65 protein-coding genes, 8 tRNA genes, 1 rRNA gene and 3 pseudogenes (2 of these 77 cut by a window edge) are annotated in these 54,849 nt (G+C 46.8%); 10 read left to right on the top strand and 67 right to left on the bottom strand.

The window, feature by feature from the left end; genetic code table 11:
- Both VSQ32_20490 and VSQ32_20485 read right to left on the bottom strand, forming a co-directional pair.
- Positions 1 to 620 carry the start of a [Fe-Fe] hydrogenase large subunit C-terminal domain-containing protein gene (locus VSQ32_20490; protein ID MEH2945145.1) on the bottom strand. 1,324 nt of this gene lie to the left of the window's left edge, so 620 of the gene's 1,944 nt are visible here — the first part of the coding sequence; its start codon is at positions 618 to 620; its stop codon lies beyond the left edge, outside the window.
- A 181-nt stretch (positions 621 to 801) separates the two neighbouring features.
- Positions 802 to 987 carry a hypothetical protein gene (locus VSQ32_20485; protein ID MEH2945144.1) on the bottom strand — a complete coding sequence of 62 codons (186 nt, stop codon included), beginning with the start codon at positions 985 to 987 and terminating at the stop codon, positions 802 to 804.
- Between the two features lie 69 nt (positions 988 to 1,056).
- Between VSQ32_20485 and VSQ32_20480 the strand changes: the two genes are divergently transcribed.
- The gene (locus VSQ32_20480) at positions 1,057 to 2,202 is read left to right on the top strand and encodes a glycosyl hydrolase family 18 protein (protein ID MEH2945143.1); all 1,146 of its coding nucleotides are present in this window, start codon (positions 1,057 to 1,059) and stop codon (positions 2,200 to 2,202) included.
- Here the strand turns inward: VSQ32_20480 and VSQ32_20475 are convergent.
- The 21 genes from VSQ32_20475 to metK form a co-directional block, all read right to left on the bottom strand.
- The gene (locus tag VSQ32_20475; GenBank protein ID MEH2945142.1) at positions 2,195 to 2,518 is read right to left on the bottom strand and encodes a Dabb family protein; all 324 of its coding nucleotides are present in this window, start codon (positions 2,516 to 2,518) and stop codon (positions 2,195 to 2,197) included. The two genes, VSQ32_20480 and VSQ32_20475, sit on opposite strands and share 8 nt — an antisense overlap.
- A 163-nt stretch (positions 2,519 to 2,681) precedes the next feature.
- Positions 2,682 to 2,752: transfer RNA gene (locus tag VSQ32_20470), tRNA-Gly, on the bottom strand.
- Between the two features lie 43 nt (positions 2,753 to 2,795).
- A tRNA-Leu gene (locus VSQ32_20465) sits at positions 2,796 to 2,879 on the bottom strand.
- A gap of 5 nt (positions 2,880 to 2,884) precedes the next feature.
- Positions 2,885 to 2,957 (bottom strand) — tRNA-Val (locus VSQ32_20460).
- An 88-nt stretch (positions 2,958 to 3,045) separates the two neighbouring features.
- A tRNA-Asp gene (locus tag VSQ32_20455) sits at positions 3,046 to 3,119 on the bottom strand.
- 22 nt (positions 3,120 to 3,141) lie between these two features.
- A tRNA-Ile gene (locus tag VSQ32_20450) sits at positions 3,142 to 3,215 on the bottom strand.
- Between the two features lie 20 nt (positions 3,216 to 3,235).
- Positions 3,236 to 3,308 (bottom strand) — tRNA-Thr (locus VSQ32_20445).
- 81 nt (positions 3,309 to 3,389) lie between these two features.
- A tRNA-Glu gene (locus tag VSQ32_20440) sits at positions 3,390 to 3,461 on the bottom strand.
- A 170-nt stretch (positions 3,462 to 3,631) separates the two neighbouring features.
- A complete protein-coding gene (locus VSQ32_20435) occupies positions 3,632 to 4,471 on the bottom strand; it encodes a 4Fe-4S binding protein (GenBank protein ID MEH2945141.1) in 840 nt (279 codons plus the stop codon).
- Positions 4,464 to 4,574 carry a CD1871A family CXXC motif-containing protein gene (locus tag VSQ32_20430; GenBank protein ID MEH2945140.1) on the bottom strand — a complete coding sequence of 37 codons (111 nt, stop codon included), beginning with the start codon at positions 4,572 to 4,574 and terminating at the stop codon, positions 4,464 to 4,466. The genes VSQ32_20435 and VSQ32_20430 overlap by 8 nt, the downstream gene beginning before the upstream one ends.
- A gap of 80 nt (positions 4,575 to 4,654) precedes the next feature.
- Positions 4,655 to 5,287: a TlpA disulfide reductase family protein gene (locus VSQ32_20425; protein ID MEH2945139.1), complete on the bottom strand. Its 633-nt coding sequence runs from the start codon at positions 5,285 to 5,287 to the stop codon at positions 4,655 to 4,657.
- Positions 5,288 to 5,348: 61 nt separating this feature from the next.
- The gene (locus VSQ32_20420; protein ID MEH2945138.1) at positions 5,349 to 5,540 is read right to left on the bottom strand and encodes a GNAT family N-acetyltransferase; all 192 of its coding nucleotides are present in this window, start codon (positions 5,538 to 5,540) and stop codon (positions 5,349 to 5,351) included.
- A gap of 449 nt (positions 5,541 to 5,989) precedes the next feature.
- Entirely contained in the window at positions 5,990 to 7,603 is a 1,614-nt protein-coding gene (locus VSQ32_20415) for a recombinase family protein (protein ID MEH2945137.1), read from the bottom strand.
- A 165-nt stretch (positions 7,604 to 7,768) separates the two neighbouring features.
- Positions 7,769 to 7,951, bottom strand: a complete 183-nt coding sequence (locus VSQ32_20410) for a hypothetical protein (protein ID MEH2945136.1) — start codon at positions 7,949 to 7,951, stop codon at positions 7,769 to 7,771.
- Between the two features lie 604 nt (positions 7,952 to 8,555).
- The gene (locus VSQ32_20405; protein ID MEH2945135.1) at positions 8,556 to 8,981 is read right to left on the bottom strand and encodes a sigma factor-like helix-turn-helix DNA-binding protein; all 426 of its coding nucleotides are present in this window, start codon (positions 8,979 to 8,981) and stop codon (positions 8,556 to 8,558) included.
- A 416-nt stretch (positions 8,982 to 9,397) separates the two neighbouring features.
- Complete coding sequence (locus VSQ32_20400; protein ID MEH2945134.1) at positions 9,398 to 9,748, bottom strand: winged helix-turn-helix domain-containing protein; 351 nt, start codon at positions 9,746 to 9,748, stop codon at positions 9,398 to 9,400.
- A gap of 71 nt (positions 9,749 to 9,819) precedes the next feature.
- Positions 9,820 to 10,728: a dihydroorotate dehydrogenase gene (locus VSQ32_20395; GenBank protein MEH2945133.1), complete on the bottom strand. Its 909-nt coding sequence runs from the start codon at positions 10,726 to 10,728 to the stop codon at positions 9,820 to 9,822.
- Complete coding sequence (locus VSQ32_20390; protein ID MEH2945132.1) at positions 10,721 to 11,488, bottom strand: dihydroorotate dehydrogenase electron transfer subunit; 768 nt, start codon at positions 11,486 to 11,488, stop codon at positions 10,721 to 10,723. Before VSQ32_20390 ends, VSQ32_20395 begins: the two co-directional genes overlap by 8 nt.
- Before the next feature lie 64 nt (positions 11,489 to 11,552).
- Positions 11,553 to 12,341: an NUDIX domain-containing protein gene (locus VSQ32_20385; GenBank protein ID MEH2945131.1), complete on the bottom strand. Its 789-nt coding sequence runs from the start codon at positions 12,339 to 12,341 to the stop codon at positions 11,553 to 11,555.
- A gap of 15 nt (positions 12,342 to 12,356) precedes the next feature.
- Positions 12,357 to 13,241, bottom strand: coding sequence for a radical SAM protein (locus tag VSQ32_20380; protein ID MEH2945130.1), 885 nt, complete (start codon positions 13,239 to 13,241; stop codon positions 12,357 to 12,359).
- A gap of 19 nt (positions 13,242 to 13,260) precedes the next feature.
- Complete coding sequence (gene metK / locus VSQ32_20375) at positions 13,261 to 14,448, bottom strand: methionine adenosyltransferase (protein MEH2945129.1); 1,188 nt, start codon at positions 14,446 to 14,448, stop codon at positions 13,261 to 13,263.
- Positions 14,449 to 14,878: 430 nt separating this feature from the next.
- Here metK and VSQ32_20370 point away from each other — a divergent pair, with 430 nt between their 5' ends.
- Positions 14,879 to 16,213: an IS110 family transposase gene (locus tag VSQ32_20370; GenBank protein ID MEH2945128.1), complete on the top strand. Its 1,335-nt coding sequence runs from the start codon at positions 14,879 to 14,881 to the stop codon at positions 16,211 to 16,213.
- Between the two features lie 120 nt (positions 16,214 to 16,333).
- Here the strand turns inward: VSQ32_20370 and VSQ32_20365 are convergent, their stop codons facing one another.
- Positions 16,334 to 16,750, bottom strand: a complete 417-nt coding sequence (locus tag VSQ32_20365; protein MEH2945127.1) for a DUF1934 domain-containing protein — start codon at positions 16,748 to 16,750, stop codon at positions 16,334 to 16,336.
- 186 nt (positions 16,751 to 16,936) lie between these two features.
- Between VSQ32_20365 and VSQ32_20360 the strand changes: the two genes are divergently transcribed.
- Positions 16,937 to 17,311: a helix-turn-helix domain-containing protein gene (locus VSQ32_20360; protein MEH2945126.1), complete on the top strand. Its 375-nt coding sequence runs from the start codon at positions 16,937 to 16,939 to the stop codon at positions 17,309 to 17,311.
- Between the two features lie 194 nt (positions 17,312 to 17,505).
- Here the strand turns inward: VSQ32_20360 and VSQ32_20355 are convergent, their stop codons facing one another.
- The 6 genes from VSQ32_20355 to VSQ32_20330 form a co-directional block, all read right to left on the bottom strand.
- Entirely contained in the window at positions 17,506 to 17,826 is a 321-nt protein-coding gene (locus VSQ32_20355) for a hypothetical protein (GenBank protein ID MEH2945125.1), read from the bottom strand.
- Complete coding sequence (locus VSQ32_20350) at positions 17,823 to 18,071, bottom strand: hypothetical protein (GenBank protein MEH2945124.1); 249 nt, start codon at positions 18,069 to 18,071, stop codon at positions 17,823 to 17,825. The genes VSQ32_20355 and VSQ32_20350 overlap by 4 nt, the downstream gene beginning before the upstream one ends.
- Positions 18,072 to 18,282: 211 nt before the next feature.
- The gene (locus VSQ32_20345; GenBank protein ID MEH2945123.1) at positions 18,283 to 18,543 is read right to left on the bottom strand and encodes a hypothetical protein; all 261 of its coding nucleotides are present in this window, start codon (positions 18,541 to 18,543) and stop codon (positions 18,283 to 18,285) included.
- Positions 18,544 to 18,664: 121 nt separating this feature from the next.
- Positions 18,665 to 19,177, bottom strand: a complete 513-nt coding sequence (locus tag VSQ32_20340; GenBank protein ID MEH2945122.1) for a hypothetical protein — start codon at positions 19,175 to 19,177, stop codon at positions 18,665 to 18,667.
- A gap of 143 nt (positions 19,178 to 19,320) precedes the next feature.
- A complete protein-coding gene (locus VSQ32_20335) occupies positions 19,321 to 19,893 on the bottom strand; it encodes a hypothetical protein (GenBank protein MEH2945121.1) in 573 nt (190 codons plus the stop codon).
- Positions 19,894 to 20,139: 246 nt separating this feature from the next.
- Positions 20,140 to 21,303, bottom strand: a complete 1,164-nt coding sequence (locus tag VSQ32_20330; GenBank protein ID MEH2945120.1) for an IS630 family transposase — start codon at positions 21,301 to 21,303, stop codon at positions 20,140 to 20,142.
- A gap of 113 nt (positions 21,304 to 21,416) precedes the next feature.
- Between VSQ32_20330 and VSQ32_20325 the strand changes: the two genes are divergently transcribed.
- The 5 genes and pseudogenes from VSQ32_20325 (at position 21,417) to VSQ32_20305 (ending at position 24,085) form a co-directional block, all read left to right on the top strand.
- Complete coding sequence (locus VSQ32_20325) at positions 21,417 to 21,755, top strand: transposase (GenBank protein ID MEH2945119.1); 339 nt, start codon at positions 21,417 to 21,419, stop codon at positions 21,753 to 21,755.
- Positions 21,752 to 22,660, top strand: a complete 909-nt coding sequence (locus tag VSQ32_20320) for an IS3 family transposase (protein ID MEH2945118.1) — start codon at positions 21,752 to 21,754, stop codon at positions 22,658 to 22,660. The genes VSQ32_20325 and VSQ32_20320 overlap by 4 nt, the downstream gene beginning before the upstream one ends.
- 49 nt (positions 22,661 to 22,709) lie before the next feature.
- Positions 22,710 to 22,919, top strand: a pseudogene (locus VSQ32_20315) (hypothetical protein).
- Positions 22,920 to 22,965: 46 nt separating this feature from the next.
- Entirely contained in the window at positions 22,966 to 23,673 is a 708-nt protein-coding gene (locus VSQ32_20310; GenBank protein ID MEH2945117.1) for an FAD-dependent thymidylate synthase, read from the top strand.
- Positions 23,670 to 24,085, top strand: a pseudogene (locus tag VSQ32_20305) (deoxyuridine 5'-triphosphate nucleotidohydrolase). Before VSQ32_20310 ends, VSQ32_20305 begins: the two are co-directional and overlap by 4 nt.
- A gap of 65 nt (positions 24,086 to 24,150) precedes the next feature.
- Here VSQ32_20305 and VSQ32_20300 read toward each other — a convergent pair.
- From VSQ32_20300 to VSQ32_20135, 34 genes and pseudogenes are all read right to left on the bottom strand, one after another.
- Entirely contained in the window at positions 24,151 to 24,417 is a 267-nt protein-coding gene (locus VSQ32_20300) for a type II toxin-antitoxin system mRNA interferase toxin, RelE/StbE family (GenBank protein ID MEH2945116.1), read from the bottom strand.
- The gene (locus VSQ32_20295; GenBank protein ID MEH2945115.1) at positions 24,417 to 24,677 is read right to left on the bottom strand and encodes an AbrB/MazE/SpoVT family DNA-binding domain-containing protein; all 261 of its coding nucleotides are present in this window, start codon (positions 24,675 to 24,677) and stop codon (positions 24,417 to 24,419) included. The genes VSQ32_20300 and VSQ32_20295 overlap by 1 nt, the downstream gene beginning before the upstream one ends.
- A 294-nt stretch (positions 24,678 to 24,971) precedes the next feature.
- Positions 24,972 to 25,199: pseudogene (locus VSQ32_20290) on the bottom strand (helix-turn-helix transcriptional regulator).
- Positions 25,200 to 25,352: 153 nt separating this feature from the next.
- Positions 25,353 to 26,120 carry an ATP-binding protein gene (locus VSQ32_20285; GenBank protein MEH2945114.1) on the bottom strand — a complete coding sequence of 256 codons (768 nt, stop codon included), beginning with the start codon at positions 26,118 to 26,120 and terminating at the stop codon, positions 25,353 to 25,355.
- 14 nt (positions 26,121 to 26,134) lie between these two features.
- Positions 26,135 to 27,673, bottom strand: a complete 1,539-nt coding sequence (gene istA, locus VSQ32_20280; protein ID MEH2945113.1) for an IS21 family transposase — start codon at positions 27,671 to 27,673, stop codon at positions 26,135 to 26,137.
- A 180-nt stretch (positions 27,674 to 27,853) separates the two neighbouring features.
- Positions 27,854 to 28,075 carry a hypothetical protein gene (locus VSQ32_20275; GenBank protein ID MEH2945112.1) on the bottom strand — a complete coding sequence of 74 codons (222 nt, stop codon included), beginning with the start codon at positions 28,073 to 28,075 and terminating at the stop codon, positions 27,854 to 27,856.
- Positions 28,076 to 28,103: 28 nt separating this feature from the next.
- Complete coding sequence (locus VSQ32_20270; protein MEH2945111.1) at positions 28,104 to 28,367, bottom strand: hypothetical protein; 264 nt, start codon at positions 28,365 to 28,367, stop codon at positions 28,104 to 28,106.
- Between the two features lie 374 nt (positions 28,368 to 28,741).
- The gene (locus VSQ32_20265; protein MEH2945110.1) at positions 28,742 to 29,320 is read right to left on the bottom strand and encodes a hypothetical protein; all 579 of its coding nucleotides are present in this window, start codon (positions 29,318 to 29,320) and stop codon (positions 28,742 to 28,744) included.
- A 25-nt stretch (positions 29,321 to 29,345) separates the two neighbouring features.
- Positions 29,346 to 30,026, bottom strand: a complete 681-nt coding sequence (locus VSQ32_20260) for a hypothetical protein (protein ID MEH2945109.1) — start codon at positions 30,024 to 30,026, stop codon at positions 29,346 to 29,348.
- A gap of 92 nt (positions 30,027 to 30,118) precedes the next feature.
- Positions 30,119 to 30,616: a hypothetical protein gene (locus VSQ32_20255; protein MEH2945108.1), complete on the bottom strand. Its 498-nt coding sequence runs from the start codon at positions 30,614 to 30,616 to the stop codon at positions 30,119 to 30,121.
- Between the two features lie 24 nt (positions 30,617 to 30,640).
- Positions 30,641 to 32,224, bottom strand: coding sequence for a hypothetical protein (locus VSQ32_20250; GenBank protein ID MEH2945107.1), 1,584 nt, complete (start codon positions 32,222 to 32,224; stop codon positions 30,641 to 30,643).
- 99 nt (positions 32,225 to 32,323) lie between these two features.
- Positions 32,324 to 32,533, bottom strand: a complete 210-nt coding sequence (locus tag VSQ32_20245) for a nucleic acid-binding protein (GenBank protein MEH2945106.1) — start codon at positions 32,531 to 32,533, stop codon at positions 32,324 to 32,326.
- 181 nt (positions 32,534 to 32,714) lie between these two features.
- The gene (locus tag VSQ32_20240; protein ID MEH2945105.1) at positions 32,715 to 33,182 is read right to left on the bottom strand and encodes a YbhB/YbcL family Raf kinase inhibitor-like protein; all 468 of its coding nucleotides are present in this window, start codon (positions 33,180 to 33,182) and stop codon (positions 32,715 to 32,717) included.
- An 83-nt stretch (positions 33,183 to 33,265) separates the two neighbouring features.
- Positions 33,266 to 33,475, bottom strand: a complete 210-nt coding sequence (gene dmpI, locus VSQ32_20235; GenBank protein MEH2945104.1) for a 4-oxalocrotonate tautomerase DmpI — start codon at positions 33,473 to 33,475, stop codon at positions 33,266 to 33,268.
- 127 nt (positions 33,476 to 33,602) lie between these two features.
- Positions 33,603 to 34,208 (bottom strand): hypothetical protein, encoded by a 606-nt coding sequence (locus VSQ32_20230; GenBank protein ID MEH2945103.1) that lies wholly within the window; start codon positions 34,206 to 34,208, stop codon positions 33,603 to 33,605.
- Positions 34,208 to 34,879 (bottom strand): hypothetical protein, encoded by a 672-nt coding sequence (locus VSQ32_20225; GenBank protein MEH2945102.1) that lies wholly within the window; start codon positions 34,877 to 34,879, stop codon positions 34,208 to 34,210. The genes VSQ32_20230 and VSQ32_20225 overlap by 1 nt, the downstream gene beginning before the upstream one ends.
- 97 nt (positions 34,880 to 34,976) lie before the next feature.
- The gene (locus tag VSQ32_20220) at positions 34,977 to 35,741 is read right to left on the bottom strand and encodes a hypothetical protein (protein MEH2945101.1); all 765 of its coding nucleotides are present in this window, start codon (positions 35,739 to 35,741) and stop codon (positions 34,977 to 34,979) included.
- Positions 35,742 to 35,773: 32 nt separating this feature from the next.
- Entirely contained in the window at positions 35,774 to 36,466 is a 693-nt protein-coding gene (locus VSQ32_20215) for a DUF6033 family protein (GenBank protein ID MEH2945100.1), read from the bottom strand.
- Positions 36,467 to 36,521: 55 nt separating this feature from the next.
- A complete protein-coding gene (locus VSQ32_20210) occupies positions 36,522 to 36,947 on the bottom strand; it encodes a C-GCAxxG-C-C family protein (protein ID MEH2945099.1) in 426 nt (141 codons plus the stop codon).
- Between the two features lie 119 nt (positions 36,948 to 37,066).
- Positions 37,067 to 37,603, bottom strand: coding sequence for a hypothetical protein (locus VSQ32_20205; protein ID MEH2945098.1), 537 nt, complete (start codon positions 37,601 to 37,603; stop codon positions 37,067 to 37,069).
- A 113-nt stretch (positions 37,604 to 37,716) separates the two neighbouring features.
- Positions 37,717 to 38,763, bottom strand: coding sequence for a hypothetical protein (locus VSQ32_20200; GenBank protein ID MEH2945097.1), 1,047 nt, complete (start codon positions 38,761 to 38,763; stop codon positions 37,717 to 37,719).
- Between the two features lie 150 nt (positions 38,764 to 38,913).
- On the bottom strand, positions 38,914 to 39,654 hold the full coding sequence (locus tag VSQ32_20195; GenBank protein MEH2945096.1) for a hypothetical protein: 741 nt from the start codon (positions 39,652 to 39,654) through the stop codon (positions 38,914 to 38,916).
- Between the two features lie 89 nt (positions 39,655 to 39,743).
- On the bottom strand, positions 39,744 to 40,025 hold the full coding sequence (locus tag VSQ32_20190; GenBank protein MEH2945095.1) for a hypothetical protein: 282 nt from the start codon (positions 40,023 to 40,025) through the stop codon (positions 39,744 to 39,746).
- Positions 40,026 to 40,163: 138 nt separating this feature from the next.
- Positions 40,164 to 40,832: a DUF6033 family protein gene (locus VSQ32_20185; protein ID MEH2945094.1), complete on the bottom strand. Its 669-nt coding sequence runs from the start codon at positions 40,830 to 40,832 to the stop codon at positions 40,164 to 40,166.
- A 151-nt stretch (positions 40,833 to 40,983) separates the two neighbouring features.
- On the bottom strand, positions 40,984 to 41,445 hold the full coding sequence (locus VSQ32_20180; protein MEH2945093.1) for a hypothetical protein: 462 nt from the start codon (positions 41,443 to 41,445) through the stop codon (positions 40,984 to 40,986).
- A gap of 90 nt (positions 41,446 to 41,535) precedes the next feature.
- On the bottom strand, positions 41,536 to 42,132 hold the full coding sequence (locus VSQ32_20175) for a hypothetical protein (GenBank protein ID MEH2945092.1): 597 nt from the start codon (positions 42,130 to 42,132) through the stop codon (positions 41,536 to 41,538).
- A 100-nt stretch (positions 42,133 to 42,232) separates the two neighbouring features.
- Positions 42,233 to 42,910, bottom strand: coding sequence for a hypothetical protein (locus tag VSQ32_20170; protein ID MEH2945091.1), 678 nt, complete (start codon positions 42,908 to 42,910; stop codon positions 42,233 to 42,235).
- 87 nt (positions 42,911 to 42,997) lie between these two features.
- Positions 42,998 to 43,675 (bottom strand): hypothetical protein, encoded by a 678-nt coding sequence (locus tag VSQ32_20165; GenBank protein ID MEH2945090.1) that lies wholly within the window; start codon positions 43,673 to 43,675, stop codon positions 42,998 to 43,000.
- 96 nt (positions 43,676 to 43,771) lie between these two features.
- Positions 43,772 to 44,545, bottom strand: coding sequence for a DUF6033 family protein (locus VSQ32_20160; protein ID MEH2945089.1), 774 nt, complete (start codon positions 44,543 to 44,545; stop codon positions 43,772 to 43,774).
- 37 nt (positions 44,546 to 44,582) lie between these two features.
- Entirely contained in the window at positions 44,583 to 45,977 is a 1,395-nt protein-coding gene (locus VSQ32_20155; GenBank protein ID MEH2945088.1) for a prepilin peptidase dependent protein A, read from the bottom strand.
- A gap of 1 nt (position 45,978) precedes the next feature.
- Positions 45,979 to 46,656 (bottom strand): hypothetical protein, encoded by a 678-nt coding sequence (locus VSQ32_20150; GenBank protein MEH2945087.1) that lies wholly within the window; start codon positions 46,654 to 46,656, stop codon positions 45,979 to 45,981.
- A gap of 74 nt (positions 46,657 to 46,730) precedes the next feature.
- Positions 46,731 to 47,387, bottom strand: a complete 657-nt coding sequence (locus tag VSQ32_20145) for a hypothetical protein (protein ID MEH2945086.1) — start codon at positions 47,385 to 47,387, stop codon at positions 46,731 to 46,733.
- A gap of 26 nt (positions 47,388 to 47,413) precedes the next feature.
- Positions 47,414 to 48,823, bottom strand: a complete 1,410-nt coding sequence (locus VSQ32_20140) for a GHKL domain-containing protein (GenBank protein MEH2945085.1) — start codon at positions 48,821 to 48,823, stop codon at positions 47,414 to 47,416.
- On the bottom strand, positions 48,820 to 49,551 hold the full coding sequence (locus VSQ32_20135; GenBank protein MEH2945084.1) for a LytTR family DNA-binding domain-containing protein: 732 nt from the start codon (positions 49,549 to 49,551) through the stop codon (positions 48,820 to 48,822). The genes VSQ32_20140 and VSQ32_20135 overlap by 4 nt, the downstream gene beginning before the upstream one ends.
- Positions 49,552 to 50,081: 530 nt before the next feature.
- On the opposite strand from VSQ32_20135, the gene istA (VSQ32_20130) reads away from it, so the two are divergent.
- On the top strand, positions 50,082 to 51,620 hold the full coding sequence (gene istA / locus VSQ32_20130) for an IS21 family transposase (GenBank protein MEH2945083.1): 1,539 nt from the start codon (positions 50,082 to 50,084) through the stop codon (positions 51,618 to 51,620).
- A 14-nt stretch (positions 51,621 to 51,634) separates the two neighbouring features.
- Positions 51,635 to 52,216, top strand: coding sequence for an ATP-binding protein (locus VSQ32_20125; GenBank protein MEH2945082.1), 582 nt, complete (start codon positions 51,635 to 51,637; stop codon positions 52,214 to 52,216).
- Positions 52,217 to 52,261: 45 nt separating this feature from the next.
- On the opposite strand, the gene VSQ32_20120 is transcribed toward VSQ32_20125, so the two are convergent.
- From VSQ32_20120 to VSQ32_20110, 3 genes are all read right to left on the bottom strand, one after another.
- A complete protein-coding gene (locus VSQ32_20120; protein MEH2945081.1) occupies positions 52,262 to 53,113 on the bottom strand; it encodes an AAA family ATPase in 852 nt (283 codons plus the stop codon).
- 393 nt (positions 53,114 to 53,506) lie between these two features.
- A tRNA-Asn gene (locus VSQ32_20115) sits at positions 53,507 to 53,578 on the bottom strand.
- Positions 53,579 to 53,679: 101 nt separating this feature from the next.
- Positions 53,680 to 54,849 (bottom strand): 23S ribosomal RNA (locus VSQ32_20110); it runs 1,738 nt beyond the window's last position.

Below are 54,849 nucleotides of genomic sequence, written 5' to 3'. Positions count from 1 at the left end.
TTATCCGGGCGCATAATCTCTGATTTCTTCGCAATACAGGGCCCGATAAAAGCCAGTTTGTCCGATATATTCATATACTTTTTCGCATAAATCGCCGCGCACATCATGGGGCTGTGCACCGGAACTATTTTGGGAACCAAATCCGGCACATACTTCTCAATATAATCCACAATGGCAGGACATGGCTGAGAAATCCCTCCGTTAAAATTATATTTTGTAATATAATTCAGATACCCCCAAGTGGTAATATCCGCTCCAAAACTCACGCTGATAATATGCCTGGCCCCCAGGTTTTTCAGGTACCCCAGAACCTTCCCGTACTGTCCGGGATAATTTGCAATAAATGCAGGCGCCACCAGAAGGCTGATGAGCTCTCCGTTCTTCAAATCTTCCAGAAACTGCTCCGTATCATCACGAAAATCCCTTGCATGATGATGACATGCGTCAATACATGCGCCACACTGGATACATGCATCCCCGTTTACATAAATCAGGTCTTTTCCATCTTTGGTCAGGGAATAATTTGCCTCAAAAACCGGACATGCCGAAATACAGTGATTACACCCAACACATTCTTCATTGGTATAAACCAGTCCTGAATTTAACTTACCCATTTCCATGATACAAATCCTCCATCCCGCTCCTCATTTTATTTTTATACATCTCCCGTCCTCTGTATAAATCTTAGTTAGATTTTAGCTTTTTTCTGCGCATTTTGCAACCATATTTCCACATTTTTCATTACTTTTCTCCCTTATTCTGACCATCCTTTTCCATCCTTTTCCATATGGAATTCCAACGTCAGGAACAGGCTGTTTCTGCAATGCACAGATTCCAGGAAGCAACTTCCCTCATTTCTTCCAGAATCACATCCGGCATTTCTTCCAGAATCACATCCGGCATTTCTTCCCCCACCATGCAGTCCAGATAAGTTGCAGGCCCTTTTCCACAATGACCGCGGGCGGCCGCCCCGGTTTTCATGTTCATTTTGCAGACATGCTTCGGAAACTTTTTCCCGGCCGTTTCATATTTTAAAGAAAAAGGGTTTCTGCATATATGGAAATTTATATTGTACGTCCCGGTGACACAGTGGATACCATTGCATCCTCCCACGGAATTTCCGCCCAGTCTGTTATTTACAATAATCAGCTTCCGTACCCCTACCCGCTGGCTGTAGGGCAGGCTCTGCTTCTGTCTACGGAAAACCAGCCGGATTCAGAATCTGCCGGAACTTATGAAGTAATCACCGGAGGATATGCCTATCCCTTTATCAGCAGATGGGTACTGGAACAGACTCTTCCTTATCTTTCCAGCCTGTTTATTTTCTCTTATGGATTTACCACAGAGGGAGAACTGATACCTCCTGCTCTGGATGACTCATTCATGATTTCTGCCGCAAAATCTTCCGGCACCGCTCCCATTCTGACTCTGACCCCTTTCGGTCCTTCGGGACAGTTCAGCAACTACCTGATTTCCCAGGTGGTAAATAATGAAACTGCTAAACAGAATCTGATTGCAAATCTGCTTTCTCAGATAACAGAACGGGGCTTTGAAGGCGTGGACATTGACTTTGAATACATCCTGCCGGAAGATAAAATTCCTTTTGTGAATTTTGTCCGGGATATACGGACAGCCGTAAATGAGCTGGGTTACCCTGTTTCCGTGGCGCTGGCTCCCAAAACCTCTGACAGCCAGACCGGTCTGCTGTACGAAGGCAAGGATTACGGACTGCTCGGAGAAGCTGCTGATTCCGTTCTTCTGATGACATATGAGTGGGGATACACATATGGCCCTCCCATGGCAGTGGCTCCCCTCAATAAAGTCCGCCAGGTCGTGGAATACGCTCTGACAAAAATACCGGCCTCCAAAATCAGCCTTGGTATTCCCAATTACGGCTATGACTGGACCCTGCCTTTCCGGCAGGGTACCTCAAAAGCCACTACCATCGGCAATGTTCAGGCCGTCCAGATTGCCATTGCCCACAATGCTGTTATTCAGTTTGATGAAACTGCGCAGTCCCCTTATTTTCGTTACGTCTCAGAGGGGAGCACCCATGAAGTATGGTTTGAAGATGTCCGAAGCCTTTCCGCCAAATTCGGCCTCGTCAGTGAATACCGTCTTCGCGGTATGGGCTACTGGCAGATTATGCAGCTCTTTCGGGCGAACTGGCTGCTGCTGGCAGATACCTTTACCATCACTTAGATTCGGATGCTTCATATTCATAGTCAATGCAGGCTCTGCTTTCCCGCATCTGACTGATAAATGCTCCAAACTTTATATGCTCCGGATGGTTCTGATATGCATTCAGCCCTTCCATATCCTGAAAGTCACAAATCAGAGCCAGCTCATAATTGGTTCCATCTGCTGCCGGAGCATTACATACTGCTTTCATTTTTACCACAGAGGGCACCAGATCTCTCAGCCGCTCCGCCCTGGCTCTGGCTTCCGCAGCATTTTCCATGGCAGTTTTCCCGTTAAATTCTTCTTTCAGTTTAAACATTACAATATGCTTTACCATATGCTTTTCCTCCTTATAAAATCGTAACAGTTCTGTCCCCTCATTCTTGAACCCTTTGCACAAGTACCCTCGCTTCGCCGGGACAGACCCTGCGTATAATGGTTTTTCTTATAGAAAATACTTTCACACGTTAGCGTGACTCAGTATTTTCTGTAAAATAAAAAGCAGATAACGGGAATCGAACCCGCCTTTCCAGCTTGGGAAGCTGGCGTTCTACCAATGAACCATATCTGCAATAAAATCTGTCTGTTAAATTTTCAAAATTCTATTCATCCAATGCCGGCGACCGGAATCGAACCGGTACGATGTTGCCACCACAGGATTTTAAGTCCTGCGCGTCTGCCAGTTCCGCCACGCCGGCACAAATGGGACCTACAGGGCTCGAACCTGTGACCCTCTGCTTGTAAGGCAGATGCTCTCCCAGCTGAGCTAAGATCCCATTTAATCTCTTACCGAACGTCTGTATCCGGTAATCATATTTTATTGAGCATTACACACAATAAAGATACAATATAAAACTGTATCGACGACCCAGAAGGGACTCGAACCCTCGACCTCCGCCGTGACAGGGCGGCGCTCTAACCAACTGAGCCACTGGGCCATAATCTCATAGCTAATAAAAGTGGACCTTCGGGGACTCGAACCCAGGACCGACCGGTTATGAGCCGGTTGCTCTAACCAACTGAGCTAAAGGTCCAAGTTGATTGAATCAACACAAGCCGATGATCGGACTCGAACCGATAACCTGCTGATTACAAATCAGCTACTCTGCCAATTGAGCCACATCGGCATATTATGTTCACCAAATACCGATACTCAACAAAATCTCTCTCTCAAATGCCCGGCATTCAATAAAATATTAACTATGAAATGACTCCTACGGGAATCGAACCCGTGTTACCGCCGTGAAAGGGCGATGTCTTAACCGCTTGACCAAGGAGCCAGTTGTCTTATCCTGTCGTTATCTCAGCGACGGATTAATATTATCACAGTTCGTTCCAAAATGCAAGTACTTTTTTTATAACATTTCATTTAATATGTAACAGTTCAGCCTGTATTCTGAGCTCATTCATGCCAGCATGATTCGCACAGAATACAGGCTGAACTGTTACTTTAATGTATTGCATTTACCGGACATGACTTCCTGCATACACCGCAGCGGATACATTCCGGATGATTCGGGCTCTCCACCGGATTCACCTGCATTTTGCAGACTTTCGCACAGACGCCGCATTCGGTGCAGATTTCTTTTTCCACCCGGTACCGTAATACCGCAATGGGATTGAAAACAGAATAAACAGCCCCCAATGGACATATATATTTGCAGAAAGGCCTGTAAATCATCATGGAAAATATAACCATAACAATCAGAATAACGTTCTTCCAGGCATACAGCCATCCAACAGCGCTCTGCATGGATTTATTTAACAGAACCAATGGAAAACCGCCTTCCAATGTGCCTGCCGGACAGATTAATTTACAGAAACAGGGTGCTCCCTGACCCAGCACATCTACCAGAACCATGGGCAGAAATATGACAAATACCAGTAAAATAACGTATTTCAGTTTTCGGAGCAGCTTATCTCCCCTGAATGTTTCTATTTTTTTCAGGAAAGGAATTTTATGCAGCAAATCCTGAATCAGGCCAAAGGGACACAAAAAGCCGCAGACAAATCTGCCCGTCAGTGCTCCCACAAACATCAGAAATCCTGCCACATAAAATGCAAATTTAAAATTCCAGTTTCCGATTACCGCCTGCATTGCTCCAATGGGACAGGCGCCCACAGCCCCCGGACAGGAATAACAGTTTAATCCGGGAACACACAGATTTTTCAGCTTTCCCCTGTATATTTTTCCCTGAACAAAACCTGCCAGATAGCTGTTGGTAAGCAGCGCCCAGAGAGCCTGTATTCCGTGACGTTTCCATTCATTTGCATTTTTTCTTTTATCCAATTCCAATACACTCCATACAGATATTGATTGCTTTTTCCAGAACCACGGACACTTCTCCCCGGTAAACTCCAAATCCCATCATAAAAATTCCCGCCGCTGCCATACAGATACCTGTCCGGGAAGCCCTGTGGCAATTTACTTTGCCGCCTGAATCTGATTCCTTCCCTGCAGGCCGGAGACGGCTCATTCTGCCGCTCCTTCCCGTTCTGTCTCTACAATGGTTTTCCAGTCTTCCAGAGAGCGGCTGCCAGAATAAGTCTCCCCTGTAATATTCCCTTCTTTATCTACAAAAAAAGTCTCAGGAACCGCCGCAATTCCGGAAAGCCTGCCATTTAGATACCCTTCATCCGGAATCAGAAAGGGATAGGCCGCACCTGTCATTTCAGCCAGCAGTTTTGCTTTTTCCACAACTTCTTCATCTGTTTTACCGGAACTGTCAATGGCATCCAGAACAATTCCCACCACATTAATCCCCTGATCTTTCACCTCATTGCTCAGCTTTTCCAAATCGGGAATTTCTCTGACACACGGCGAGCACCAGGTAGTAAATACATTTACCATGGTAAGGTCATAATCTGCAAACATTTCCTGAGTGTATGTGTTACCTTCTATATCTTTTATGGAAAATTCTCCCAGGTCTTCTTCCGCAAAAGCTGATGCACCTTCTTCCAAATTCTCCACTTCTCTTCCGGCCTCATCTGCGGCAGGCCAATCCGAAGATTTGTTTTTCCCCTGAGAGCCACAACCATTCAGCAACATCAGGCAGCAAAGGCCGGACAATAACAAGGTACCTGTTTTCACTGTACTTTTCTTCATTTGATTATACCTCCTCAAAACAGATTATACCATACATCAGACTCAAAGCAAAATCTCATATTTATAATCTTTTATAACCACATCCGTCCCTTGTAACTTTTTCCGCCCCCTGTCTTCTGGCATAATCAATCATTCCCTGCGCGATTTCCGTTGTATATCCCTGACGCCAGTAATTTTTATGCACATAGTAAGCAATATCATAAATCTTCTTATCCGCACTTATCATAAAACTGCAGGTTCCAACCGACTGCATGGAATCTTTTAATACCGGAATCAAATAGCAGCATTTGTCATCATCGCCAGGCGCTTTTCATCATACCACCTCCTGATTTAAACTACACAAAATCCTGTAAACATTGCTGCCTACAGGATTCCTTTTCACTCCCCGAGTTGGGCTCGAACCAACAACCCCGCGGTTAACAGCCGCGTGCTCTACCATTGATACGGTTACATACCGTAAAATCTCTTTGATAGAGTGTTATGTCCAAATTACAATCGAGGCTATACTTTTCACTCTGTTCGGCTACCATCTGACTGGTGACCTAACGAATAATATATTAACACAACTTCTCTCATTTGGCAAGAGGGAATTTTATGTTTTTGAAAATTTTTTGCTCTTTTATAACGCAGTACATAAGTATCCGTAATGAAACATAATCCGTCTCTTTCAATGATAGGGTACATCAGCCGGCCACCTCCTTATCAGATGGCCGCCGTAACCAAAACGCTGCCGTCGCCCCACTCGGAGCAGAACTGCTGGTATGACATGTTGAGTTCCACAGAGATCTTGTAATCCCTCCCAACCTCAATACGCTTGAACAAGTGGCAGGCTATCATTTTCTTCTGCTCCAGTGTGGCAGTGTCAAATTCCTCCGCCCAGGACTTGAACTGGTTATAGGTCGGGGTGATCAGGTCAATCCCCTGTTTCTTCCTGGCTTCTTCCTCCCGAAGCTCCGTGAGCTTTGCCTCCGCCTCGGTGACCCGTGACTTGATGGTCTGGATCGCCTGGGACAGATCCTCCGGGGAATAAATACTGTCGCCTGTCAGCGTCTTTGCGATTTCAAGCTGCAGCTTCGTGAGCTGCTCCTTATTCTTGTTAATCTCCAAATCCAGCTTCTTCTGCGTGGCCCTGTTCCCGGCCATCTGCCGCTTGAACATTGCCTGCAGCTTTTCTTCCTCCGGCGCCCCATCCATGCAGCTAAAGATTTTTCGGATGATCTGCCGGATGGTCTCGTCCACCCTGTCCGCCTGGTAGGTCGTCTGCCCGTCACACTTGCAGAGCTTGCGGCTCTTGTGGTAACAGGAATACTTGATCTGGTCCACGGAATACTCCGTGCCGTCAGCCCTCGTATAACTGTCGCGGTACCGGATGGTTGTCAGCCTCCCGCCGCAGTGGGCGCAGAACACATTCCCGGAAAGCATTGCCTGTCCTTTGGTCTGTAAAGCAATATGCCGCTTTTCCTCGTTCTTATTCTGTCTCTGCTCCAGAATGTAAAGAATCTGGTCGTATGTATCATCACTGCGGAGCCGCAGCGCCTCCAACTGCGGGGAAGTTGAGCCGTCCTCCAGCCTCCCGCAATAGAAGGAATCCCGAAGGATACGGATTACTTTAATGCTTGTGAACTTTCCCCCGCCGCTGGGCTTGTACCCCTTTTTATTAAGGAAGTCCGCCATCCTGTAAGAGCCGTACCCCTTATGGATCGTCATTTCGTCGATCATGTGGAGCACTTCGCTGTCCGCCGGGTCAATCTCATACTTCTTAACCTTTGCACCCTTCCGGTTCACAAGGCCGCTGTCCACCAGACGGTACCCGAACTTGACCGGGCCGCCGGTATATAACCCGTCAAGGGTCATCTGCTGCATCTTGCTCTTGATCCGGATGGAAGTCTTTTCACTCTCGCCGGACGCCTGCCAGAACCGGAGATAATTCATCAGCTTGTCCACATGGTTGTTGAAGCACTGCTGCCCCTCCTGGGTACTCCATACCTCAACGCCGTGCTTGGCGAACCATTCCACCACGAAAGGCGTCTCGTCGTCAATCCTCCCAATCCTGTCAAACATAAATACCAGAAGAATGTCAAACTCGTTATTCAAGGCCGCCTCTTTCAGCTCCTGAATGGCGTCCCTGTCATCCGCCGATACCTTATAGCCAGAAATCCCTTTTTCGGAAAACTCTTTCAGGATCGTCCAGTCCTGCTGGCTGCTGGCAAAATCACGGCACGCTGTTTTCTGCATGGGGATGTCGTTCTCATTCTTATCGTTCTTGTCTACCTGCTTTTTGGTCGATACTCTATAAAGACAATAAACCCGTTTCATTACGCTACCTCCGTACATTCTTTTTGTACGGAATCACGCTGCTATTCCTTATTCGCTTGTCAATGTGCAGCCGGTGCAATACCGCTCCCGGTACTTATATTATACCGTGAAATGCCCCTGACGGCAACGCGTCTTTTGAGGAAAAGCACCGCAATCCTCCTGTTTTCATAGTGCCTGGCCGCATGGGATGAACTCTTTCTGGAAGCGTTCCTCATATGCCTCCGTGAGTATGTCCCTGACCTTATTTTTCACATCCGTACCCTCGCTCCCGCTGAACATGATCGTGACCGCCGAGCTGTTGATATGTAACCGCATGACAGGATTCCTGTCTGTCCTCATATTCTCCAAAGAAAAACCTCCTTCCCGTTCCCAATGTCTTTATCAAGGCCACATGAATAAGTCGGGCCTGCGCTCTTATAGTCACAGACCCGGCCCATTGTATCTGATCTCGATTCTGTCCGCCGTATTTGCCACGCTCCCCGGCAGGTCCCATACACATTTATATAGGAAGGGATTGCTACAGGCTGCGGCCGGCTTCACCGCATCATAGCCCCGCCTGTGCCGCCGCTTTGCCAGAGCAAGCAAACACCGCAGGGACTCCCCTTCCAGTCTGTGAGGGGTCGTGAGAAAGTACCATTATGATCTGCGTCGTCATCGCGTCCGGCCTGCCACAGCCGGATCGGTGGAAACGTGGACCGCTCGGACAGCCTTTATTCATCACCTCCCCAGGCTGTCTGTCTTTGCGCCGCCCCATCCTCCGCTCGGAACACAGAATGAAGTACCCATAGCAATGTGTATGAAATTGTCAAGGTGCCGCAAAGGGCAGAGCAGATATTAGTCACTCCTTGGGGTGGTTCAGAGCCTGTGCCCTGCTGCCTCACCCCCGGCTTGTCCTGCCAGAAATGCCCTTCTTACTATTCCGTACATTTTCAGGGCAATTTCGCCGTCTGAATTAAAAAATTTCTTCTAAAACTTTTTGAAGATTGCTCAAACCGTGTTCAATGGATTTCCTCACATTGCTCTCATTGATTCCCTCCGCCCTGGCAATGGCGCTCTTGCTCATGCCGAGAAAATAATGCGCATAAATCCGGTTTCGCTGTTTTTCCGGCAGAGAGGCAAGGGCTTTATAAAGCTGTTCCCTGTCATAAAGCTGCTCTACAAGATCACAGGGATTTTTCTGGTCCAAAGCTGCCATATCCCTTTCAATGCCTCCAGCATAATCCAAAGAATAAAAAGCCTTGTAACGGTATGTACGGATTCTGTATGCTTCTTCCAGAAGCTCATACTCCCGGAGCAGCAATGCAATTTCCTCCGGCACCTCAACAACAGTGTCCTTTGTATAAAACGGGTAATAATCCCGCAGATTGATTTTCTTCATGGGTAATCCTCCAATTTCGATTTTTAGTTGACTGGCAAAATCGAAATCAGAAGGCGGGGAACGGCAACGGAACACTGATATTTTCCGTCGTCCCACATACAGATACGGATGTGAGATATCCGTGAAAGAAGGAGGATAAAGCCGAACTCTATCTGATTCTGTCGAAATGAAAAGCGCCGCAATCCCAAACTCACGGATTGCGGCGCATAGGGCCTTAAATATACAGTTGTTCCTTCGTAGCTGTCTGCCTTTCGGAAACATCCCCGATTCCCTCCTTATATAAGGAAGAACAGAAGACTATCCAGGCAGCCAGCCTCCCTTTTGGAAGCATTATAACGGGGAGATGTACAGTACCCGTCATGGAACACTCATTTTTTAACCAAGAAAAACTCCGGCAGACCCAGCCGCCAGAGTTTCTATTCATTAAACTTATAACCCACACTGTGGACGCTCTTGATATAATTCGGCACCCCCGGCACAGACATCAGTTTTTTACGGATATTGCTGATATGGTTGATTATCGTCCTCCGGGCATAAATATCATAATCCTCATGCCATACCAAATCCATGATCATCTCATAGGTAAACACGCGCCTGGGATTCATGATGAGAAGGGCCAGTATATCAAATTCTTTTGTGATCAGCTCCACCTCTTGCCCGCATACTTCTACCGAGCGGTACTCCAGGCAGAAATGAACCTTTCCAATATCAATGATTGTCAGCAGATTACTGTCAATCCACTCCCTGCTCGCCAAACTGTTCTCCATGTGTCCACCTCCCTTATAAAATGAATAATGGCCCAAGCATATCCTCCACAGCATTCTGCCGCCTGTACCGGCTAATCAACAATGCCCCTGATCTTGTCCAAAGAGGCTATGTCGTTTTCTTCCAGATACCCCCGGATGCCCTCTATGATCTCCACCGTGGCATAAGGGTTATGGAAGTTCGCCGTCCCCACCGCGACTGCGGCAGCCCCCGCCATGATGAACTCCAGGGCATCCTCAAAGGTGGCAATGCCGCCCATGCCGATCACTGGCACGTCAACGGTCTTACACACCTCATAGACCATCCGTAACGCCACCGGCATAATGCCTGGGCCGGAATAACCCCCTGTCTTACTGGCGAGCACCGCCCTGCGCCTGTGGATGTCTATCTTCATCCCCCGCAGCGTGTTGATCAGGGAAAGCGCGTCCGCACCACCCGATACCGCTGCCCTGGCAATCTCCGTTATGTCCGTGACCTCCGGCGACAGTTTCACGGTCAGCGGCTGCCCGGTATAATGGCGTACCGCCTGCACTACCCGCTCTACCATCCGTGGGGCCGTCCCGAAAGCCAGCCCTCCTTCCTCCACATTCGGACAGGAGATGTTCAGCTCCAGCATGTCCACATCACAGTCCGCCAGCCTCTCCGCAACCGCGCAATACTGCGCCAGCGTATGCCCGCAGATATTCACGATGATTTTTGTGTCATGCTGCCGGAGGAACGGCAGGTCATGCTCAATGAAATGCTCCACTCCCGGATTCTGCAGCCCGATGGAATTTAACATGCCGCTCTGCGTTTCCGCAATCCTGGGGATCGGATTCCCTTTCCACGGCTCACAGGAAACCCCTTTGACCGTGACGGCTCCCAGGCAGTTCAGGTCAATCAGCTCCCCGTACTCACGGCCGGAGCCGAATGTGCCCGATGCCGTAATGACCGGGTTCTTCAGCGCCACCCCTGCAACCACCGTCTCCATCCTGTCATCCATTCCACACCACCTCCCTGCCGGAAAAGACCGGGCCGTCCCTGCAAACCCGCAGGTACTGCCAGTCCTTCTCCCCCGGCTTCTGTATCTTCACTGCACATCCAAGACACGCACCTATGCCGCAGGCCATCCGTTCCTCCATGGATACCTGGGCCGGGATGCCCTGCCTTTCTGCCCATTCCGCCACAGCCTGCAGCATCTGCCGGGGACCACAGGCATATACCCTGTCCGCAAAAGGCGCGATGGCCTCCACAAGCTCCAGCACCGTCCCGCGAAAGCCGCCATTCCCGGTCTGGCTCGCCACATGGACCTTCCGGCCATGTCCCCGGAAATCCCCGTCCATGAACGGGGCATCCGCATAGCCCAGGAAAACCTCCGCCTCTCCCGGAATCCTTTTGGAAAGCTCCAGAAGGGGAGGAATCCCCAGGCCGCCGCCGATGATGACGCTCCGCTCCCCTGCCTCCGGCAACGTGAACCCGTTCCCCAGAGGCCCCATGAGCTGTACCATATCATTATCCCGCAGCCGGGAGAACTGCTCCGTGCCCTTCCCCACCACCCGGTACACTACTTCCACACTTTCCCCATGGATGGCCGCCAGGCTGATCGGGCGTGCCAGCAGGTTTCTCTCATCCGGCGGGTACATCTGGATGAACTGCCCCGGTCTGGCACTATGGGCGATTTCAGGCGCTTCCAGTTCCATTTTCCATATTCCGGTCATGAGCTCCTTCTGGTTCCTTATAGCAGCCTTGCAATAGGTATTCATCCGACCCCTCCTTTCTCCGGCAGGCGCATTGCCTCTATCATTTCATAAGCGATGCTGATGTCCGTCAGCTCCTTCGGCAGACTGGAACGTGGGTGCATGCCGCCGCTGACAGTTCCCCGGTGTCGATGTGCAGCTGGTTCGAACCGTCCAGCTCCGCCGTATAGCCTGCGATCACGGAACCGGAAAAGCCCCAGGGCTGGCTCCCAAAATATTTAAGGCCCCTGATGCGGATGCCCGTTTCCTCATAGACTTCCCTCTCTGCCGCTTCCTCCAGCGTCTCCCCTGCCTCCACAAAGCCTGACACCAGAACCCATTGCGGGAGGGGACGGTCCCCGTACTTCGTCATCAGAAGCCTGTCCCCGTCCGTGACCGCCACCATGACCACCGGGGCGATGGCCGGATAAACGGTGTCCCCGCAGTCCGGGCAGCTAAGTGACCGCCGCCCCCTGTCCTGCGCCCTCACACTTCCGCACCTTCCGCAGTAGACATTCCTCTCATACCATCCAGCCAGGTGCAGGGCAGTGGCCCCGGCAAAATACGCCCAGCTCGGCAGGATGCCGTCAAGCTCCCGGAGCGGAAGATACTTCCTGCCCTCCCTTTCGGGCAGGACGTCTCCCTGCTGCCGCAGCAGATAGACAGTCACCCCGTCCACGCAGAACAGGAAAACCGCCAGCCTCCGCACTTCTGCAAAAGGCATACCCAGGTCATGGAATACCGGAATCCTCCTGCTGCCGTCCTCCGATACCCGCAGCAGCACCTCTCCGCCACGGAAGGAGAAAAAGCAATCCTCCGGCTCCGGTTCCCTGTCACGGAATGCATGGTCCAGGCGGTAGGGGAAAATGTCCTGTATCATTGCCCCATCCCTCCTTTACAGATGCCGCAGGTTCTCGCGGTATCTCCTGAGTTCCGTTTCATCCACGGAGCCGATGACCTCATCCAGCCACTTGATCATCCTGTTCCTGTCCTTCGGCAGATGCCCTTCCACGTTGACGCAGTTGGACGCGCCCATGGTGGCAAAATAGGTATCAATAGCGAGCCCTTCTATCAGCATCCGCAGCTCATACAGCTTTTCAATCTCCGTTTCCTCCGCCCAGTTCCCGGCCTGAATTTCCTGGTACAGCTCCGAGGATGGGTAGATGGTCAGCATTGAGGAAACAATGATCTTCGGGTGGAGCTGGTTGAACACCGCCGCCGTGTTCTTCACCCCTTCCTCCATGTGCCCGGAACCATAGATGCCGGCAAGGTAAAAGAAATTGTACTCCATGCCCACTTCGTCCAGGCGCTGGCACTCCGTAAGGATTTCCTTTACCCCGAAGCCCTTGTGCATGAAGGACAGGGATTCCTCGTCCCCGGCCTCCACGCCAATGGTGAGGCTGTTGTACCCCATTTCCCGCAGTTCCCTCAACTGCTCCGTGGTCTTCGGCGTGATGTCCGTGATGCGGGCAAAACAACCGATGGACTGCACTTTGGGGTAGTATTTCTTTACCAGCCCTGCCAGCGTTTTCAGTTTGTCGAAGCTCAATACAAAGGGATTGGCCCCGGTAAAGAACACCCTCTTTGCGTTCCGGTAATAGCGGCTCATTTCCTTCAGATCCGCCTCCACCTCTGACAGGGGGGACATCCTGAACTTGAACGGCACGTCCTCATAGAGCGTGCAGAATTTACATTTGTGGTGGGTGCAGCCTGCCGTCACCTGGATCAGTGCGCTGCACGCCTCATAGGGCGGCCTCCATATCGTTCCTGTGTAATGCATAAGTCATCTCTCCTTCCGTTCATTCACTCATTTTCGCCAGCGCCCCACGGAGCGCTGCTGCCTTATCCGTCCATTCCCAGGGAAGCTGCAGGTCCTTGCGCCCGAAGTGCCCGTATGCCGCCGTGGAACGGTAAATCGGCTTCTGCAGCCCCAGCCCCCTTATGATGGAGGATGGGCGCAGGTCAAAGTGTTCCTCCACCAGCTCCAGTATCCTGTCATCGGGAACCGCCCCTGTGCCAAAGGTGTCCACCGATACGGAGATTGGCTTCGCCACGCCGATAGCGTAAGCTATCTGTATCTCACAGCGGCGGGCCAGCCCTGCCGCCACAAGGTTCTTTGCCACATACCTGGCGGCATAGGAAGCGCTCCGGTCAACCTTTGTAGGGTCCTTCCCCGAAAATGCGCCGCCTCCGTGTCTGGCGGCCCCGCCGTAAGTATCCACCACAATCTTCCTGCCCGTCAGTCCGGTGTCCCCCTGGGGGCCTCCTATCACGAAGCGCCCTGTGGGGTTGACCAGGTATCTGGTGTCTTCGTCCATCAGGCATTCCGGGATCACCTTGCGGATGACTTTCCCGATGATGTCCTGTTCGATGGTGTCATGCCCAATCTCCGGGAGGTGCTGGGTGGACACTACCACGGTATCCACCCGTACCGGCCTGCTGTCCTCATATTCCACCGTCACCTGCGCCTTCCCGTCCGGCCCCAGGTACGGGATGTCCCCGCCTTTCCTTGCCTGGGCAAGCTCCCTTGTAAGGGCATGAGCCAGATAGACCGGCATGGGCATCAGCTCGTCCGTTTCGTCCGTGGCATACCCGAATACCATCCCCTGGTCGCCGGCCCCAAGCTCCTGCTTCTTGCTCCCCCGGACCTCCAGCGCCCGGCTGACACCCTGGGCAATGTCCGGTGACTGGCCGTGGATGGCGGTGATCACTGCGACCGCGTCCGCATCAAACCCAAAACGGTTGTCCCTGTACCCAATTTCACGGATCGTATCGCGTGCAACTGCCTCAATGTCGATCCCCTCCAGTCCCCCGGCTGATACCTCCCCCATGATGAAGACTGCCCCTGTCGAGGCGAACACCTCGCAGGCCACCCTTGCATCGGGCTTTTTCCGAAGGACTGCATCCAGGATGGCATCTGCGATCTGATCGCAGAGCTTGTCCGGGTGTCCTTCCGTTACGGATTCCGAAGTAAATAGTTTTCTCATATGTGGTTCCTCCTTGTCGTATGATCCAGGCCGGGGCCAGCCATTCCGTCCTCCTAGTATAATAATGGTGTAGTCAAGAATGACTACTGGTTAATAGTTACAAAGTCCAATCTAATAAATCTATATAGATATAACGGAAGGAGGAGTTCCCCCTCCATCAGAAGTTATAAAGTAACATTATTTACCATGTCTGAGGTTTCCTTAATGCACCAGACAAAAGATAGAGGTATAATCACTGGAGGCAGGATCATTGACGACACCTCCTTGGGAACCGGCCTTCCGGCTGGTGAAACCTCTTAGAAAGTCTGTCAGTCCATTCGGTGGTGATTTATGTTTTGGCTGGTTGGGAAGCCCCAGGCTATACCTGTATAAACCGCTAGGTTGTGTATCCGCCCTCTGGAAATGGATGCCTGCCAGAAAGGATAAAACCATGAAATACCCAAAAGTACTTATGATGCTTGAAAGCATCCCTTATCTCTCAGTCGGGCTTGATGTCGGCGCAGACTTCACCTGGATGTCCATCATGCTGCCCAATGGCATTCTCACCGGGAAACCTTTTAAGATCATTCATTCTGATCCGCAGTCCCGTGAGCTTGCTGTCGCAAAAATAAAGGAAGCACAAGAGATGTATTCCCTCGAAAGCCGCTGCTTCCTTGAGTCCACCGGGATCTACCACATCCCGCTCCTGTACTTCCTTCGTGATAAGGGGTTTGACTGCTCAGTCATTAATCCTATCATCACTAAGAATAGCACAAATATGAACGTAAGGAAACTGCATAATGATAAATTTGATTCAAAAAAAGCTGCCAAAGTCGGCCTGGATGCTTCCCTTAAGACTTCCATCATACCAGATGATGAGGTCATTGACCTGCGCAACCTGGTACGGGACTACTATTACTTCAAAGACCTGCAGTCCGCTGTCGTCCTGAAGCTCACGGCGGAACTGAAAGTGTCCTTTCCCGCATACCGGAAGGTGTTTAGCACGGTCACTACCCAAACTTCCTTAAATCTTCTGGAAGCTTACCCCTTTGCCGCAGACATGCTTGCCGCCCCAAAAGACATACTTGTGGAAACCATACGCAAAACCGCACGTTTCGGTGAAAAATATGCCGTTTCCAAATATGATGCCATACGTGCTGCCGCAAAGGACGCCGCTGTTTTCGGACGTGCGCTTCAAAGCAGTGCACTCCGGATCCGGCTGTATATCAAAACCTACCGGGAATACCAGGAGCATCTGGACAATATACTTGAGGACCTGCATAAGGCTGTTGATAAGCTGGAAGGGACGCCGGTTTATGACCGTATCTTCCTTCTCCAGTCCCTACGTGGTGTCGGTTTTCTCAGTGCAGCCGTCCTGATCGCTGAAATGGGCTCCTTTGACCTGTTTTCTTCCCCAAAGAAGCTTTATGCTTACTTCGGCTTGGATCCTGCCGTGAAGCAATCCGGCAAGTTCAATGGGGATAAAGTCCACATGTCCAAGAGGGGTTCTAGCCTTGCCAGGCGTATCCTGCATATGGTGGCTATCAATAATCTTAAGGTGGATAAAGGGACAAAAACACCAGTAAATCCAGTTATCCACGGCTATTATACCGACAAATGCAAAAGCAAGAAGAAAAACGTGGCTGTCGGGGCTGTCATGCATAAAATCTGCAATATCATTTTTGCCATGCTCCGGGATAATAAACCATTTGAGATCATCACTCCTCAGGAACACTGTGAGCGGTATCTGGCAGCGCATCCCGACAAGATACAGAACGCAGCCTAACAGGTTTATCATGAATTTTAAAGATTTCCACATGGGTGGGCTTATTAAAGTTACCCTTTTTTACATCAACTGCTTGAAAAAAACTTTTTTAACATTTTTCACTTTACCTATTGACATTTCTTAGCTGGACTTTATGCGGACGGACAGGATGTTTTGTGAGAACAGGCGCCCGCCTTCGTACAGCCGGTATTCCAGCCGTGCCTCCAGGCCGTTCCCGTCCGCCTCCATGGTGCAGCTCTCCGTCTCCGCCAGAAAGCCAATCTCCCCAAAGGGCGTCCAGTAAAGGGCCTTTGTCCTCTCCCCCGGCATGAACCGGAAACTGCCGGAGATAGCACCGCTCCTGTCAAGCCTTATCTCCGTTTGTGACAGGAACAGGAGATTGTCCGTGACATTCCCATGTTCATCCAGTTCCCGGTAGCTGACCTGATATCCCCCGCCCTGGGGTGAGCAGATCCCTGTCGTCCTTGTCAGGATTGCTTCCGGTCCGCCCCCTGCATCCAGGATGCCCAGGACGGAAACCTGAACGTCTTTCCTCATCCCTTTCGCCTCCGTTCAAGCACAGTCTAAAACGAAAAAATGGATATAACAAGTACTGTCTTTTAATGGTCCTGGACGTATTTTTAACACCTGGTATCTTTTGAAAAACCGGTATTTAAAAATACACTATCTTGATAACAGGCGCAAAATACGGTATAATTTCCCCATGTAAAGGAGGTCTTTTCTATGGCTGACAACAAATTTTCCCGCAGCCAGAGCCTGATGGCAAGCTGCGTCCCGATGACCACCCTGCAGTCCATCCTCGGTGGAAAATGGAAGATTCTCATTGTGTGGTATATTGCTGTATATAAGGTCCAGAGGTTCGGGGAGCTGCAAAGGAGGATCGGAGACGAGATCACGAAGTCAACGCTGACAAAGCAGCTCCGGGAACTGGAAAACGATGGCTGGATCAACCGCCAGATTTACCAGGAGATACCGCCCAAGGTGGAATATACTCTTACGGAGCTGGCCGAGAGCTTCGTCCCCATCCTGGAACAGATGAAGGAATGGAGCGAAGTACACCTGTGCCGTCCCAGGCTTGCAGCGGAGGAGGAAAAGTAGGGGATCCATGTGTATTGCTAAAATCCGTACAGAAAAGACGCTTCACTTGCTCTGGCAGCCGTCTTTCTTCATTGGTATACAATGAGGGAACCAGCCTATCCCTGCCGGTTCCCTTTTATCGTTTGTGCTTTATTGGTTTTCTTCGTATGGTTCAGATATATAAAGAACCACTTATGCAATAAATCCCGCATGGTTTACTTATCCATGAAGTCCCAAAACTGCTTATAATCCAGATAGCCCTTCAGATTCCCGGCATCATACTGTGTCTGCATAGCATCCTTTAAAACGCTGATCCAGTCATTCATCCCGAACAGGTCATCATGTGTCCTATTGTCAGCGCCATGCTGATTTGCCCCTGCCCTGATAACAGCGGACTGTGCGCCCGGACATTTCCAGCTTGCCAATAAGTGGCTGGAATATGCAAACATATCAATATAGTCACTGCCCGTTGTATCAACTTTTGACACATCCACCATGCGTTCTGTTACATTTCCGTCTTTATCCCATACCTTCACCTTATATACCGGGTTTGCAGATCAAAGTCCTTCGGCTGATAGACCGTAAGGGAATAATCCGCCCCGCACATTGAGCCGATTGCCTTTCCGTCCTTATCGTTTGAAATATGTAACTCAAATGTGCCGCCGGATGACTGTGCTGCCGGAACCATGTTGCACATCTGGTCGATGTAATTCCTTCTTGTCCTTCTCGTTTCATACCCTGCTGCCGGGTATCCTGCTGCTCCTATTCCATTAACATTCATTTCCTTTCATCCTCCATTATTTTTAATATTGCGGCTCCTCTGTCGGTCAGAACCGCTCCTGTTCTCTCGTGATAAGTCCGAGCAGTTTATTTCTCCATGCAAAAAACTTTATTTACGTTCCACGGTCAAATTCCATACCGACCTTCACCTCCTCTCCCTGCTCCCCCAATCTGTCAGAAAGCCGGGGATGCCTGCCCTGTCAGGCTGTAGCTTATTGGGGATATTCGTCTATTGGCTTTATTTCCTTTTTCATCTTTTTTCGGATGATTAGCTTCGCAATAATCGCCACCGTCACAAAAATAAGCATAACTATGCCATAAACAAAAATACTTGTGTACCACGGTGCTGATTGCATAGTATATAAATCAGGGTGTTTTTTATAATCCCAAAATACATTTATTCCACATCCAATGAAAACTCCTACAAAAGAACCGATTGTTATATTTGTAATTTGGTTCAGCTTTTTTAACATCCCAAATACCTCTCTTATCACAATTATATTCCCCAATCTGCCGGAAAACCGGGGCTGCCTACCCTGTCAGGCTGTGGCTTATTGGGGATATTGCTTTTCCGTAAGGCTCGGAAACTGGCATCTATGAACACAATACCCCTAAAAGTGACTTATACCTTTCCGTTTCATTTTTTATATCTTCGGCAGTGACACCATAATACAGATATATCTTTTTAAACAGTTTCCTTAACTGCTTCATGGTTTTCTTATCTCCGCTGAATGAGCCATCTATCACCTGCCAGACAGTTTCCACCCCTATCTGCATCATGCAGTTTTCAGGACACTTAATTGCATATATATGGAAATCTACGAGGAAGATATCATCTGCAATTTCCGCTGCCATCTTCTCCCGCTCCTGTACCTGCTCCCAAAATGCTTTCAAGGCTTCCACATCCTCACCTTCGGGCGGCTCCAAGTCCATCAGCTCCCCAAGCAAATCCGGGCGGTGGCGCATTACAAGGGATGCCTTTAAGCACTTTCTCTGCTGTGACTGCGTGGTGCGTATCTCCCCGTTTACCCCTTTCAGCGCGGTGGTCAGCTTTGTGGTGTCGCCGCCGATCTCCACCGTAATGCCCTGTATCCTTGACGCTCCCACCCAAAGCACCTCCCCACGAAAAAAAGAAGCCAAAAGGCTCCCTGAAAAAATGCGTAAAAAAAGACACCTGCTGTTATGGCAAGTGCCTATGTAAGAATTCTATTCTATTTTTCTGCTGTTGTATCAGCCCTGCAAATGAGAAGTTATCTTTTTCTATCGCTTAAAATTTTTTCATTGAATCTATCAAGAAATTCTTTGGAATTGACCCATGTAAGACTCCCATCCTCATTTGTGAAATCATAACCAGACAATTCATATAATGCAGTTGCACAAATATATTCATACATTCCCGCATTCGGACTTTTGTAGATAATCCAATATAACGGCTTCATAGCCGACTCACCCATATTCAGCACTTCATTATATTGTTCACTGTCAAATACCCTTGTCCAACCTTCAGTTATCACTATTTCTGGATTTTCCCGCTCTGCTTCAACTTCTTCTTCAACTAATGCTCGAAGTTTCGTAGCAACTGCTTCTAATACTTCTGCATCTAAATTTTCCAAATAAAGTTCCTCATTAACTCCATCCTCTGTAATTTCAAGCCAACTCAAAGAATCTGTTTCAATAATTTCCTGCGATTCAATATGTTGATTTTTAGTTTCTTCTACCTGCTGAGTTGTATCAGCAGAAATATCTTCAACATCTTTATGGTTACATGATGTTATAAGGAATAAAAAAATTATAATACCAATCATTGAAGTAATCTTTTTCATGAATGTTTTCCTCCGATAAATTGCGACTTGTAAGTCATACTTACAGCCCTTTTCCACTACCAATCATAGCAGAAAAAGGCTGTTTTTCAATCAAAATGCGTCATACGCGGCCTGATCAGCCAGTACAGCGTAGGAAAAGGAATCATTGCGGCTCTCACAGTACATATCATTGATTAATCCTATTGAAAGCAGTTCCAAGTCAGCCATCGAAAGCCCTAGTATAGCGAATATTAAATTGTTGATAGTTTAAATAGTTGCTGCTTCATCGGGATTAATTTCATCCATTTTATATGTCCAATGATAAACGATTGGATCGGCATTGATCTCATCGAAGTAGCGGTATATCCGCTCCGACAGTTCCTCCTTTGAATTGACGCGGATGCCTTTTAACATCTGCTTTGTCATTTTGCTGAAAAAGCTTTCAATCATATTCAGCCATGAAGTGTGTGTCGGGGTAAATACAAACAAAAAACGGCCTTCGGGTAACGTTGCAAGAAACTGTTGGGTTTCCTTTGAAGTATGGGCTGAGTGGTTGTCCAGTATCAGCCGTATTGTGTCACCCTCCGGGTATTTTACATCAAGAATCTTTAGAAACTCGATAAAATCAGAACTTTTGTGTGTCTGGCTGACCAATGGAATTGCCTCCCCTGTCAAAAGGTCAATACCTGCAGGCAGTGACAGCGTCCCAAGCCGCACATACTCATAATCCCGGCGGACATAACCTTTTTCCTCTGTCGGGGTATGGTCGGGATATTTGTTGGCAACAGCCTGGATGCCGGGTTTTTCATCATATGAAACAGTATGTGTCAAATGCCCGTTTTCCGGTATGATGATATTCCCATCAATGCCAAACTGCATCTCGACCTGCTTATAGACCAGGAGGACGTCATGCATCTTATTCTCAAAATCAGGGTCTTTCCGTTCAAGATAATACTTGATCCTGAATGGTTTTATATCCATCTTTTTGAGATATTTTTGGAGCCATGGTTTGGTAACTGTCTTTAAGCGTGGATAGCCGGCTTCTTCAGCATATGCCTGTATATGTCTGTGCAACGCAGCCAGTGTCCATAATTCTGCAGCATAGCCAGGGTCACAGGGTTTTTGGCAGGCTATACTGACAATCCATGCTTTTGCATCGTCAGTAATCTCAACTGGTCTGCCGGAACGCTCGTCATCAAATATGGCAAGGTTAATTCCATTGTTAAGATAACGGTCAATACAGCGCCGGACGGTATTCACACTAATGCCCAGGCCGTCTGCGATAGCCTTGTCTGTCCTGGCTTCGGATTTCCATAGCAATATTCGGGCACGGTCAACAACCTGCGCCTGGATAGTTCTGGCTTTTATCAATGATTTTAGGTAATCACGTTCTTCATCTGATATTGTAATGCTATAAGATAACGCTGGCATAATCAGCCTCCATAAATTATATTTATTAAGTCTATTATACCAGATACCGAAACTATCAACAACTTAATTTATGATATACTAGATATAATCAAGAGAATAAGGAGTGAACAAAAATGGCAGAAAACAGGCAATACGACCATGAATACAAAGTACAGGCAGTGAAACTCGCAAAGGAAATCGGACAAGCAAAAGCCGCCAAAGAACTGGGGGTACCAAAGAATACTATGTATGGCTGGGTACGGGCCAACCGCCCTGGCAGCCTCGACCTTGGGGCAGGTTCACAGACCCCGCAAAGCGCCATGACGCTTAATGAGGAACTCTTAAAGCTCCGACAGCAGGTTAAGGAACAGGAAAAAGAAATCCGCCGTTTGAAAAAGGAAAATGACTTTCTTGAGGAAGCCAGCGCTTTTTTCGCCGCGAGCCGTCTGAGGTCAGCAAAAACGAAAGAATGAAGTTTATTGCGTTTAAAACCAAAGACGGCGAATTAAAAGGAAATCTTTCTTTTTACTGCAGAGCCCTTCGTGTCAGCAGGCAGGGATTTTACCGGTACCTTGCAAATAAAGACCGCCCATGGAAGTACCAGGCTCTGGCAGATGCCATGATGGAGATCCTTGAGGAAGACGATTGTAATGACACCTACGGCCGGATCCGCATGTATCAGGCATTAATGTTAAAACAGCCTGAAAATGTGGATATTCCCAGCGAACGTACTGTTTACCGTGTCATGGAGGATATTGGAATCAGCCATCATCCCAGGCGTAAACCAAACGGAATCACGAAAGCAGACCGGGAAGCCCGGAAATCAGAAGATCTGTTAAAACGTGATTTCAAGTCAGAGGAACCGCTGTCCAAGTGCGTAACAGACATAACAGAGATCAAAGCCAGCGATGGAAAGCTGTATGTTTCCGCTGTTTTCGACTGCTTCGATTCCAGCGTGGTTGGCCTGGCAATGGATACAAACATGAAAGCTCCGTTATGTGTGCGGACATTGAAAAACGCGGCGGAAGCGTATCCAGGCATCCGCGGAGCAATTATCCACAGTGACAGGGGAAGCCAGTACACCAGCCGGCTTTATCGGGACGCAATCAATCAATATGGCATCCGACAAAGCATGAACAGCGCGGGTGGAAGATGCCATGATAATGCCCGCTGTGAAAGCATGTGGGCCAGAATGAAATCAGAACTGTTATATGACCGCTATGATACTGAGAAGATGAGCACAGATGAACTGAAAACCCTGATCTGGAGATATTTCATCAGCTATTGGAATAACCGGAGGATCTGTTCTGCTAATGGAGGGCTTCCTCCCATCATCAAACGACAGCGATACTATGATTCTCTGGAAGAAGCAGCATAGAATACAAAACCCTTGAGAAAAATGTGTCAACTAATCTTGACAAAATCACAAGGCGGCCGCGGCCTTACAGCACACCACCCCGGAGCGGGCCCTTGCAGGGATGCTGGCGAAGCATATCGTGTCTTTGTATGACATGTGCTTTGCGGACAGCGTTTCCTATGAGGAAAGCGTGTGGGATGAAAAGATCACGGACAGCCTCAATTATCTGTTCTTACTGAAAGCGGTTGTAAAGGAGGGGAATACCAATAAACAGGATTGAAGTGAAAATATTGAACTGCCAGGCGGTTGCCGAGGCGGAGAAGAACATGGTCTTTGCGGCCCGGCTTACCCAGCGGGGGCACCGGATCGCCACAATGGAGGACCTGCTGGCGCTCTATGAGAAGTCGTTCAGCACGGATACCGTGGAGGCCATCGGCGGCCTTCCCCATCCTACGGTCCAAAAATTTGCGGTGATCACGGTGGCGGTTGTGGGGGCGAGCAGGCGGTTCCTTGCACAGATCACCAGACATCAGAACGAGGTGAAGTTTATGAGCGCTTCGCTGCAGTACAGCAATTATGCAGGACAGGCGGATTTTGCCATACCTTATGAGATACTGGCTGCTTCTGGTTCTGTCCGGGAGCTGTATCTGGAAAGCTGCCATAGGGGGATGGACTGCTACGGGGAACTGTGCGGCGCCGGAATCGGCCATGACGCGGCGGGCTATGCCACGCCCCAGGGCTTAAGAAATGTGCTTCTGATAAGCGCCACGCCCTACCAGTGGAAACACATCATCGGACAGCGGATATGCCGGAGGAACACGGACGAGACAAGAATCGTGCTCTTGAAGGTCTGGCAGGAGCTGCACCGGTTGAGCCCGGTTCTATTTTCCGTGCAGCTTACGGGAGCCTTCTGCCAGAGGGATAAGTGTCTGGAGGGAAAGATGGGGTGCGGGAAAAAGTTGGGAGCCTCCCAGGGGCCTTCGGAGATCCTGGCGGCGGATTACCCGGCGCTTTTTAAGGGAGGCGCCACATGAAGATAAAGCTCATTGATTTCGGCGTGAGGGAGGACTGGCGCCCCTACCGGCCCCACGGGAACGACGCCGGGGCGGATGTGTATATGCCCTATGACTGTACCCTGAAACCTGGGGATGTGGAGAAGGTGCCGCTGGGCTTCGGGATTGAGGTGCCGGACGGCTATGCGGGGTATGTGTTCCCGCGCAGCAGCATGGCGGCCAGGGGGCTTGTCTGCGAGCTGCCCCCCCCGTGGATTCCGGCTACCGCGGGGAGATCCATGCGATCATCAGCAATGTAAGCAGCAGGATCCAGGCCATCAAGAAAGGGGCGCGGATAGGACAGCTTATCATAACGCCGGTGGTGATTGCGGATTTTGTTTCCGGGCTTGGAGAGGAAAGGGGCACGGGAGGGTTTGGGAGTACCGGGGAGTGATAAGGGAAAATACAGAAAAAGGATGGAAAGCGGCACAACCCTTTCGGGAGGCGCCGCTTCTGCAATCAGAACTGTTTTAAAATGTCATGATGGCCCACGTCCACCAGGATAATCATTTTGTCGCCCTCATAGTACCAGATAATGCGGATGTCCATGTTGACGCTGCACTCGAAAAGGTCCGTGGTGCCCTGGATCCGTTTGGTGCGCAGCGACGGGTGGGTGGGGTTCTGCGCCAGGAGTTCCAGTTTGTTTTTTAGCTGTTTCTTTTCTTGGGCGGTGAGCCCCTTGAAATGCTTCTGGAACCGTGGCGTGAAGGTAAATTCGTATGCCATCAGTCTGCCTCCAATTTATCAAACAGGGCGTCCACGCTGTCAAAGACGGGCTGTTCCCCGGAGGCCAGTTTCGCTTTTACACCGCTGATTTCCTCTTTCAGCTCATTCAGGTATTTTTTCGGATAGACGGCAACCGGCATGAGGCAGATGGAGCCGTCCTTTTCAAAGACATCCAGTTTGTCGCCTTCTGACAGGCCGAGTTTTACAATGATTTCCTTTGGGATTGTGATCTGTGCCTTCTGGCGGAGTTCCGCAAGCATAATATCAGCTCCTTTCCTGTGCCCGTAGTTTTGGGGCATATGGGTATTGGTGTATGATTTTGAAGTGAGAAATTCCAACTTTCTTACTTTTAGTATATCCACTTTGCCGGGAATATGCAAGAGGGCAGAAACGTTTACAAATAAAATGCGGTTAGGAATTTCGGATTAAATAGTGCTGGGGAATGAGAACACTGCCAGACAAGGACAAATCTTGGTTTTTCGCCGGTATATGGAAAGGGCATATCCGGGAGATTGCCGGGTAGAATAAAAGAGAGCGGCCAGATGCCGGCCGCTTTACCTTTTGGTATTCAGTTCCTTCATAATGCCGAGGATGTATGCAAATGACCGGGGATCCAACTGCCTTGCCTGTGCGATAAATTCCTTTAAGGCTTCCGGGTTGGGGTTCCCTTCGTCAAAAAATTCCTGCGGTGTCACGCCCAGGTATTCGCAGATATAGAAAAAGGACGGCATGGAGGGAAGTGATTTTTTGTTTTCTATGTTGTTGATGTAGTTGTTTGCCTGGCTGAATATTCTAACGCTTCGGAGCCACCGTTTTATCGCTTGAGAGCCACCTCGGATTTTAACACTTTAGAGCCATCACAAACACAAGATATAGTAATGGAGCCATGAGCATGAGCTCACAGCTCCAACTTTTTTTACAGGTCTTACAAGTGTCTATTTCTCAATCTCGGCCTTAAGATTAGCAAGCTTTTTGGAATCGTATATCTTCCTGAGATTCGTTTCGCTGCTCGGAATCTCATATGCGTTATGAACAATCCTGTCCATTATGGAATCAGCCTGTGTTCCGCCTCCCAGCCTGTCATGCCATTCTGCCACAGGAAATTGTCCGACAAAGATAGTAGAATTGTTTCCGCTTCTCTGCTCAAACAATTCATAGAGCATCTTTGCATCCCTCTCGTTAAGCTTGTAGTTAAGCCACTCGTCGATTATGAGGATGTTGTAGTTACCCAATCTCTTCCTGTACCGGGTCAACTCTTTAAGGTCATCCCTCCTGTCCTCAAAATTGCGCATTAAATCAGGCATTCGGATGTAGAAAACCCTGTAAGTTTTTTTGCATGCCTCAATTCCCAACGCACATGAAAGATAGGTTTTGCCAGCACCGGCCGGACCTGTGATTATAAGGTTTGTTGCCGTAGTCACAAATCCCATTGCGGCAAGATTGATTATCGTGTTCTTCTTGACTTGTCTTGCGTCAAAATCCAGAGACTCAATGCCTGCCATTGGATACTTGAATGAGGCGGCCTTTATCAGCCTGTTAATAAGCTTGTTTTCTCTTTCACAGATCAATTCCTCAAGCAGTTGTTCCAATCTTGCATCAAAGCTCAAATCTGCCAATGCGATATCGCTTTCCTGGTTTTCCACCAGTCTGGCCAAATCACCCGGCTCGTGTTTTGTAAGGTTTTTCTTTAACTCAAATTTCATAATGGTATTTCCTCCTATCCGTAGTAATCGGCACCTCTTACGATGCCGGTTGTTTTATTTGTTTCTTTGAATTTTTCAAGCTCTTTTTGATTATTTAGATTCTCAGCAGCCTTGTATACCGTTTTGTAAAAAGGTATATGATACTGCTTTAAGCTTTTTTTACAAGCGGCTTCTAAGATGTCCGGCGTAAAGGTGTCAGCAATTGCGAGAATGGCTGCGACCGTCTGCGTGGGCTGCTCCTTTACTTTTGCCTCGTCATACATCCTTCGGATCAACTCAAAAGTATTCGGCCCGATTTCTCTGGCTGCGTCAATCAGGTCTTCAGCCTGCCTATTCTTCTTAAGCGGAAACGGAAGATGGGATTCATCTGTCCTGACACCGTTTACTATGCCCCTGGGAAGAATTTCATGTCTTGCAATTTCGCTTCTGTTATAATAGACAAAGACAAGGCGGGAGTTGTATTTGACATCAACCTTACAGCCAATATATCTGCTGGGAACAGAGTATTGACCCTTGTTAAAGCTTATATGGGAGTTCCTGCCCACCTTATGTCCGTAAGACCATTCACACACCTCGTAAGGGACTGACGGCAGGGCTCTCAGATAAGCCTTTTCCTGCGTATTGAAAACAGTGCTCCTGCTTCCATCCCTTTTCTGGAACGGTCTGTCATTGTACTCCTTTACAGCCTTGCGAATAGCTGAGTTTAGCGATCCAGGTGATGTAAATATCTCATTCCTAAGCTTTGCTATAACAGCCGTCGCAATCTTGCCTGCGGAACCTTCTACGCTGGCTTTCTGCCTGGGCTTTTTAACGCCTGTAGGCATGATGGCGGTCACGTAATACTCCCCCAATGCCAGATATGCATCATTGAGGATGATCTCGCCCTTCTTAGGATGGGACACAACACCAGTTTTCAAGTTGTCGCAGACAATCTTCACAGGAGTGCCTTCGAAGAATTCAAACATATGCACATGGCATTCAAGCCACGCCTTTTCTTTCATATCCGTAGTGGCTTCCACATACCCATACTGGCTGTATGGCAGTGTGGCGACAAACAGATATGCGGTTATGATTTCTCCGGTATCCACGTCCACATATGACATTGTAGGACCAGACCAATCCACCTCTACTTCGACTCCCGGCCTGTGCTGTATATGGCTGGTATAATTCTTCTCGCCAGTGTATTTGTAATAATTAACAGTAAATGTAGGATACGCACAGTATTCCCTGCCCTCGCTCACGCATTTGTCCCGATACTCTTCCCACAGCAGTTTCATAGTCACTCCAGTTTTCCTGAGTTCTGAATGTACGTATGCATAATCGACAGGCACATAGTTTGTTGTCCGCTTGAATTTCTTAGGATATAAAATATCGTACAACCCGTCATCTGTCATATCCTGAATGTCATCCCAGGTCATGCCCTGCTGTCTGCAGAGTTCTTTAATTTCAGAGACTGTGTTTCTTGAGCATCCAAGCATTGCCGCCACCTCCCTTTCGCTTAGATTTTTGTTTAGAAGCTCCATTACGCTTCTGGGTTTCGTCTTTTTGTACATAATAAAAGACCTCCTATAGATTTATTAAAAGCACCAGGCTTTCTATCAAAATCTATAGGAGATCCTATATAAAATCAAATATCAAAGACCACCAGATGTTGTGGTGGCTCTCAAGCATTAGAATACCAAAATCAAATGGCTCTCAAGCGATAAAACGGTGGCTCCGAAGCGTTAGAATATTCACCATACCTCGGACTGCTCGATATGCCTGTCCACCACGTTGAGATACACCAGATCGCTTAATTCAAAGGAATCAAAGGTGTCATACAGCGCCTTGCTGATTTCAAGCTTATGTAAAACACCTTGTCCATCTTTAAACGAAACGTAATACTGTCCGTCTTTCTCGCATATAGTATAGGGATTATACTTATCCTTTCTTCTTTTTGGGCGGTTACCCTCCATATTCCTTTCCTCCAATCTGAATTTTTTGTTAAAAATCCAGATTGGAAGGCGGTGAACGGCAACCGACAATGAATAACGCCCTGCGGCGTAATCCAGCAAAAAACGACAAAAGAAAAACCGCAAAGGCTGTCACACCTTTACGGTTTGTAGAGAATTTAATTTTATTATGTTGGTTTTTGGCTTCTATTTTTAAATCAGAAAGCTCCCGTGTGCTGGCGGGGATTTTTATTAACGGATAATCCACCCAGCCCCGGTAACGCATATGAAAATAAAAGCTGCTACTTACAAACAAAAAATGCCTCCAAACTCAAAACGGGTTTGAAGGGAAATCTATGGTTCTGCTATTTAGGCGTGCCAAATCACACCCACCAAAGACGCCGTTTTTTTATTTGGTGGGCTTAAAGCAATTCTATTTTTTCACTTCTAACTGTAACTGCCTTTTGTTCCAATGGAATATTTCATCTTCCAGCTTTGCAAAGCCGCTTAAAAGGGGTACAATGGCTGCATTCACCTCCGGTATGGTTGTCATATCATTTTAATCATGAATGGCGCATAAAAAACAAAAGAATATTATCCATAAAAATTACTTTCCCTTACCGACATGGAATAAGGGAAACCGCATATCCCTGCCGGTTCCCTTTTATCGTTTGTGTTTCATTGGCAATCCTACTTATCCAGAAAATCCCAAAACTGCTTATAATCCAGATAGCCTTTCATATTCCCGGCATCATACTGCGTCTGCATAGCGTCCTTTAAAACGCTGATCCAATCTTCCATCCCGAACAAATCATCATGTGTCCTATTGTCAGCACCATGCTGATTTGCCCCTGCCCTGATAAAAGCAGACTGTGCGCCCGGACATTTCCCGCTTGCCGATAAGTGGCTGGAATATGCAAACATATCAATATAGTCACTGTTTTTTGTATCAATCTTTGACACATCTACCATGCGTTCTGTCACATTTCCGTCTTTATCCCATACCTTAACCTTATACACTGGATTTGCAGGATCAAAATCGTTTGGCTGATAGACTGTAAGGGAATAATCAGTCCCACACATTGAGCCGATTGCTTTTCCGTCCTTATCGTTTGAAATATGTAACTCAAATGTGCCACCGGATGCCTGTGTTGCCGGAACCATACTGCACATCTGGTCAGCGTAATTCCTCCCCATCGCATTTCTCTCTGTCTTTCTCGTTTCATACCCTGCTGCCGGATATCCTGCTCCTATTCCATTTACATTCATTTCCTTAATCTCCTCCATTGCTTTACTATAACGAACCAAACAATGAATCGCCGTTTACAGCAGTTTCTGTCATCATATTTGATTCATAGGCACTGGATGCCGCCGCCATCTGCCTGCTGCCAGCCCACGCCTTTTCCAGTCTGCTTCTCTCCTGCTCCGCTTTTGCAGCCTTTTCATCCAACAGCTCCTGCTGCTGTCTCTTAGCCTGCGCCCGCTTTTCCAGATATTCTTCCAGAAGCTCCTTCTGTTTGTCTTTCTTTTCACTCGTCCTTTTATAGAAACTGTTCTGTGACCGCACATCAAATTCCGAATCATACCCTACTGGCCATGAATCCGCCCTGTACTCATTTAATGTCGCACCAACAGTTATCAGCACGGAACAGTTCCTCGGCGCATAGGAATCTCCCCAATCCCTTTGGATCAGCGAAAGAACCTTTTCCCTATATTGCGGGTCTTCCTTCATCGCTTTGAATGCAGCCTCCGAGATATTGACAGCCGCATTGCTCACCGCCCTGTGGTTTGTAACTTTAGACAGGTCTTCGTAAAATTCCTTCTTAAACTGTTCCATTTCTTCCGCTTCCGATAATTCCTGCGTGCTTCCTGTCTTTTCCAGCGCAAACTTATCCGCACTGTTTACATTTTTTGTGTTCCTCTTTGTTTCCATATTGTTCTGATAATAATTTTGCCCTACTCCGCTGACAGCCATTTTAAAATCCTCCTTCGATACTGCGGCTCCTCTGGCATTCAGAGCCGCCCCTGCTCTGTCTTATTCGCCTTGTGGCTTATTGGGAAAAGCATCTATAACCGTTCCAGCTTCTCCAAAAATGCCCTGTAAAATTCCCCTTCTTTCATGCGCGCCTGCTGAACCTCTATGCTTCTGGGCGTATATACCACGGGATGCTCCAAATCGTACAGTGCCTGTTTCGTCGCCTGGATCGCAGATTCCACTGTATTTCCAAGAATGTCAAAATTCTCCGTTTCACCCCTAAGCTGTTTGTTGAGCCGCTGCACCATCATCTGCGATATATGGCTCATCATTCCGTTGCCCCGGATTCCCATGCCATTTGCATTTACTTCTTTCGCCGCATCCATCCACGCATCCTTTACGCCTTGCGGGGCACCCCTGCCGACCATCTCAAAGGCTTTTTCATCCTGATTGGCTGCTTTATCCTGCGCTGCCTTTTCCGCCGCTATATCCATAAATCCCACAGTCCCAAATTCTGCGCTCTTTTCTGCTTTTCCCGCCGGATACCTTTCTATCGAGTAAGCTGCTGTCCCTATTCCGTTTATGCTCATTTTTTTAATCCTCCTGCCTGCTGTTTACAACACTTTTCTGAACTGATATTTATACATATCGGAATACATATTGCCAGAAGATTGTGGGGTCAGACGGCCATCCAGTGCGCCCATATCCACCGCAAAACCGCTGTCCGCCACGGAGAACGCCCCGTCCTTAAACTGGAACTGTGAAGTAAAATCGGGAATTCCCAGACCGCCGCTTATCCTGATATTCCCTATGATATCCACCAGCGCATCCTTCATCCGTTCGATCTTGGCATTGTCCTTTGTCTTATTGATCAGGCTGGCAGCTTTCTCCGGCAGCCCTCCGATCTTCCCGTCTGGTGTCAGATAAAGATTTTCTAATGAAATATCCTCTCCCGTAACCCCTTTCAGGTAACGCCGGACTTCCTGCACGTCCGTAGCATATTTGTATGCATTAGAGGGCAGATTCCCCACGCTGTCCGCAATCCCTATGTAATACTGGTACATCCGGTCACCGTATTTTTCATCTATCAGTTTCCGTACCTGTTCCCGGACGGCTCTATCCTCTATCCCGTCCACGGCCACATCCCCATTGCTCCCAATCCTTACACGCATACCCTCTATGTCGTCACGGGAAATACCCAACCCCTCCAAATCCTTAACGAAATCATTTGAAAAGCTGTTTTTCAGCTCCGCTTTATTCTGCGCCTTTTCCATGTCTTTCAGGTTGGCAAAAATCTTCACATACTCCAGTTCCGCACCGTTTAAGTCCTTCCCCTCCGCCATGTCCTTAAGCAGTTCATCCACGGTACGCCCGCCCTTATACTTCTTTTCTTCCGGCAGGCTGTCAAACTGTTTCTGTTGGAGCTGCTCCAGCTCTTTCCTGTAATTCTGCTCCGTCTCCTTTAAGACGGCATTATATTTATCAAGATACTCCCGCCAGTTTTCATCCTTCCGGCTGTATGCATTATGGAGATTCCCATATGCTTCCCTGACGGCATCCGTCTTTTCATGCTCCTTATTTTCAGAAACATGGAAACTGATCTTGTAATAATCATCCGGGGAAACCTCCTCCCCGTTTCCCTTTTCCACTTTAAGGCAGTATTTATTGGTGTCAATATCCCAATTCGGGATGTTCAGCTTCTTCCGGCCTTCCCCGTCCCACTCTGCCTTTCCTACCTGATTGCCGTATTCGTCATACAAGGTAAGGTCATAATCGCACCCCTCCGGCATATCCAGATAAGCCTCAACGCTAAAGTAATTCCTCTGCATACTCATAAATGGGATGGAAAAATTATAAAAATCCACATCTTTATCATCACTGAGGTTTCCTTTTAGGCTGCTGGTCTCATCCTTGATCAGAAAATTCAAATCCAGGAATGCGCTGCCTTTATCCCTGTCAGAAACCTCATAGACAGTATGCTGCCTGCGGTATGTATGATTGCTGCTAAGGGTACAGGTATCCTCCCGCAGCTCCATGTTCCTGCGCATCTTCCCATTAAAAAATGCTTCTGTCTCTTTTCCCGTCATAAAGAATATTGGCTTGTTCCTGAAAGCCGCTCCATATGCAAAAGTCTGGTCATTCACATTACTGATTCCCATTTCTAAAATCCCTCCATTGTTTTCAATATTACGGCTCATTAGGCCGCACTGCTCCCCGATTCCCCAATCTTCCGAAACGCCGGGGATGCCTGCCCTGTCAGTCCTCTGTGGCTTATTGCGGATATGGAGCCAATAGTTTTATTTCTCATTATTTTTTAACTTTTCCATATTTTCCAGATAAATAGAAACTTCACCGCAATTAGGGCAGATTACAACTTTGGGTTCACCTATACGCCCGCCCCACCACTTATTCTCATTATCTGTCAAAACAATCCCGTATGCTCCACCTTTTACTTTTATCCCACAGCCCTCAATCATTGAGTTGCCACAGCGAATACATTTACGCATAAAACCTCCTTGATATTCTCACCTTTTAAATTCCCAATCCAAGCAAAGAAAAAACGCCTCTTTGTCAATCAGAACCGCCCCTGCTCCCCAATTCCCCAATCTTCCATAATGACGGGATTGACTGCCCCTGCCTTGCCAAGCTGTAGCATATTATGGATATAAAGCCGTTGAAATTTATTTCTTATTCAAAGTCACCAACAATACTGCCTTTTTGAATGATATGCTTTTCTGCCTTCTTCAGAAAATTTCTTTTCATGGAATTGGCGCTTATGTTCATTTCACAGTCTAAGGAATAAACTGTAAAGCGGTAAGTATGCTTTCTCCCTTTCGGCGGCTTCGGGCCTGCATACCGATGAATACCGTATCCTATGCCCTGACAGGCATTCCCTAACGCTGGCACAATCCTGCCTGTCGGAATATCCCCCTTTATCCTGTCAGCGGCAGGAATATTCCAAATAAGCCAGTGCGTAAAGTTTTTAATCGGGTGGGATATATCCTCTAATGTAATAGCAAGCGTCTTTGCATCTGACGATAAATTTTTAATGACAAATTCCGGCGATATGTCCTGCCCCCGCCCGGTATATTCGATTGGAAATTTCCCTCCATTATCCATGCCGACACATTCAAATTCTAAAACTGTATGATTCATTATCCCTCCTATATTCCTCTGCGCCTATTTTCCTCCAGCTATCCTTAATCCATTTACACAAAGCCGCCCTTTCCTCCCGAAAATCATTTATGTGTCTGTATATACTCTGCTTTTACTTTATCAATCGTTTTGCCTCCAATGCCAAAATTTTTGTCCGGCACTTCCTTAATTGTTGTAACAAAAAATTCTTGCGGCACTTTCATAATTTCGGAAGACACTTCCGTCAACCGTTTTATCAGTTCCTCCTTTTGACCATCTGATAAAGCTCCACTTTCGACTGAAATATAAGGCATTTTATCTCTCCTTCCTATTGTCCTAAAACCCCGCAATTTCCCAATCTGCCGGAAAACCGGGGATGCCTGCCCTGCCTTGTCAGGTTGTAGCTTATCGGGGATATGAAACCGTAAAATTTATTTTCTGCTATGCTTTAGCGTCAAAACTATTCTGCGGATTTTCCACACCCACCGCTTCTTCACCCGCCAGCGGAATGCCCCTCTTTGCGTTTCCCCATGCCTCATTATAGATCATGCACATTTCCGTCTGTCTGGATGCCTCCGCATTGGTGGTATACATCGTCCACCCATTATTGGAATAAGTCGCCACCATTTCCCCATTCTTATCGTAAAATTCTATGTAATCGCTGTTTCCTGATGGCAGTTTCTGATATTTCACTTTCCCTTCAAGCAGCGTTGCCACAATGTCTATGGGCTTAGGCACATTCTTCCTGTTCTTTGAAACGGCTTTCAGCCCGGAAGTGATGATTCCCTTTCTGTCCGGGGACACTTCCGATGTGTAACTTTTCATCAGCTTATTAAATCCTTCGGATTTGTTTTGGAACTGCCCTTTTTCAAAATCCTTATAAGCCTGTTCCCTGATCTGCCTCCGGTACTCCTCATCACTGACGCCGCTTTTCTTTTTGGAGAAAACATATCTATCATGAAAGTCAGGCAGATGGATACCTCCTATGCTTCCTGTCCCTGAAAAGTATCTGTTCTGCAATGAGCCATTGGACGAATTAACCTGCATTATTCCACCCTCTCCTGCAAATTTCCTAATCTGTCCAGCACTTCATACATCCGGCTGTTCCCAAAAACAAAATTCTGCAAAGCAAGCGGCCTCCCATCCTGTTTGCTTTCATGGTGCAACTTCATATAAGCATCCTTCGCCTGATAAAAAGCAGCTTCCAATTCTTCCATCTCTTTTGTCGGCGTTTCCGAAATATTTCCCTGAAATGCCTGCCCTTGTGCCGCTATTCTGGCACAGGACTTCTGCCACTCCACTTCCTGCCCATACTGCATATCCAGCCATTCTGTCTCTTCTTCCTTTGTCAGCGGCGTCCCATCTGTCTTATAATACTGTTCATTTTCATGACGCAGTTCGATTTCTGAATACAGTCTTGCATAGCTCAACCCGCAGGCATTCACTACATCGTGATAACCATACTGCCCTTTTTCTTCCCTGATTTCTTTTAAGATTCCAGCTCTCATATCGCTGAACGATGCAGCCGACTGCACTACCGTATGCTTTATTTTATCCGTTATGATTTCCCTGTTTTTCGATAATTGGGAAACTTCTAAGGAATCCCTGTGAAATACTTTCCGGTCTTCATTTTGGCTTCCCTTAGACTTCACGCACTCTCTATTAAGTTTAAGCCCTTCCTGCAAATGTACCGGATAATTTAAAATACTAATTGGCATACTTTCTTTTCCCTCCAAACTCTAAAATAATTTGTGGAACTGCCTTTCATCCGCTAAACAATAAATGCCCATAATCATTTTCATAATAACCTTTGCACTACAATAAATTATTTGTTTTTGCCGCAAAGTTTATATTCTCTTTCAATACATTTGCGAATATGTCTAACGCTGTTCCTTTTTTGTAGCCAAAACTCTTAAAAGCCGCCAAAAACTTTTCTCTTGTCTGTTCCATGATTGATACTGCCAAATCCCGGTATTCTGTGTCAAAAAGCTGAATCCTGTCTTGTTCTTCTCCTTCATTTTGAGAACCGTTTCTATTGAAAAACCATGAACTGTCCGGATTTTCAAAGGCTTTGTTTGTCTGCTGACAGGTAATATATCCTTCCAGATTTGCCAGACGCATCTTAAAAGCCTCATCCAGCCCAGCCAAATCTTCTTCAAGCGTAAGAGACCTTTTCCCCGTAAGTTCGTAAGAAACTTCACGGTCTCCCTTTTCATGTTTTTTTACGATTTCATTATAACGCGCCTCATATGTATCCATGATTGATTTCATTACATCTTCCACATTATAGTTCCCATCTTTTAATGTCTGGCTGCTGATTCCCCTCATTGCCGTATAATGTTCCCATGCAACCTCATTTGTATTTTGTATTGTCAGCTCCCTTGCATTGACATAATCCGAATCAGGTTCAAATTTATTTACCATTTCCCGCAGCATATTTCTTCCCTCATCAGAAATAGAGAGATTAACTGGCTGTTGCGTCACTTTCCTGCCTGCATTCGTATCAGATGCCTTTTCCTGCATATGATTTACAGCAGTCCCCATATAACAATAATTGCTTCCAATTCCATTCACACTCATTTTCAAATATCCTCCATTTTTTGATATAATATTTACACTTTTAAATCAAAGCCTGTCACTGTCGGTACTGTGGATATGGAACTATTACCCCTGCCAATTTTACTTATCAAGTTCTCTGTAACTTTTCCCATATCCGTTCCCATTACAGTAATATCATACTGCCTGCCATCTTTCTTTTCTTCCAGCTTCTCCTGCCCAGCCTTCTTTTCCTTATTCTTTTCAAGCAGCTTTTCCCATTCCTCTTTACGCTCTTTATTTCTGGCTCTCGCCTCCTCTGCCATTTTCTTGGACTCCTCTGTACCGGGGTCAGCTTCAAAAACACCTACGCACTTTGTCGTAATACAGTCCTCGCTGTCTATGCTGATTTCCAGACTGACCAGCCTCGCCCCATTTTTAGCAGAATTTTCACATATCTTATTGATACAGTCCGGCATTTGGGAAAGCGTATTCTCCAGCCATTCAGCCGTTTTGGGATTAGATGCCGCCTTTGAAAGCAGGCTGGAATTGATTGTCACGGAACTGTCCTTTGTTGGTGTCAGGCAGGCATATTTATGATTCAGATATTCTGAATATTCCCGTCTGCTCCCGTATGTGCTTTTCTTTTCCGTTTCCTTCTTTACTGCTTTTGTCCGCACTTCTTTATCTGTATTAACCTGTTCCAAATTGCTGTAATTCTGCTTCCTGACTCCATAGTCAGGAAGATTCCCCTTAATCTCCATTGCCATAATATCATCCTCCTCTACAAAAATCTTACCTGTAGTTCCTCTATCATTCAAAGCCTCATATGCCCCTTTGTGTAATCTCCAAAATATATTGGTGCGCAAATTCAATCCCTCTACAAGTCAAATTTTCACACATATGTGGCGGATCATTTTCTGAAAATCCCATAGGGCGTAGTTCAAAACATCTTAATGAACAAAATGTTTTTTCAAAATCAGACGCAAAGTTATAGCAGGCAGATACAATTTCATCTTCTGTTTTCCCCATCTTATGAAGATAAATGCCTATAAACATAAGTGTGCCTTCAACTAAGCCGCACTGTGCCCTATAACCTCCGGCACCATGCAATCCAACCGCAGACCAGATAATTTGCTGTTCAATGGCAGTTTCAAATAATTCACTCAAACATATGATTGCTGTCCTGGCACAATTTACATCATCATTCCAGTACAATTCATGTACCCGGTTCTTTATACATTCTTTCATAGATATATCCTCTCCCGGCTCCCCGATTCCCTAACTTATCGGAACGCCGGGGATGTCCGACCTGCTTTGTCAGGCTGTAGTTTATCGGGAATACGTGTCCGTGGGCAGGCTGTTTTCAATTATAATTTGCTTTTGCAGAAAGTCATAATGTCATTGATCCATTTGTTATACCGCAAATATCCGTCCCAATTTCCAAGCGTTTTCATATCATTCATAAGTTCGTGTGCCATCGTCATATAATCCGTTTTTTCGTGGTAGGAAGTACCGCCCATCTTATCCTTTAATATCGACATGGTCATAAAATTACTGTCCGATCTATTCCCTGTATGCGCATTTAACGCAAGCAGCTCCGTATAAGAGCAGCTATTTGGATTTACCTTGCTCACATCCACCGTCTGCTCGTATTCATTTCCGTTTTTGTCAGTGCCTTTCACGAGGTAAACCGGATTATCTTCTGAATAATCATCCGCCCGGTATACATTTGCGCTTTCTCCTGTCTTTACATGATGGATAGAAAATACTGCGTCAGGGTCAATATGTACTACATTTTTTGCACCCTGCACATTTGCCCCAAAGCCGCCTTTCGTACTGCTTTCTGCCTTTCTCGCTCCCTGCCATGCCGGATACCCTGCTGCCCCTATTCCATTTACATTCATTTCTCAAAACCTCCATTACTATCCATTATTTTAATAGCAGCCCCTCTGTCATTCAGAGCCGCCCTCTGTGCCATATTGGTAATATGCACCTCTAAGCAACCTCCACCACAATCCTAAAATCCCCAAAACTTCGATGTCAGCTCCTGGTTTACGATGGATGAGAGAAAATTGGGATTGTTGCTCTGGAACATTTTCAGGCTTTCAAAGAAAGCGGCCTTGCTCCCTGTCTTTAAGCCCGCAAAAGTTTTATCCAACTTCTGATTTTTCACATTCTTCTCCACATATTCATCCGACTGCTTTTCGTAATTATCAACCATCAAAGGATTCTTCTTTACTGCGCCTGCATACCAGTTTGTAAGGTATTTCAACGAGCTAAGCCCGCCGTCATCGTTTTTCCCCATCTTCTGGTACTCTGCGTATGCGTCCTTATCCATTGTCCGCATCATGTCAAGCGCACTTGTTGTCCTGACAAGTCCGCTCCCATGCCCTAAATACCTGCCCTGCGCCATACCGTAATCCATGTTTCCACTTGGATCTGCTTTTCCTGCGCTTGCCAGCTTCGCAATGGATTCCATCGCCTCCATGAATGACTTCCGACTTTCCTCCGGGATAAAGTTCTCCGCCGCATATTCTGCTTTCTTCATGCCGAGCGATATGTTCGCCTGACGTTCCTCCTCCGTCATGGAGCCGCTGTTCCCGACAAGGAAGTTCTGCCGGATGATGTCATACACAAATCCCTGATCCTCCTTGCCACAGTTCTCCAACGCAGACGCAACCGCCTTGTCTGCGCCGTACATCCCCGAATATGCCGGAAAATTATTTAAGGATTTGTCAATCTGCACAATATCCTTTTGGAATGCTGCATTTCTCTCCTCCATTGCTTCCCGATCTTCCGGCGACATGCTATCCCTCCTGTCCTCCGCAAGAGCCGCCAGTCCATCGCCGGAAAACTCCACGATAACCGAATCCCCATACTGTGAACGGATGTCTTTCATCGCCTGCAAGGTTTCCTCCTTTGACATCTTATCCATGATCTTGTTGCCATGCTCATCCGTGGTGTTAAACTCATATTTTACAAGGGTGTCTTTCTTATATGCACCACTTCCATATAAGGGGATATTTGTTGTCCCTCTGTAAAACTGTCTATAATCAATATTCACAATCTGCACTCTCCTTTTATATAACCGTGGAAATCTGTTTGCTGTATAAATAAATCCAAAGAATACGCTTTCTTTAATCCGCACTCCCTTTATGCGGTTCTGCCGAAATAACCTCTCCCTGCACGGTGGATGTTCCCTTGTCACAAATTGCTATTTTAAAGGAATACCATTCATTGTATTATATAGTTCGTCGGTTTTCCGAATGTATTCGTCTTTTGCTGCTCTGTACATTGTCCAATTATGGAAAATAAGAAACTTCTCGTCATTCATTGATATTTTTGTTCCATCAATGATATTTTTGTATATGTCATATGCTTTCTTTGTATCTCCTGTCATCTTTTCGATCAGGCTGCTGCCGTTTTCTGAATGGTAAGCATCGTATGCCGTTTTGTATTCTTCGTACTCCTCGGCTGCGGTTTTTGCCGTTCCGTCAGCAATCATAGCTTTTTTCTTTTCTATCAATTCATCAATCTTTTCCTTCGCGTACGCCTCTGCACCTTTCTCTATGTCTTCATCTTTATGAGAAGCCGCCGGATCTGCTAACTGTTTCAGGCGGAACTCTGCTTTAGCCAGATTTGTAATCGTATTGTATGGGTCAACCATTGCCTTCCAACTAACGGGCAGTTTTTCATTCATAGAGGATACAGCGTTTCTGAATTCATCTATATCAGAACCGATATGTATCAAGTCCATATCAGTATTTGTTTCCGTTTTTTCAGCGTAAAACTGCTGTCCTGCGGCAGAAATTGATACAGTATCCCTGTTTGCGCCAGACTTCGTTTCATTCTCAACCCTGCCGTCAACATGAGACTCTGACGCTCTTTCGCCTGCTGCCGCCGTATATGATGCCTGATTCATATAACGATTCATTTTAACATTCATAATCTGCATTTCCCTTTCCTTTATCTTAACTTATTATTATGCTTGCCATCTGCCGAAACAATCTCCCTTTGCACGTCGGTGTCATTCCAACTCCTGTTTCAGTCTGCACTCCCTTTATGCGGTTCTGCCGAAATAATCTCCCCTTGTCCGTAAGAATTCTCCGAAGATCCGTCCAGTTCACCGACATCAAGCTGCAGTTCCTCCGCTATGGGATCGTCATCATAGATTGCCGTGCCGTCATCTTCAATCTGATGCACCGCATCCGGGGCGGAGCTTGACGAATCATCTCCCTGTGTGGTACATCCGCTGATTGCAGGAATCATTATTGCTATAACAAATAATGTCAATAATCTGCTTTTCCATATTTCACTAACACGCATTTTCCAAGTTCTCCAATTTGTTTGATGTAACAGCCACCTGCTAATCAAAGCCACCTCTGCTCCCTTACAATATGTCTGTTCAATCCGCAGAAGCAAAGTTTATGCGCCTTTGCGGAATATGATATAAGCAATATCTCCTTATACCTTTATGTCAAAACCCGCCCCTTTGGGTTCCGATGTGCCAGAAATCGTTGCTATGAGGTTCTGTGTAACACTTTTTACATCACTGCCAGCAGCAGATACTGTAAACATTTCCGTCAGTTCTTTCCCCTCTGCCCGTTTTTCCGCAGCCTTTTCTTCTGCCTTTTTCTCATCCCGTCTTTTAGCCGCTTTTTCCTCCTGCGCCTTCTTTTCTTCCTTTCTCTCCTTAATCTTTTCTTCCAGTTCTTCCCCTGCTTTTTCTGTTCCCGGATCAACTTCTACCTGAGTAACAACTTCTGTAGTCATACTGTCATATCCATTCATGGTAATATCACAGCTTATCATTTTTGCGCCACGCGATGCCGCCGCTGACTTTATATTATCAACTACTTTCGGAATCAAAGATAAATTATATTCCAGCCATTCAGATGTTTTTTCATCACTTGCAGCTTTCGCTAAAAGAGAACTGTTTATATTTACTGAATAATCTTTGCTTTTCATACATTCGTACTTTTCAGTAAGATAGGACAATTCATCCTTTGCCGTCTTTCTGACCGCTGTTTCCTTTGCTGTACCCGCTCCCTCTGCCGCCTGCCTTTTGCCATTTGCAGAATTTGTGTAACCTGCATAAGCGTTTGTGTAATCTGTTACTCCTGAAATTGCCATAATCTTTATCCTCCTGATTGCTAAAATTATTATGCTAATCCTAACGGCAACTCATCCGTCATTCAGAGCCGCCCATGCCCCCTTGTGGTAAGTCCGGGCAATTTATTTCATCATGCAGACCTACCAATACCCTTAAAATTATGCGCATTTTCTATACTTCACTTGAAACATTCGACATTTCATTTGATACAGTATCATTTTCAGCCGTAGGCGTATTATCGGTCTCCTGCTTTGCATTTTCATTGGGTGCTTCTGTCGGTTTAGAAATTTCTAAGCTCATGGTTGTTTCCATTCCGCCGATACTCATTGTCATTACAAGCACTCTTGAACCGTCTGGCTTAACAATAATTTCTGTCTTTGATTCAGATTCTTGTTTATCTTCCTGCTTCAATTCTTCATCTGATACGTCATTATCCTCCTGCTCCAATAATGGATTTGTTGATTTAAGCGCCTTATAAATATCCTGCACATTGGCATTCTGCCTTGTATCTTCGGGTGCAGACACCTCTGTTTCCTGTTTTTGTGGGGAAAATTGTCCGACCCTGCTCTTGTTGTGTTTATTTGTTGCTACATTGTTTTGATAATAATTATGTCCTATTCCGCTAACGCTCATTTTTCAAATCCTCCATTGTTATCAATATTTATTGGCGGTTCTTCTGTCGTTCAGAACCGCCTTTGCCCCCTTATGTTAAGTCCGGGCAATTTACTTATCGAGAAGCCCTAAAAACTTCTGCCATTCCATATAGCCTTTCAAGTCCCCATAACTATACTCTGACTGCATAATATCTTTGACAATATCCACCCAATTCATCTTTGTTGAAAAACCCCAGGAGCCGGAATTTCTCTGCTCCGCATTTTTTACGGCTTTTGCAACTGCGGCTTTCAGTACTGTATCTTCAAAACTGCCTTTCCCGCTTTCTTTCAAATGGGAAGTGTACGCATACATTTCAGCCGTATCACAATTTTTCGGGTCTACCTTAGAAACATCTATCATTCGTTCTGTTACATTCCCGTCCTTATCCCATGTTTTCACTTTATAAACCGGATTACCCGGATCAAAATCCTGCGTCTTATATACAGTAATAGATGAATTGTTTACTACATCAACATTAGAGCAAATTGCAATATCTCCCGTTTCTTCCTTAGAGCCATGCAATGTAGCTGTTGAAGTCTGTCCTGTTGCCTGCGCCGCTTCCGCCGCCTGTTTTGCAAAGCTCCCGCCTGCCACATTTCTTCCTGTCTTTCTTGTTTCATACCCCGCCACCGGGTAGCCTGCTGTTCCAATTCCGCTAATACTCATTTTTCAAATCCTCCATTGTTATCAATATTTATTGGCGGTTCTTCTGTCGTTCAGAACCGCCAATGCCCCCTTATAATAAGTCCGGGCATGATGCCCGCATTTATCCGAGCAACGAATCACCGCCTGCCATAGTTTCTGTCATGATATTTGCATCATAAACACTGGAAGCCTTCGCCATCTGCTGCTTACTACTCCATGCCTTTGCCAGTCTGCTTCTCTCCTGTTCCGCCTTAGCAACCTTTTCATCCAACAGCTCCTGTTGCTGTCTCTTGGCCTGCGCCCGCTTTTCCAGATATTCTTCCAGCAATTCCTTATTCCTGTCTTTCTTCCCGCTTGTTTTCTTATAAAAACTATCCTGCGAACGTGCAAAAAACTCCGAATCATTATTAGGGCCAGACCATGAATCTCCTCTATAATCTTTCTCGGTCGCTCCTACCGTTATAAGTAATGATGCTTTTAACGGAGCAAACGATGACGTCAGATCACGCTGAAGCGCCGACATTATCTTTGCCCTATATTCCGGATCGGCTTTCATATTTTTAAATGCCTCCTCCGATATATTGACTGCCAGATTGGTAATTGTTCTATTCTTTGGTATCCTCTCAAGTTCAGCATAAAATTCCTTCTTAAACAGTTCCATTTCTTCCGCTTCCGATAATTCCTGCGTACTCTCTGCTTTTCCAGTGTCAATTTTTTCCGTACCGTTCACATTCTTTGTGTTTCTCTTTGTTTCCACATTGTTCTGATAATAATTTTGTCCCACCCCACTGATAACCATTTTCAAATCCTCCTTTGATACTACGGCGCCTCTGTTGTTCAGGCCGCTCTTGCTCCCTTGCTGGAAGTCCGGGCATGATACCCGCATTTATCCGAGCAACGAATCACCACCTGCCACAGTGTCCGTCATGATATTTGCATCATAAACACTGGAAGCCTTTGCCATCTGCCGCCTACTATCCCACGCCTTTTCCAGCCTGCTTCTCTCCTGCTCCGCCTTTGCAACCTTTTCATCCAACAGCTCCTGTTGCTGTCTCTTGGCCTGCGCCCGCTTTTCCAGATATTCTTCCAACAGCTTCTTTTTATTATTTTGTTTACCACTTGTCTTTTTATAAAAACTGTTTTGTGAACGGGCATAAAATTCTGAATCATTATTGACAGACCAGCCATCTGCCCTATAATCTTTGGCAGTAGCTCCTACCGTAATCACCAGAGAACAGTCCGGAGCCGGGGCAACGGAACCCGTCATATCTCGCCTGATTACAGACAACATTTGTTCCCTGTACTTTGGATCAGCTTTCATATTTTTAAACGCTTCCTCTGATATATTAACCGCTACATTTGCTATTGTTTTATCTCGTGGTATCCTCTCAAGTTCAGCATAAAATTCCTTCTTAAACAGTTCCATTTCTTCCGCTTCCGATAAGCCCTGCGTACTCCCTGCTTTTCCAGTGCAAATTTTTTCCATACCGTTCACATTCTTTGTGTTTCTCTTTGTTTCCACATTGTTCTGGTAATAATTTTGTCCTACTCCACTGATAGCCATTTTCAAATCCTCCATTTTAAGCTTTATTTAATACAAAGTCATTTACTTATCTTCTCCCACTTTCTCCTGCTGCAACATGGCTGTCAATATCAAACTTTATGCCTTTATGTCAAAACTTCCACCTGTCGGTGACGATGTGCCTGACACCGCCTCAACAATATTCTGTGTAACACTTTTCACATCCGTGCCAGTGGCAGATACCTTGTATGTCCCTTCTGTCAGTTTTTCCATCTGTTCTTTTCTTTCTGCCCGACGTTCCGCCGTCTTTTCTTCCTCTGCCTTTTTCTCTGCTTGCTTTTTAGCTATTTTTTCCTTTTCTTCACGTTTCTTTCTGGCTTTTAACAGGCGTTCTTCCTCTTCCTTATACTTCTTCTGTATTTTATCAGTATTATTATTTCCGTTTCCTGTATTTGCTGTCCTCATGCCACCACAGGATGACTGCCTGTTGCCACTGGCATCATATGTAACAGTTCTTCCGCCAAGCACGACACCATCTCTCTGCGCCCACCCATAAACCATTGAGTTTGCAGCAACTTCTCCCGACAGATTCCATTCGATTTCTTTTGCAAATTCAGGATCATTTGCCATTTTCTTCAAACAGTCATACGAAAGATTTACCGTAACTCTGCTACTGTTACTCGGTAATACGCCGCCATTTGTATTGAAATTTATCTGCGGAAATTTCTTGCATAGCTTTTCATAATATGCCTGCACCTTGTCTTTGCTGTTTGCTGATGTGTTTGTCTTTACCTCTGCTGCCGCCTTGTTATCCGGCTTTTTCGCGGTATCAACATAATTTGCCGTATAGTTGCTGTAATTCTGCTTCCTGACTCCATAGTCAGGAAGATTCCCCTTAATCTCCATTGACATAATTCTCATCCTCCTTCAAAAAATCTTACCTGCAGCTTTATATACCGATTATACGGATTGTTTCCCCGTCAACAGCATATCTTGCACTGAATCCTCCCAGCAGACTGTTTCCATTCATCTTTTCATAATCCTTAATCGCAAGTATGTCTGCCCTGTAATCAAGGTATGTCTGGTTCTGCCCCGGATCATTAAGCAGTCTGTCAAGGGGCGCATCCAGCCCTTTTATCCTGCCGTTCTCCACCATGATATCTGACAGTGCCACATTACCGCCCATTGCTTTCTGCAAAAATGCCTCAATCCCCATTGCAGCTTTCAATATGTACTGCTCCTGCTTAGTCATCCCTTGCATACTGGCATTTATGGAAATATAAGTATCCATCAGTTCCCCGGAAAAACCGTTCAGGATGTCCTCCACTTTTTCCTTCACAGCCGCATCTTCAATCCCCTTTACTTCCGCCTTTCCGTCTATGCCAATGCTGACCTCAAAAGAAGGTATGGGGGAAACGCCGGACTGCTCCATCTGCTGAAAGATTTTTTCACTTATATCTGTCCGCAGTTTTGCGGAAGCCATTGCACCGTCAATCTCATGCGCGGATGCAAAAACTCTGACAAGCCCTTTCTCCTGCTCCGTCAGTTCCCCACCCGCCGCCATTCTGGAAAGAAGTTCCTCTTTCCTGCTCTCGTCAAAAACTTCCCCTTCTGCCAGATATTCTGCTGCCTGTTTGTTATGCAGCTCATCCATCTGCTGTGTATAATATGCCCCGTACTTCTCCCTGATCTGCTGGAGCGCCAGCTTTTCTTCCGTGGCATCGCCGCCGTCATGCAGTTTTTTACGCAGTGCATAGGCATATTCCTGCATTTCCTTTGCCTGCTGCCTCAGTACGTTATCATTTGCGGCCTGCTTCGTTTGGAATGAAAGGTGGTAATATTCCTCTGCATTTACCGGAGAGCCATCCTTTGCCAGTACCTTCACCGTATATTCCCGGTTTTCCAGATTCCAGTTCGGCACGGTCACACTCTTGCCGCCATTTCCATTATCCCTGCCAATCCCCACCTGGTTCCCGTCACCGTCATACAGAACAAGGTCATAATCACAGCCCTCCGGGATATGGTCAAGAGTCACTGTTATGTCAAGGTTTCGCTTGTCGGACACGGTTCCTAAAATCCTGTATTCCGCTATATTGAACTGATAATAGTCGGCATCGTCCACATCCGACAGCCGCCCCTGCAAATATCCGTCCGGCTTGTTGATAAGCGTGGTCAGGTCAAGCGTCCTCCCGAAACAGTCCGCACCCTCAGACTTATTGCTTTTCCAGTAATAATCATTGGAAATCTTTTCATTCTCCCGGATAACCTTGTTGAAATTCTGGCTCACGGCAAAATCCCTGGGATTCCAATATATTACTTTGTTCGATAATGATACGTTATTCATTTTACTTTATCTCACCGCCTGCCATAGTTTCCGTCATGACATTAGCTTCATAAGCACTGGAAGCCTTCGCCATCTGCTGCTTACTGCTCCATGCCCTTGCCAGCCTGCTTCTCTCCTGTTCCGCCTTAGCAACCTTTTCATCCAACAGCTCCTGCTGCTGCCTCTTAGCCTGCGCCCGCTTTTCCAGATATTCTTCCAGCAGTTCTTTCTGCCTTGCCTTTTTCTCCCGTCCGGCATCAGTCCTCTTTGCGGAAGAACTCCCGGAATACCCCACATTCTCCTTCATGCCCTGCGTATAGCCGTAGCATTTCTCATAAGTATCATCTATATGGGTATACGCAGCCACCGGGATATTTCCCCCGAAATCAACGGCTTTGTTCTTTGCCAGTGCATCCAGTATCTTCTTCTCATATTCCGGGTCTTCCTGCATTTTCTTATAAGCCGCATCCGTTATGTCGATTGTCCAATTCATGCCTCTCTGTGAAGGGTGTGTATACAGGCTGTTCATCTTTTCATCAAAATATGCCTTATACTCATCCAGCGTCATGTCTTTTGGAGAAACAGTACCTTTCTCCTCGGCCTTTCCCGCGAATCCGACATCTGCCCGCTTTTCCTCCTTCCTCACGCCCTCATAGCCTTTCGCCCCATAATAACTGCCATAAACTGTACCTATTTCCATTGCCACATTCTCCTTCCTACTCTGTCATTCTAAGCCGCTCCTGCTCCTTTATAGTAAGTCCGGGCTGCCTGATATTAAATCGAACCCCCGTCTGCCATAAGGAAACTTGCTTCATAAGCAGCATTTGCTCCCGCACTCACATTCCGTGACATTCTGCCCGATTCCTGTTTCCGCTCTATGGCATTCTCAGTCAGACGCTTCCTTTCAAGAGCCGCCTTTAAATCTTTCTCTGCCAGCTCCTGCTTTAACCGTTTTTCTTCCAACAGCTTCCTATACTCCCGTTTCTTTTCTGCTTTCTTTACATAAAAAGAATCCTTATCTTTGGAATGAGCCGAAAATGCCGATTCCGCCTCCTTTGCATGGTCTGCCATATAGGAATAACCTTTATACCCATTTTCATCAATATTTATCAACGTCCCGCCACACATCTTATTGGAACCAACGGCATCCTCCCGGATAATCTTCATCATTTTATTTTTAAACTCACTGTCTTCCATCATTTTCCTGAAAGCCCCGTCCGTTATCTGTATGGATGTATTTACTCCCCACGGCATGGAATTTATTTCATTCCAGATTTCTTTTTTGAAATTCTCCAGTTTTTCTGCATCCGAAACTTCCTGCGTCTGCCCTGCCCGTTCTGTAAAACTTGCTCCTCTTGCAGTATTTTTCTGTGTCCTGCCCATGTGCTGGTATGCGCCTGTCACAGCATTGCTTACTCCTAAAATGCTCATAATACATTCTCTCCTTTCTTTTTCCGTCACACAATTTTATCCAGATTTTCCTGCTGCAACATAACCGTCACATGGAACACATCCCGCTTCACTTTTATGTTTACCCCGCCAAAATATCTCCCGGCCACATCACGCACGTTTTCAAGGCCAATCCCATGTTCCGTGACGATATCCGGCAGGACATTCTGTTTTGTTGTAGCCGGGAACAAGCTGCCTTTTCTTATTGGAACAGCCCCGTCAAAGCTATTCTCGACTTCCAACAATAAAAATTGTTTCTTCCGTTTCAGCATAAGACGTATGAAGCCTTCCCCCTGCTCCAGCTTTTCACAGGCTTCTATGGCATTATCCAAAAGGTTGTTTAAGATAATCCCTAAATCAAATACCGGGATTTCCCCTCCATACCGGAAATCTGCATCAAACCGGATTCCCGCCTTCTCCGCCCTGCGGCATTTATCATTGATAATGACATCCGTAACCGGATTACTTGTCACATACTTATATTCCAGTTCCTGCATGGTCTCGTCCATCCGCCGTACATAGTCCTCTATTTCCCCATACTGCCCGACTCCTGCCAGCCCTTGGATATTCGCCATGTGGTTCTTCATCTCATGGCGCACCTTGCGGATGCTGCCATAAAAATTCTCCGCTTCCTCCAAACGCTTCTTCATGGCTTTGACCTGCTGTTCTTCCACAAAAGCTTTTTGTCTTTCAGAAAGCAGAACCCGGTATCTCTGCCAGAAATAAATAAGCGCCGCTTCCCCTGCAAATATGAAAACCGCTATCATGGGAATCTTCCAGAGCAGGTCTGGCTTTTCGTCAAACAGTAAAAAAAATTCCGTATCTATTTTTACAGCCATCAGCCCGTTTACCACTCCTACAATCATGCTCCCTACAAAATTCAATACAGAAAGCAGAAGGACATCCTGCCATGCCATATTATCCACGCCTTTGATAAGCCTGCAAAGGATAAGTGTCATTGCCGCCAATAATATTGCATAAGAAATTACCAGGCAAAACATTCCAACCGCCATGCAGCGGTACATTTCCTGTAGATAGTTATCCTGCATCACATCCAGGCTTTTCAGCATTGCATTTACTATTTTCTGATAAATACTGTTTGCCATCAGATAGCCCAGACAATGGAAATTACAGAATGCCAGTATGATAAAAAACGCTTTCCCAATCTGCTTTTTGTAACATATCCCGGCATAGCCCATGATTGCGGAAGCTAAAACACCGTACCGAACCCATGAAGCGCATGGAAGAAATCCGATCCCTATATTGGCAAGGATAAACAGCACTGCCGCAATGCCATCCCTTTTTATTTTTTTCTCTCTAAAAGCCGCCGCCCATAAAACAAGGAACACAATGGCTTGTATGACGGTTCTCCATATATCCAATATGCTGTTTATTGTTTCAAATTCTGACTGGCTCATAGGCTGTCCTCCGAAATGTAATCCATGTATGCCTGCACAAAACCGTCATATTTGTACCTTGAAAGCAGCAGCTTATCCCCGTTCGCCATCCTTACCTCCGTCCTGTCATACCCCTCCACATGGAAAAGGTTGATCAGGTATCCCCGGTGGATGCGGTAAAACTGCCCCGCCAGTTCCTCCTCCAAATCCCCGATCTTCGCATAGTATTCTATATTCCCATCTTTCAGGTACAGGACAATATTGTGGTTCCGGCTTTCCATGTAATAAATGTCATTCAGCGGAATCACTTTTCCCTCGCCGCCATACTGGATCACGAGTTTTTTCTTCCGCTGCTCCGCCTCCGATACAATCTGCCCCGCCGCCCGTCCGAACACCTCCGCAAATTTCTGTTCGTCCACGGGCTTTACCAGATACTGGAACGCGCCTACGTCAAATGCGTCATACACATATTTTTCATACCCTGTTACAAAAATAATGATGGGCTGTTTGGGCGTCTTTATACCCCGGATATGCCTCGCCAGCCCCATGCCGTCCAAGCCTGAGCCTGAGCCGCCCATCTCTATATCCAGAAATAGAATGTCATGCTCCTTACCGTCCGAAAGATACGCATCAGCAGAATCATATTCCGTGATATTACATTCCCTTCCCTGCTTTTTGATAAGCGAAACAAGGTAAGACCTTATGTTTTTTTCATCGTCACACACTGCAATTTTTATCGTTTCCGTCACCTCCAGCCTTCAACTAAATTATCGGAAAAATCAACGGGATTTCTAACGTCTGCTTCGTGAATGGTTAATCCGGCTTCGTGAATCGCAGATTTTTATTCTTCAAATCCAAACCGCTCTTATTATTCCCTTTAAGGCGGCGCATAGCCAGCGCAGAAAAAACAGGGAGCGGCATGCAGGCATCTTCTTTCTAAAACCCCCGCTTTCTTGATAGTTTTCTGATATAAGCAGGCCGCCGCATATGGGATAAAACCATAACGACGGTCTTTACATAATCAATGGTATCTTTTCCAACCTTGCCACATTTATCTCATCATGAAAACCGTAATCCTATTTGTCAAGCTTATAGGTGAATATTCTAACGCTTCGGAGCCACCGTTTTATCGCTTGAGAGCCATTTGATTTTGGTATTCTAATGCTTGAGAGCCACCACAACATCTGGTGGTCTTTGATATTTGATTTTATATAGGATCTCCTATAGATTTTGATAGAAAGCCTGGTGCTTTTAATAAATCTATAGGAGGTCTTTTATTATGTACAAAAAGACGAAACCCAGAAGCGTAATGGAGCTTCTAAACAAAAATCTAAGCGAAAGGGAGGTGGCGGCAATGCTTGGATGCTCAAGAAACACAGTCTCTGAAATTAAAGAACTCTGCAGACAGCAGGGCATGACCTGGGATGACATTCAGGATATGACAGATGACGGGTTGTACGATATTTTATATCCTAAGAAATTCAAGCGGACAACAAACTATGTGCCTGTCGATTATGCATACGTACATTCAGAACTCAGGAAAACTGGAGTGACTATGAAACTGCTGTGGGAAGAGTATCGGGACAAATGCGTGAGCGAGGGCAGGGAATACTGTGCGTATCCTACATTTACTGTTAATTATTACAAATACACTGGCGAGAAGAATTATACCAGCCATATACAGCACAGGCCGGGAGTCGAAGTAGAGGTGGATTGGTCTGGTCCTACAATGTCATATGTGGACGTGGATACCGGAGAAATCATAACCGCATATCTGTTTGTCGCCACACTGCCATACAGCCAGTATGGGTATGTGGAAGCCACTACGGATATGAAAGAAAAGGCGTGGCTTGAATGCCATGTGCATATGTTTGAATTCTTCGAAGGCACTCCTGTGAAGATTGTCTGCGACAACTTGAAAACTGGTGTTGTGTCCCATCCTAAGAAGGGCGAGATCATCCTCAATGATGCATATCTGGCATTGGGGGAGTATTACGTGACCGCCATCATGCCTACAGGCGTTAAAAAGCCCAGGCAGAAAGCCAGCGTAGAAGGTTCCGCAGGCAAGATTGCGACGGCTGTTATAGCAAAGCTTAGGAATGAGATATTTACATCACCTGGATCGCTAAACTCAGCTATTCGCAAGGCTGTAAAGGAGTACAATGACAGACCGTTCCAGAAAAGGGATGGAAGCAGGAGCACTGTTTTCAATACGCAGGAAAAGGCTTATCTGAGAGCCCTGCCGTCAGTCCCTTACGAGGTGTGTGAATGGTCTTACGGACATAAGGTGGGCAGGAACTCCCATATAAGCTTTAACAAGGGTCAATACTCTGTTCCCAGCAGATATATTGGCTGTAAGGTTGATGTCAAATACAACTCCCGCCTTGTCTTTGTCTATTATAACAGAAGCGAAATTGCAAGACATGAAATTCTTCCCAGGGGCATAGTAAACGGTGTCAGGACAGATGAATCCCATCTTCCGTTTCCGCTTAAGAAGAATAAGCAGGCTGAAGACCTGATTGACGCAGCCAGAGAAATCGGGCCGAATACTTTTGAGTTGATCCGAAGGATGTATGACGAGGCAAAAGTAAAGGAGCAGCCCACGCAGACGGTCGCAGCCATTCTCGCAATTGCTGACACCTTTACGCCGGACATCTTAGAAGCCGCTTGTAAAAAAAGCTTAAAGCAGTATCATATGCCTTTTTACAAAACGGTATACAAGGCTGCTGAGAATCTAAATAATCAAAAAGAGCTTGAAAAATTCAAAGAAACAAATAAAACAACCGGCATCGTAAGAGGTGCCGATTACTACGGATAGGAGGAAATACCATTATGAAATTTGAGTTAAAGAAAAACCTTACAAAACACGAGCCGGGTGATTTGGCCAGACTGGTGGAAAACCAGGAAAGCGATATCGCATTGGCAGATTTGAGCTTTGATGCAAGATTGGAACAACTGCTTGAGGAATTGATCTGTGAAAGAGAAAACAAGCTTATTAACAGGCTGATAAAGGCCGCCTCATTCAAGTATCCAATGGCAGGCATTGAGTCTCTGGATTTTGACGCAAGACAAGTCAAGAAGAACACGATAATCAATCTTGCCGCAATGGGATTTGTGACTACGGCAACAAACCTTATAATCACAGGTCCGGCCGGTGCTGGCAAAACCTATCTTTCATGTGCGTTGGGAATTGAGGCATGCAAAAAAACTTACAGGGTTTTCTACATCCGAATGCCTGATTTAATGCGCAATTTTGAGGACAGGAGGGATGACCTTAAAGAGTTGACCCGGTACAGGAAGAGATTGGGTAACTACAACATCCTCATAATCGACGAGTGGCTTAACTACAAGCTTAACGAGAGGGATGCAAAGATGCTCTATGAATTGTTTGAGCAGAGAAGCGGAAACAATTAGACACTTGTAAGACCTGTAAAAAAAGTTGGAGCTGTGAGCTCATGCTCATGGCTCCATTACTATATCTTGTGTTTGTGATGGCTCTAAAGTGTTAAAATCCGAGGTGGCTCTCAAGCGATAAAACGGTGGCTCCGAAGCGTTAGAATATTCATTTGCCGCCGCACCGTTTTTGTCATAGCTGTAAATACTCTGCCCTGCGGCGCTGGTTTCCGCCGCTTTCACCGCAACGGGGATGACTGTCTGGTACACCTTGATTACCCTCCCGTAATTCTGCCTTAGATTGTCGGCTGTGGCACGGGCAAGGTTTGTCCGCATATCTGCCAGCGTCAATAACACGCCGTCCACCTTTAAACCGGGGTTAATCTGCCGCTGTACCTTGCCTATGGTTTTCATAAGCTGCGTCATTCCCTTTAAGGGGAGATAGTGCGCCTGCACCGGGACGATTACGCTGTCCGCCGCCGCAAGCGCATTGATAGTGAGCATACCCAGACTCGGCATACAGTCAATCAGGATATAGTCATAATCCTTTTTCAGCTCGCTTAAATAGGATTTCATGGTGAACTCCCGGCTCATGGCGTTTACAAGCGTGATTTCCATGCCGGACAGCTCGATATTCGCCGGAATCAGGTCTACGCCCTCGTCATGGTGTAAAATCCCCTCTCCCGCTTCAAACAGCTCATCACGGATTATCTTCTCCATCTGCGTTGAGAGCGTGACCGGAAGGCTGTCCTGATCCGCCCAGCCTAAAGAGGTTGTCAAATCCCCCTGCGGATCGGCGTCCACAAGCAACACTTTCTTCCCCTCGTTTGCAAGCCCTACCCCTAAATTTACGGTAGTCGTGGTCTTGCCCGTCCCGCCTTTCTGGTTTGCAAGGGCGATTACCTTACATTTAGACATCACGGTTTACCTCCTTTCCTGAAAAATTTAATAGCCACCCTGCATAAGACAGAATGGCTATGTATGGGTTTTGGGAAATAAAAAAAGCCGACTGATTCTCGTAAAAAAATCAATCGGCTATGTAACAGGAAATTCTATCTGCCATAATCAACAGGCAGATAGCAGTCTTAAAATATGTTATGTGGAGAAAAATAAAACCCCATACAAATTTGCATGAGGTCTTAGATGGATGGCACAAACCTTTTCGTGCATCCCATAGATATGTAATTGATAAGTAGTTATGTTTCGGTTCACAATCGCATGGCAACCGGAACCTTGCTTTTTTATTCTTTGAAATGGAACAATCAATAATAAAAAACCTTGCAAACGCCGATGTTTACAAGGTTTTTCAAGCTCCCCGAGTTGGGCTCGAACCAACAACCCCGCGGTTAACAGCCGCGTGCTCTACCATTGAGCTATCGAGGATTATCTGTTCAGTTTTCTTTTCTGTACCCTGAAAAACCCATACAGCCTACAGCCCTTACATCTCCTCTTCCCGTCTTACATCTTCTTCCTTCTTTCTTCCTCTGGTCAAGCCCTCGACCGATTAGTAGCAGTCAGCTCCATCCATTGCTGCACTTCCACTCCTGCCCTATCTACCTCGTACTCTCCAAGGGGTCTTACTTCTTTCGAATGGGACATCTCATCTTGAGGGGGGCTTCACGCTTAGATGCCTTCAGCGTTTATCCCGTCCGGACTTGGCTACCCTGCCATGGCACTGGCATGCCAACAGATGCACCAGTGGTCCGTCCATCCCGGTCCTCTCGTACTGGGGACAGCTCCTCTCAGATCTCCTTCGCCCGCGCCGGATAGGGACCGAACTGTCTCACGACGTTCTGAACCCAGCTCGCGTACCGCTTTAATGGGCGAACAGCCCAACCCTTGGGACCTGCTGCAGCCCCAGGATGCGATGAGCCGACATCGAGGTGCCAAACCACTCCGTCGATGTGAACTCTTGGGAGTGATAAGCCTGTTATCCCCAGGGTAGCTTTTATCCGTTGAGCGATGGCAATCCCACGTTCTGCCACCGGATCACTAAGTCCTACTTTCGTACCTGCCCCACCCGTCGGTGTCGCAGTCAGGCTCCCTTCTGCCTTTGCACTCTCCAGATGGTTTCCGTCCATCCTGAGGGAACCTTTGAGCGCCTCCGATACCCTTTCGGAGGCGACCGCCCCAGTCAAACTCCCCGCCTGGCATTGTCCCACCGCCGGCTTACGGCGGCTGGTTAGAAACCCGGTACTGCAGGGGTGGTATCCCAACAGCGGCTCCGCATGGGCTGGCGCCCTTGCTTCTTAGCCTCCCACCTATCCTGTACATGCAGCACCAGATCCCAGTACCAGACTGGAGTAAAGCTCCATGGGGTCTTTCCGTCCTGGCGCGGGTAGCCAGCATCTTCACTGGCATTTCAATTTCACCGGGTGCATTGTCGAGACAGTGCTCAGATCATTACGCCTTTCGTGCGGGTCGGAACTTACCCGACAAGGAATTTCGCTACCTTAGGACCGTTATAGTTACGGCCGCCGTTTACCGGGGCTTGGATTCAGAGCTTCGCACCGCGATACCCTGAAGGGCACCGCAAATACTAACCCCTCCTCTTAACCTTCCGGCACCGGGCAGGCGTCAGCCCATATACTTCACCTTCCGGTTTTGCATAGACCTGTGTTTTTGCTAAACAGTTGCCTGAGCCTTTTCTCTGC

This window comes from Lachnospiraceae bacterium JLR.KK002 (assembly GCA_036941025.1).
Classification (GTDB): domain Bacteria; phylum Bacillota; class Clostridia; order Lachnospirales; family Lachnospiraceae; genus Petralouisia.
The sequence above is the reverse complement of the archived record's forward strand: the minus strand, read 5'-3'. Positions and strand labels throughout refer to the sequence as shown.

Excerpts from the sequence above, each read along its gene's own strand:
- VSQ32_20485 (MEH2945144.1), bottom strand. The coding sequence starts at position 987 with ATGAACATGAAAACCGGGGCGGCCGCCCGCGGTCATTGTGGAAAAGGG.
- VSQ32_20220 (MEH2945101.1), bottom strand. The coding sequence starts at position 35,741 with ATGAGTGTGAATGGAATTGGAAGCAATTATTGTTATATGGGGACTGCT.
- VSQ32_20250 (MEH2945107.1), bottom strand. The coding sequence starts at position 32,224 with ATGAGCCGTAATATTGAAAACAATGGAGGGATTTTAGAAATGGGAATC.
- VSQ32_20370 (MEH2945128.1), top strand. The coding sequence starts at position 14,879 with ATGAAATACCCAAAAGTACTTATGATGCTTGAAAGCATCCCTTATCTC.
- VSQ32_20155 (MEH2945088.1), bottom strand. The coding sequence starts at position 45,977 with ATGAATAACGTATCATTATCGAACAAAGTAATATATTGGAATCCCAGG.
- VSQ32_20430 (MEH2945140.1), bottom strand. The coding sequence starts at position 4,574 with ATGGCAGCGGCGGGAATTTTTATGATGGGATTTGGAGTTTACCGGGGA.
- VSQ32_20420 (MEH2945138.1), bottom strand. The coding sequence starts at position 5,540 with ATGCAGTCGGTTGGAACCTGCAGTTTTATGATAAGTGCGGATAAGAAG.
- VSQ32_20175 (MEH2945092.1), bottom strand. The coding sequence starts at position 42,132 with ATGAGTATTAGCGGAATTGGAACAGCAGGCTACCCGGTGGCGGGGTAT.
- VSQ32_20405 (MEH2945135.1), bottom strand. The coding sequence starts at position 8,981 with ATGAAGAAAATCAATCTGCGGGATTATTACCCGTTTTATACAAAGGAC.
- VSQ32_20260 (MEH2945109.1), bottom strand. The coding sequence starts at position 30,026 with ATGGCTGTCAGCGGAGTAGGGCAAAATTATTATCAGAACAATATGGAA.
- VSQ32_20230 (MEH2945103.1), bottom strand. The coding sequence starts at position 34,208 with ATGCAGGTTAATTCGTCCAATGGCTCATTGCAGAACAGATACTTTTCA.
- VSQ32_20380 (MEH2945130.1), bottom strand. The coding sequence starts at position 13,241 with ATGCATTACACAGGAACGATATGGAGGCCGCCCTATGAGGCGTGCAGC.
- VSQ32_20395 (MEH2945133.1), bottom strand. The coding sequence starts at position 10,728 with ATGGATGACAGGATGGAGACGGTGGTTGCAGGGGTGGCGCTGAAGAAC.
- VSQ32_20160 (MEH2945089.1), bottom strand. The coding sequence starts at position 44,545 with ATGTCAATGGAGATTAAGGGGAATCTTCCTGACTATGGAGTCAGGAAG.
- VSQ32_20140 (MEH2945085.1), bottom strand. The coding sequence starts at position 48,823 with ATGAGCCAGTCAGAATTTGAAACAATAAACAGCATATTGGATATATGG.
- VSQ32_20425 (MEH2945139.1), bottom strand. The coding sequence starts at position 5,287 with ATGAAGAAAAGTACAGTGAAAACAGGTACCTTGTTATTGTCCGGCCTT.
- VSQ32_20390 (MEH2945132.1), bottom strand. The coding sequence starts at position 11,488 with ATGAATACCTATTGCAAGGCTGCTATAAGGAACCAGAAGGAGCTCATG.
- VSQ32_20385 (MEH2945131.1), bottom strand. The coding sequence starts at position 12,341 with ATGATACAGGACATTTTCCCCTACCGCCTGGACCATGCATTCCGTGAC.
- VSQ32_20350 (MEH2945124.1), bottom strand. The coding sequence starts at position 18,071 with ATGAATGTTAATGGAATAGGAGCAGCAGGATACCCGGCAGCAGGGTAT.
- VSQ32_20255 (MEH2945108.1), bottom strand. The coding sequence starts at position 30,616 with ATGAGCATAAACGGAATAGGGACAGCAGCTTACTCGATAGAAAGGTAT.
- VSQ32_20145 (MEH2945086.1), bottom strand. The coding sequence starts at position 47,387 with ATGAGCATTTTAGGAGTAAGCAATGCTGTGACAGGCGCATACCAGCAC.
- VSQ32_20480 (MEH2945143.1), top strand. The coding sequence starts at position 1,057 with ATGGAAATTTATATTGTACGTCCCGGTGACACAGTGGATACCATTGCA.
- VSQ32_20325 (MEH2945119.1), top strand. The coding sequence starts at position 21,417 with ATGGCAGAAAACAGGCAATACGACCATGAATACAAAGTACAGGCAGTG.
- VSQ32_20190 (MEH2945095.1), bottom strand. The coding sequence starts at position 40,025 with ATGCGTGTTAGTGAAATATGGAAAAGCAGATTATTGACATTATTTGTT.
- VSQ32_20300 (MEH2945116.1), bottom strand. The coding sequence starts at position 24,417 with ATGGCATACGAATTTACCTTCACGCCACGGTTCCAGAAGCATTTCAAG.
- VSQ32_20265 (MEH2945110.1), bottom strand. The coding sequence starts at position 29,320 with ATGAATGTAAATGGAATAGGAGCAGGATATCCGGCAGCAGGGTATGAA.
- VSQ32_20170 (MEH2945091.1), bottom strand. The coding sequence starts at position 42,910 with ATGGTTATCAGTGGGGTGGGACAAAATTATTATCAGAACAATGTGGAA.
- VSQ32_20225 (MEH2945102.1), bottom strand. The coding sequence starts at position 34,879 with ATGCCAATTAGTATTTTAAATTATCCGGTACATTTGCAGGAAGGGCTT.
- VSQ32_20310 (MEH2945117.1), top strand. The coding sequence starts at position 22,966 with ATGGTCTTTGCGGCCCGGCTTACCCAGCGGGGGCACCGGATCGCCACA.
- VSQ32_20335 (MEH2945121.1), bottom strand. The coding sequence starts at position 19,893 with ATGAAAAAGATTACTTCAATGATTGGTATTATAATTTTTTTATTCCTT.
- istA (MEH2945113.1), bottom strand. The coding sequence starts at position 27,673 with ATGTACAAAAAGACGAAACCCAGAAGCGTAATGGAGCTTCTAAACAAA.
- VSQ32_20245 (MEH2945106.1), bottom strand. The coding sequence starts at position 32,533 with ATGCGTAAATGTATTCGCTGTGGCAACTCAATGATTGAGGGCTGTGGG.
- VSQ32_20360 (MEH2945126.1), top strand. The coding sequence starts at position 16,937 with ATGGCTGACAACAAATTTTCCCGCAGCCAGAGCCTGATGGCAAGCTGC.
- VSQ32_20285 (MEH2945114.1), bottom strand. The coding sequence starts at position 26,120 with ATGAAATTTGAGTTAAAGAAAAACCTTACAAAACACGAGCCGGGTGAT.
- VSQ32_20330 (MEH2945120.1), bottom strand. The coding sequence starts at position 21,303 with ATGCCAGCGTTATCTTATAGCATTACAATATCAGATGAAGAACGTGAT.
- VSQ32_20345 (MEH2945123.1), bottom strand. The coding sequence starts at position 18,543 with ATGTTAAAAAAGCTGAACCAAATTACAAATATAACAATCGGTTCTTTT.
- VSQ32_20180 (MEH2945093.1), bottom strand. The coding sequence starts at position 41,445 with ATGAGCGTTAGCGGAATAGGACATAATTATTATCAAAACAATGTAGCA.
- VSQ32_20475 (MEH2945142.1), bottom strand. The coding sequence starts at position 2,518 with ATGGTAAAGCATATTGTAATGTTTAAACTGAAAGAAGAATTTAACGGG.
- VSQ32_20205 (MEH2945098.1), bottom strand. The coding sequence starts at position 37,603 with ATGAATGTAAATGGAATAGGGGCAGCAGGGTATCCGGCATGGCAGGGA.
- VSQ32_20320 (MEH2945118.1), top strand. The coding sequence starts at position 21,752 with ATGAAGTTTATTGCGTTTAAAACCAAAGACGGCGAATTAAAAGGAAAT.
- VSQ32_20275 (MEH2945112.1), bottom strand. The coding sequence starts at position 28,075 with ATGGAGGGTAACCGCCCAAAAAGAAGAAAGGATAAGTATAATCCCTAT.
- VSQ32_20240 (MEH2945105.1), bottom strand. The coding sequence starts at position 33,182 with ATGAATCATACAGTTTTAGAATTTGAATGTGTCGGCATGGATAATGGA.
- istA (MEH2945083.1), top strand. The coding sequence starts at position 50,082 with ATGTACAAAAAGACGAAACCCAGAAGCGTAATGGAGCTTCTAAACAAA.
- VSQ32_20295 (MEH2945115.1), bottom strand. The coding sequence starts at position 24,677 with ATGCTTGCGGAACTCCGCCAGAAGGCACAGATCACAATCCCAAAGGAA.
- dmpI (MEH2945104.1), bottom strand. The coding sequence starts at position 33,475 with ATGCCTTATATTTCAGTCGAAAGTGGAGCTTTATCAGATGGTCAAAAG.
- VSQ32_20165 (MEH2945090.1), bottom strand. The coding sequence starts at position 43,675 with ATGGCTATCAGTGGAGTAGGACAAAATTATTACCAGAACAATGTGGAA.
- VSQ32_20195 (MEH2945096.1), bottom strand. The coding sequence starts at position 39,654 with ATGCAGATTATGAATGTTAAAATGAATCGTTATATGAATCAGGCATCA.
- VSQ32_20415 (MEH2945137.1), bottom strand. The coding sequence starts at position 7,603 with ATGAAACGGGTTTATTGTCTTTATAGAGTATCGACCAAAAAGCAGGTA.
- VSQ32_20215 (MEH2945100.1), bottom strand. The coding sequence starts at position 36,466 with ATGGCAATGGAGATTAAGGGGAATCTTCCTGACTATGGAGTCAGGAAG.
- VSQ32_20400 (MEH2945134.1), bottom strand. The coding sequence starts at position 9,748 with ATGGAGAACAGTTTGGCGAGCAGGGAGTGGATTGACAGTAATCTGCTG.
- VSQ32_20150 (MEH2945087.1), bottom strand. The coding sequence starts at position 46,656 with ATGGAAATAGGTACAGTTTATGGCAGTTATTATGGGGCGAAAGGCTAT.
- VSQ32_20210 (MEH2945099.1), bottom strand. The coding sequence starts at position 36,947 with ATGAAAGAATGTATAAAGAACCGGGTACATGAATTGTACTGGAATGAT.
- VSQ32_20185 (MEH2945094.1), bottom strand. The coding sequence starts at position 40,832 with ATGGCAATTTCAGGAGTAACAGATTACACAAACGCTTATGCAGGTTAC.
- VSQ32_20365 (MEH2945127.1), bottom strand. The coding sequence starts at position 16,750 with ATGAGGAAAGACGTTCAGGTTTCCGTCCTGGGCATCCTGGATGCAGGG.
- VSQ32_20125 (MEH2945082.1), top strand. The coding sequence starts at position 51,635 with ATGAAATTTGAGTTAAAGAAAAACCTTACAAAACACGAGCCGGGTGAT.
- metK (MEH2945129.1), bottom strand. The coding sequence starts at position 14,448 with ATGAGAAAACTATTTACTTCGGAATCCGTAACGGAAGGACACCCGGAC.
- VSQ32_20120 (MEH2945081.1), bottom strand. The coding sequence starts at position 53,113 with ATGTCTAAATGTAAGGTAATCGCCCTTGCAAACCAGAAAGGCGGGACG.